This is a genomic window from Kineococcus sp. TRM81007 (genome assembly GCF_022669155.1).
Lineage (GTDB): Bacteria > Actinomycetota > Actinomycetes > Actinomycetales > Kineococcaceae > Kineococcus.
Window position 1 is genome coordinate 175,034 of the sequence record NZ_JALBVB010000056.1, and the last position, 40,581, is coordinate 215,614.

Genomic DNA, 40,581 nt, shown 5'->3' on the forward strand with positions numbered 1-40,581 from the left:
ACGTCCGCGACGCCCTGCTGCTCGTGCCGCCCGGGCTGCCGCCGGGCGAGCCGGTCGCGTTGGTCCTGACCCTGCACGGCGCCGGCGGTGACGCGGTCGGCGGTCTGGCGCCGCTGCGGCCGCTGGCCGAGGAGCACGGCCTGGTGCTGCTCGCACCGGCCTCGCGGGGTTCGACGTGGGACGCGGTCGGGGGCGCGCACGGCGAGGACGCCGAGCTGGTGGACCGGGCGCTGACGCGGGTGTTCGGGACCGTGGCGGTGGACCCGGGGCGGGTGGCGGTCGCGGGCTTCTCCGACGGCGCCTCGTACGCCCTGGGGCTGGGCCTGGCCAACGGCGAGCTGTTCCGCCGCGTCGTCGCCTTCTCCCCGGGCTTCGTGCCGGACGGGCCGCGCGTCGGTCGGCCGGAGGTCTACGTCTCCCACGGGGACGACGACGAGGTCCTGCCCGTCGACCGGACGAGCCGGCGGATCGTGCCGGCGTTGCGCGAGGCCGGGTACGACGTGACGTACCGGGAGTTCGACGGCCCGCACGTCGTCCCGCCGGAGGTGGCCCGGGAGGCGGCGGCCCGGCTCGGCGGGCCGCCGGCCGACGCGTCGGGCGGCGGCTGAGGCGGCGGGCGCCGGCCGGTGCGGTGCGCGTGCCGGTGGTGCTGCGCCTCGCCGCGCGCACCCCCGTGTCCCGGTGCGCGCGTAAGCTCGTGCGCCGTGGCCACCGACTTCCCCGCCGAGATCTCCGCCCTCCGCCAGACGTACGCGTCGATCCGCCAGGTGTCGGACCTCGACGCGCTGCGCGAGGAGCTGACCCGGCTCAACGAGCAGGCCGCCGCCCCGGACCTGTGGGACGACGTCGAGCACGCCCAGTCCGTCACCAGCCGCCTGTCCACGGTGCAGGCCGAGCTGGAGCGCATCGAGCGGATGGGCTCGCGCATCGACGACCTCGAGGTCCTCGTGGAGCTCGCCGAGTCCGAGGACGACGCCGACTCCCAGGCGGAGGCGGAGCGGGAGCTGGTGACGATCAAGAAGCAGCTCGACGAGCTGGAGGTCCGCACCCTGCTGAGCGGGGAGTACGACCAGCGCGAGGCGCTGGTGACGATCCGCTCCGAGGCCGGTGGCGTGGACGCGGCGGACTTCGCCGAGATGCTCGTGCGCATGTACCTGCGCTGGGCGGAGCGCAAGGGGTACAAGACCGAGGTGTACGACACCTCCTACGCGGAGGAGGCGGGCATCAAGTCCGCCACCTTCAAGGTCGCCGCCCCGTACGCCTACGGCACCCTCTCCGTCGAGCAGGGCACCCACCGCCTGGTGCGCATCTCCCCGTTCGACAACCAGGGCCGGCGCCAGACGTCCTTCGCGGGGGTGGAGGTGCTGCCGGTGGTGGCCGAGACCGACCACATCGAGGTCCCGGAGAACGACGTCCGGGTGGACGTGTACCGCTCCTCGGGGCCGGGCGGGCAGTCCGTCAACACCACGGACTCCGCGGTGCGGCTGACGCACGTGCCCACCGGCATCGTCGTCACCTGCCAGAACGAGAAGTCCCAGCTGCAGAACAAGGCCGCCGCGATGCGCGTGCTGCAGGCGAAGCTGCTGGAGAAGGCCCGCCGGGACCGCCAGGCGGAGCTGGACGCCCTCAAGGGCGACGACTCCGGCTCCTGGGGCAACCAGATGCGCTCCTACGTGCTGCAGCCGTACCGCATGGTCAAGGACCTGCGCACCAACCACGAGGTCGGCAACGCCGAGGCCGTCTTCGACGGCGAGATCGACGCCTTCCTGGAGTCCGGCATTCGCTGGCGCCGCCAGGGCGAGCGGGCGGCCGGCGCCGCGAGCTGAGCGCGCGCGACTCACCCGGACGGGGGGCGGAGCTCACGCGCCGTGCCCGCCCGTAGAGTGGTCGGCGGCTGGAGCACGTCCCGCACCTCCCGTCCCCGAGACCGGCCACCCCGCGAGTGATCACCTTCGAGCACGTCAGCAAGGTCTACGGCGAGGGGTACCGCCCCGCGCTCGCCGAGGTGACCCTGCAGATCGACAAGGGGGACTTCGTCTTCCTCGTCGGCCCGTCCGGGTCGGGCAAGTCCACGTTCCTGCGGCTGGTGCTGAAGGAGGAGAAGGCGTCCTCGGGGACCGTGCAGGTCGCCGGGCGCGACGTGGGCCGGCTGCGCAGCTGGAAGGTGCCGGCGCTGCGCCGCGAGATCGGGGTGGTCTTCCAGGACTTCCGGTTGCTGACCGACAAGTCCGTCTTCGAGAACGTCGCCTTCGCCCTGCAGGTGCTGGGCCGGCCGCGGCACGTCATCGCGCAGTCGGTGCCGGAGACGCTGGCCCTGGTGGGGCTGCAGGGCAAGGAGAAGCGCCGCCCGCACGAGCTGTCCGGCGGTGAGCAGCAGCGGGTGGCGATCGCCCGCGCGTTCGTCAACCGGCCCTCGCTCCTGCTGGCGGACGAACCCACCGGCAACCTCGACCCGGAGACCAGCGTGGGCATCATGAAGCTGCTGGACCGCATCAACCGCACGGGGACCACGATCGTCATGGCCACGCACGACGACGACATCGTCGACCAGATGCGCAAGCGCGTCGTGGAGCTGCGCGACGGCCGCGTCGTGCGCGACGAGGACCGCGGCGTGTACGGCTCGGCCCGCTGATGCGCCTCGGCTTCGTCCTGCGGGAGATGGGCGCCGGGCTGCGCCGCAACTTCACCATGACGCTCTCCGTCGTCCTGGTGACGATGGTCTCGCTGTTCTTCCTGGGGCTGGGCCTGCTGGTGCAGCAGCAGGTCTCCATCCTCAAGGGCGACTGGTACGACCGCGTCCAGGTGTCGATCTTCCTGTGCGGGGAGGTCAGCGGCGAGGAGCGCTGCCCCACCGGTCCGGTCACCACCGAGCAGCGCGACGCGCTGCGCGCGCAGCTGGAGGCCTCGCCGCTGGTGGACCGGGTCTTCTACGAGTCCCAGCAGGAGGCGTACGACAACTTCCTGGAGCAGTACGACGACGCGCTGACCGAGAACGTCACCCCGGACCAGCTGCCGGAGTCGTTCCGCGTGCGGCTGACCGAGCCGGACCGCTACGAGGAGATCCGCGAGCAGTTCGCCGGGCAGCCCGGCGTGGAGGACGTCCCGGACCAGCGGGCCATCCTCGGGCCCCTGTTCGCCGCGATGGACGGCGCCACCCGCGTGGCGATCGGCCTGGCCGCCCTGATGCTGCTGTGCTCGGTGCTGCTGGTGTCCACCACGATCCGCCTGACGGCGTTCAGCCGCCGTCGGGAGACGAGCATCATGCGGCTGGTGGGCGCCTCGCGGGCGCTGATCCAGCTGCCGTTCGTGCTGGAGGGCGTCGTGGCCAGCTTCGTCGGCGCGGTCCTGGCCTCCGGGGCGCTGTACGCGCTGGTGGAGTTCGGCGTGGGCCGGCTGAACGACCGACCGGACTTCACCACCCGCCTCGTGGAGACCGCCGACGTGCTGTGGCCCACCGCGCCGGTGCTGGTGGGTGTCGGGCTCGTCTTCTCCGTGGTCGCCTCGCTGCTGAGCCTGCGGCGCTGGCTGCGGGTCTGAGCGCGTCCGCGCCCCGGCCCGCCGGGCGTGCGGGCCGGGCGGGTGCCCGGGGCGGGCGCCCCGGGGGAACGGCCGTGCGCGCAGGTGCCCGCGCCGCCTAGACTCGACGGTCCAGACCACCACGGGGAGGGCCGACGTGCCGCGCGAGACCGGGCGCAAGGTGATCGCCAGCAACCGCAAGGCGCGTCACGACTACCACATCGAGGACACCTACGAGGCGGGCCTGTCCCTGATGGGCACCGAGGTGAAGGCCCTGCGCATGGGCCGCGCCTCCCTGGTCGACGGCTTCGCGCAGATCGACGGCGGCGAGATGTGGCTGGAGCACGTCCACATCCCCGAGTACGTCCAGGGCACGTGGACCAACCACGCGCCCCGCCGCCGCCGCAAGCTGCTGCTGCACCGCGCGGAGATCGACAAGTGGGCCGGCAAGGTCCGCGAGTCCGGCCTGACGATCGTGCCGCTGTCGCTGTACTTCGTCGACGGCCGCGTGAAGGTCGAGATCGGCCTGGCGCGGGGCAAGAAGAACTACGACAAGCGGCACGCGCTGCGCGAGCGCCAGGACCGCCGCGAGGCCGAGCGCGCGATGTCGCTGCGGCGGAACCGCGAGTGAGGCGCCCGGTCCGTCGGTCCGCGCCCGCCCGGCGGGAATGGGCGCGCCCGGCGGGCCGTTGGGACGTATGATGGTCACCGGTCGCCACGACGGGGCCGGCAGCACCACAACTCAACAAGGGGATGACAGGTTTCGACGTCGGTCGTCGAGCCAGGGGAAGCGGGTCGAGGATGCACGGTCATCTCGTCAACGCTCCGTGCAAACCAATAGGTGCCGATTCCAAGCGCACCGAGTTCGCCCTCGCCGCCTGAGCGAGTGCGACTCTGTCAGCCCGGGTGTGCTCCCGCCCCGGGTCCTGGCATCGACTAGGGGGCTCACCTCTCACCGAGGTCGCGTAGGTGAGAGGGACACGCAACGCGGCTGGGCCCGGCGATGACATGCCTGTGTGAGCATCGGGGCCGAGCAGACCGCTGAACAGGCTGCACCCGGAGAAGCCCTGGTACCACGCTGACGGACGCGGGTTCGATTCCCGCCATCTCCACACCCTGTCGAAGGGCCGCTCCCCGCTCGGGGAGCNAGCGGCCCTTCGGCGTCCCCGGGCGGCCGTCCCCCCGGTCGCTCACCCCGCGGTCGTGCGGGCGCGGGCAGGCCCCTGCCGGTGCGGCCGGCCGGCCCCTCCCGCCCCGTGCGGTGACGGGCGGTCGCGTCACCGGTACGCGACTCTCCGGGCGCGGTCCGGCGTCTGCCGTGTCACCGAGAACACGCTGCGTCGCAAGCGTTCCGCCGTGCCGGGGGTTTATCCGTGATCGCTTCGGAGAGCCGGGTGCAGCGCACCTACCGTCGCCCTCCAGACGGCCCGCCGCGGCCGCCGGACGAGGAGGGTGCCGTGCAGGACGTCGACTACCGGGAGCTGGTGGAGGACTCGCCCCTGCCCACCTTCGTCGTGCGCGACGGTGCGGTGCTGTGGGCCAACCGGGCCGCGCGGCTGCTGGTCGGCGAGGAGGTCGACGGTCCCGGACCGGTGGGCTCGCCGCTGGCCGGCCTCGTCCACCCCGACGACCACGACGCGCTCGCGGCCGGTCTCGCCGCCGGCGAGCGCACCGTCCCGGCGCAGCCGGCCCCGCCGGCCGAGTGGCGCTTCCTGTGCGCCGGTGCCGCCGCGACGACCGTGGAGGTGCGCGTCGCGCCCGTGCGCTTCGAGGGGGCGCCGGCGCTCGCCCTGGCCTGCTGGGACGTGTCCCAGCACGTCGAGCGGCAGCGCGACCTCGCGCACCGCGCCACCCACGACCGCCTGACCGGGCTGCCGAACCGCTCCCTGTTCGAGGACCGCTGGTCCCAGGCCCGCTCCCGCACCCGCCGCACCGGGCGGGCTCCCGTGGTGGCCTTCTGCGACGTCGACGAGCTCAAGCGGTTCAACGACCGGTACGGCCACCTCGCCGGCGACGCCGTGCTGGTGGCGGTGGCGCGCCGGCTGGCGGCCGTGGCGCGCGAGGAGGACACCGTGGCCCGCTACGGCGGCGACGAGTTCGTCGTCCTCGTGGAGGGGCCGGTCGAGGTGGAACCCGCCGCGCTGGAGGAGCGCTTCCGCCGGGCCGTCACCGACGTCGCCGTGGAGCTGCCCGGCGGAGCCGGCGGCGTGTCCCTGACGTGCAGCGTCGGCCTCGTGGTGGACGACCCGGCCGTGCCGCCCGCCGAGGTGCTGGCGCGCGCCGACGCGCGGATGTACCGGGACAAGCGCGCCCGCCGCCCCTGAGGGTGCGCGCGGGCGGGTGCCGGGGCGGTCGTACGGTGCGGCGGTGAGTCGACTGCTCCAGCCCCTGACCCTGCGCGGCACCACCTTCGGGCACCGCGTGTGGGTCTCCCCGATGTGCCAGTACTCCTGCGACCCCGTCGCCGCCCCCGGCGTGCCGGGGGACTGGCACCTGGTCCACTACGGCTCCCTCGCCGTCGGCGGTGCCGCCCTCGTCCTCACCGAGGCCGCCGCCGTCGTGCCCGAGGGGCGCATCTCCCCGCACGACGCGGGCCTGTGGGACGAGGAGCAGGAGCGGGCCTGGGCGCGGATCGTCGCCTTCGTGCACTCCCAGGGCGCCGCCGCCGGCGTCCAGCTCGCCCACGCCGGCCGCAAGGCGAGCACCCACCGCCCCTGGGCGCCCGTGCAGGGCAGCGTGCCGCCGGGGGAGGGCGGCTGGCCCACCGTCGCGCCCAGCACGATCGCCCACGGCGACCTGGCCGTGCCCACCGCCCTGGACGTCGACGGCATCGCCCGCGTGGTGGCCGCGTTCGCCGGCGCGGCACGCCGCGCCGAGCGCGCCGGCTTCGACGTGGTGGAGCTGCACGCCGCCCACGGCTACCTGCTGCACCAGTTCCTGTCGCCGCTGTCCAACAGGCGCGCCGACGGCTACGGCGGCGACCTGGCCGGCCGCGCCCGGCTGCTGCTGGAGGTCCTGGATGCCGTGCGCGCGGTGTGGCCGGCGGAGAAGCCGGTGTTCGTGCGGGTGTCCACCTCCGACTGGGCGCCCGGCGGCTGGGACGTGGACGAGTGCGTGCAGCTGGCCCGGTGGCTCGACGAGCACGGCGCGGACCTGGTCGACGCCTCCTCCGGCGGCAACGTGCCCGAGCAGTCCATCCCCGTGGGCCCCGGGTACCAGGTGCCCAACGCGGGCCGGCTCAAGAGGGAGGCGGGTGTGCCGGTGGGGGCGGTCGGCCTCATCCTCGACCCGCTGCAGGCCGAGCAGGTCCTCGTCGGCGGCGACGCCGACGCGGTCCTGCTGGCCCGGCCGCTGCTGGCCGACCCGCGCTGGCCGCAGCGCGCAGCGCTCGCCCTGCACGACACCCGCGCCGTGCCGTGGCCGGCGCAGTACGTGCGCGCCACCCGCGAGGACGTCCCGCTGAGCGCGCCGCGCTGACCGGGCCCGGGCAGCGGGTCGGGCCGCGGGTCGCCGGCCGGGTGCGGCCGGCGCCGGAGACGCCATGATGGGGGTGTGCTCCTGCAGACCGGAACGGGGCGAGAGCCGTGAGCCTGATGCCCCCCACCGCGCTGACGGGCCGCCTGCTGCTGGCGAGCCCGTCGCTGACCGACCCCAACTTCCAGCGCGCCGTCGTCCTCGTGCTCAACCACGACGAGGACGGCGCGCTGGGCGTCGTCGTCAACCGGCCCCTGGAGGTGGACGTGGACGCGGTGCTGCCGGGGTGGCAGGAGTTCGCCACCGCGCCGGGCAAGCTGTTCCAGGGCGGCCCGGTGGCGCTGGACTCCGCGCTGGGGCTGGTGGCCGTGCCCGGTGACCGGCCCGACCCCGCCGGGGTGCGGCGCGTCTTCGGTTCGGTGGGCCTGGGCTCGGTGGGCCTGGTGGACCTGGACACCCCGCCGGAGGCGGTCGTCGACGACCTGGCCGGCTTGCGCATCTTCGCCGGCTACGCGGGCTGGGGCGCCGGGCAGCTGGAGGGGGAGATCGCCGAGGACGCCTGGTTCGTCCTGCCCGCCGAGGCGCGCGACCCCTTCTCCGACGACCCCGGGCGGCTCTGGGGGGACGTGCTGCGCCGCCAGGGCGGCGACCTGGCCCTGGTGGCCAGCTTCCCCGCGGACGTGTCGCTGAACTGACCCGCGCGCGCCCGCCGCCGCGGCCGGGCGGGCACGTACCATCGCGGCATGAGCTCGCCGACCGACGACCCGTTCAGCCCCGCTCCGCAGGAGGCGCCGTCGTCGACGCCCTCGCGCACGGCCGTCCTGGACCGCGACGAGCAGGTCGAGGAGAAGGTCGAGCCGGGCGACCACGAGCGCTTCGCGCACTACGTGAAGAAGGAGAAGATCATGGAGTCCGCCCTCTCGGGCGACCCCGTGATCGCGCTGTGCGGCAAGGTGTGGGTGCCCGGCCGGGACCCGAAGCGGTTCCCGGTGTGCCCCACCTGCAAGGAGATCTACGAGGGCCTGTCCGGCAAGGGCGACGGCAAGGGCGACGGGGACGACTCCGGCCGCTGATGAGCGCTCCCGCCCTCGGCGGGGGTGCGGCCGTCCCGGCCGGGCCGCTCTCGCGCGAGCACCGGGCCACCACGCTGCCCGTCCTCGCCCTCATCTGCCTGGTCGCCTTCGAGTCGATCGCCGTGGCCACCGCCATGCCGGTGGCCNCCGACCTGGGGGCGGTGCGTTCCTACGGCCTGGCGTTCTCCTCGTTCCTGACCGCCAGCCTGCTGGGCACCGTCCTGGCCGGCGGCTGGGCCGACTCCCGCGGGCCGCGGGCACCGATGGCCGCCGGCGCCGCGCTGTTCGTCGTCGGGCAGAGCGTGTGCGCGCTGGCGCCGACCTTCGGGGTGCTGCTGGCCGGGCGCGTGCTGGCCGGGCTGGGCGGCGGCCTGCTGGTCGTCTCGATCTACGTCGTCGTGGGCTCGGCGTACCCGGACGAGGTGCGCCCGCGGGTGTTCGGCTGGATGTCGGCCTGCTGGGTGCTGCCGGGGGTGGCCGGCCCCGCGCTGGCGGGCTGGATGGCCCAGGCGGTCGGTTGGCGGCTCGTCTTCGGCGTCGTCGTCCCCCTGGCGGTCCTCGTCGCGGCGGTCATCCTGCCGCGGGTCGCTGCGGCCGCTGCCGCGCACGCCCCCGCGGCCGGCGGCCCGCCCGGTGCCGGGCCGTCGCCGCGCGGGCGCGCCGCCCGCGGGCTGGTCGTCGCCGTCGGCGCCGGGGCCCTGCAGGCGGGTGCCGAGGGCCTGGGCGACGGCGGGGCGCTGCCGCTCGTGCTCACCGCCGGCGGGGCGGTGGCGGTCCTGGCCGCCCTGCCCGCGCTGCTGCCCGCCGGGGCGCTGCGCCTGGCGCGCGGGCTGCCCAGCGTCGTCGTCGTGCGCGGGCTGTTCACCGCCGCCTTCTTCGGCACCGAGACGTTCGTGCCGCTCATGCTGCAGTCCGAGCGCGGTTTCAGCCCCGCCCAGGCCGGGCTGGCGCTGACCGGCGGCACGATCGGGTGGTTCAGCGGCACCACGGCCCAGGCCCGGGCCCTGGACCGGGTGCCGCGCGCGGTGCTGCTGGCCGCGGGGGGCGCGGTGCTGGCCGTCGCCGGCGCGGTGCTGGCCGCCGTGACGCTCACCGGCGCCAGCGGCTGGTGGGTGCTGGCGGCGTGGCTGCTCGCCGGGTGCGGCATGGGGCTGGGCATCGCCACCACCAGCGTGCTGACCCTGCGCCTGGCCGCACCGGCGGAGCGGGGCCTGGCCTCCTCCGCCCTGCAGCTGTCCGACAACCTCGGCTGCGTGCTGGGGATCGCCGTGGCCGGCGGGGTCTTCGCCGCCCTGCACGCCGGCGCCGGCCGCGACCAGGGCCTGTTCGGCGGCCTGTACGCGGGCCTGGCGCTGATCGCGCTGGCGGCCGCGCTGGCCGGCACCCGCGCCCGGGCGACCCGTCCGGCGGTGTCCCGCCCGGCGCCCGTGCCGGGGTCGTCTACGGTGGGAGGACCGTGAGCACGACAGCGCAGAACACCCCGCCGGACCTGTTCTCCACCGCACCCACCGCGCCCGCCGGGCCCACCAGCACCCCCACGGGGGAGGCGGCCTCGCCGGGCCGGCCGCTGCGCGCGTGGCAGCGGGCCGCGATCGAGCAGTACTTCGACCCCGAGCGCGAGGCCCCCGAGGACTTCCTGGTCACCGCGACGCCGGGCGCGGGCAAGACGACGTTCGCCCTGGCCCTGGCGCGGCGGCTGCTGGACGCCCGCCGGGTGGACCGGGTCGTCGTCGTGGCCCCCACCGACCACCTGCGCACCCAGTGGGCCGAGGCCGCCCACCGCGCAGGCATCGAGCTGGACCCGACGATGTCCAACGCGGTCGGCCCGGTGCGCCCGGACGTGCGCGGCTACGTCACCACGTACGCACAGGTCGCCGGCCACCCGATGCTGCACCGCGCCCGTGCCACCGCCAAGCGCTCCCTCGTGGTGCTCGACGAGATCCACCACGCCGGCGACGGCCTCAGCTGGGGCGAGGCGGTGCAGGAGGCGTTCTCCGACGCCCGCCGCCGCCTGTCGCTGACCGGGACCCCGTTCCGCACCAAGGCCGACGAGCGCATCCCGTTCGTCAGGTACGTCGAGGACGACTCGGCGGAGTCCGAGGGCGGCCTGCGCAGCCTGGCGGACTACACCTACGGCTACCGGCAGGCCCTCGCCGACGACGTCGTGCGCCCCGTGGTGTTCGCCGCCTACACCGGCACCTCCCGCTGGCGGAACTCCGCCGGGGAGGTCGTGGCGGCGTCCCTCAGCGACCCGTCGACGAAGTCGGTGGAGGCGCTGGCGTGGAAGACGGCCCTGGACCCGCGCGGGGACTGGGTTCCGCACGTGATCGCCGCGATGGACGAGCGCCTGGAGCACCTGCGCGAGCACGGCATGCACGACGCCGGCGGCCTGGTGCTGGCCAGCGACCAGGACGACGCCCGCGCCTACGCGAAGATCGTGCAGCGCGTCACCGGTGAGAAGCCCGTGCTGATCCTGTCCGACGACCCCAAGGCGTCGCAGAAGATCACCGACTTCGCCGACGGCGACCAGCGCTTCGCGGTGTGCGTGCGCATGGTCTCCGAGGGCGTGGACGTCCCCCGCGCGGCGTGCCTGGCGTGGATGACCAGCTACCGCACGCCGCTGTTCTTCGCCCAGGCCGTCGGGCGCGTGGTGCGCGCGCGGCGCCGCGGGGAGTCGGCGACGGTGTTCCTGCCCGCGGTGCGCCCGCTGCTGGCGCTGGCCGCGGAGATGGAGACCGACCGCGACCACGTCATCCCGCCGCCGCCCAGCGTCACCTCCGACGAGGTCGACGAGGGCGGGCTGGACCTGCTGCCCGCGCCGGAGCGCGAGCCGGGCGAGGCGAAGGAGTACGAGGCGCTGGACGCGCAGGCGGAGTTCGCGCACGTCCTGCACGGCGGCAAGGCGCTGCTGGGCACCGAGACGGCACCGCTGGAGGTCACCGCGGAGGACGAGGAGTTCCTCGGCCTGCCCGGGCTGCTCTCGCCGGAGCAGACCGCGGCCCTGCTCGCCCAGCGCGACGCGGAGATCCGCAAGCGCACCGCCGCCCCGCGCGGCGCGGACGAGGACGCCGAGCCCGCGGCGGCGGCACCGGCGGAGGAGGCCGAGGAGGCGACCTGGCACACGGCCGCGTTGCTGCGCAAGGAGATCCACGGCCTCGTGGGGCGGGTGGCGGCCGGTCGGCAGATGCCGCACGCCACCGTCTACGCGAAGGTGCGAGCCGCCGTGCCGGGCCCGCCGTCGGCGTCCGCGGGGGTGGACGTGCTGCGCCGCCGGCGGGACCACCTGCTGTCGCTGGTCTGAACGGGTAGGTTCGGACGGTGCCCGAGATCGTCCAGCGGACCATGGTGCGGGGAACCGTCGACGAGGTGTTCGACGTGTCCCTGGACCTCGACGTCGAGCGCGTCGCGGGCCGGCGGTTCAGGGTGCGCGCGGTCGAGGGGGCCGGGCGCACGAAGGGCCGCATCGAGCTGGGGGAGCGGGTGCGCTGGCGGCTGCGGCTGTTCGGGCTGGTCCCCGTCACCCACACCTCGAACATCGTGGAGCTGGAGCGCCCGCGCCGCTTCGTGGACCGCATGGACGACGGGCTGTTCGCGGAGTTCCACCACGAGCACGTCTTCGAGCCCGAGGGGCCGGGGATGACGATCGTGACGGACCGCATGGCGTGGCGCAGCCCCGCCGGGCTGCTCGGCCGCGTCGCCGACGTGCTGTTCGTGCGGCGCACCCTGCGCCGGTTGCTCGCCGACCGGAACTCCGAGATCGTGCGCCGCTTCAGCTGATCCCGCGCGCCACCCCGGCGGCGCCGGTGGAACCCGTCGCCGCCCGCGCCCGTTCGACCGGCGTGGCCGGGAACGCCCCGGCGGAGGAGGACGACGTGGGTTTTCTCGACAACCTCAGGAGCAAGGGCCTGCTCGCCGGCGACCAGCTGAAGACGCGGGTCGCCCAGTTCAAGAGCAAGGACTTCGCCGAGGCGAGCATGGCGACGTGCGCGCTCATCGCCGCCTCCGACGGCAAGATCGAGCCCTCCGAGCGGCAGAAGACCGCGGCCTTCATCGGCTCGCACGACGTCCTGGCGGCCTTCGACGCCGGGCAGCTGCGCGACTCCTTCGAGCGCTACTGCGGCAAGCTGTCCAGCGACTACGACTTCGGGAAGATCGAGGCGCTGCAGGCCGTCGGCAAGCTGCGCTCCAAGCCGGACCAGGCGCGCGCGGTCGTCCAGGTGGGCGTCCTGGTGGGTGGCGCCGACGGCGACTTCGACGACGACGAGCGCCGCGCGGTGCGCGACGTCTGCAACGCCGTCGGCCTGGACCCCGCGGAGTTCGGCGTCTGATGCCCCCCACGCCCACGACGCGCCGGGCCGGGCGGGGAGCGGCCCGCCCCGCCTGGCAGGCTCGCCCGCTGTGAGCACCCCCGCCGGCTGGTACCCCGACCCGTCCCACCAGGCGCAGCTGCGCTGGTGGGACGGTGAACGCTGGACCGAGCACACGCACACCGCCGCACCGACGCACGGCCCGGGCCTGGACCTGCGCAAGGACACCCCCGGCAGCGGCGACCCGCGACAGCACGGGCAGCAGCACCGCCCGTACCCCACGTACGGCGCCTACGGCGACCCGGCCGCCGGCCGCTCGTCCGCCCGGGCCCTGGCCACCCCGGACGGGCGACCGCTGGGCAACCTGGGGCTGCGGCTGCTGGCCCGGGTCGTGGACTGGATCCTCGTCTCCGTCATCGCCACCCTCGCCGGTTGGTCGCTGGTCGAGCGGATGGTGCGGGCGATGGACGACACGCTCACCGCGGCCGTCGCCGGTGACCCCACCGCATCGCTGCGGCTGCTGGAGGACCCCGGCTTCAACGCCGCCCTGTCCAGCTTCACGTTCGTGCTGATCGCCGTCAGCGCCGTCTACACGGTGCTGCCGCTGCGCTTCTACGGCGCCACCCCTGGCAAGGCGCTGTTCGGGCTGCGGGTGCGGCACTGGGAACGGCCCGGGCACCCCACCTGGGGGCAGTCGATCCTGCGCTGGCTGACGAGCGACCTCGCCGTCCAGCTCTTCTGGCCGTACGCGGTGCTCGACTACCTGTGGCCGACGTGGGACCGGCGCAAGCAGGCCCTGCACGACAAGCCGGCCGGCACCGTGGTGGTGCGCCGGCGCTGACCGGCGCCCGGACCCCGCGTCGCCACGGGGCCCGGAGCGCCGGGCCGGCCGGCCCGGCGCGGGTCAGGCGGTGAAGTCGGCGGGCCGCTCGCGCGGCGCCTCGCCGAGCGCCCGGGCCACCCCGTCGGCGTCCAGCTCGGCGCCGTAGACGGGGGTGCCGGGCTGCTGGCGCCAGGACTCGGCCAACGGCCCGGCGTCCACGGCGTCGAACCCCATCGTGAAGACGAGGTCGGCCACCACGGCCTTCGCGGCCGCGTCGTCACCGGCCAGCGGCAGGCCGCGGCGCTCCGGGTCACCCGCGGGGCGGGCGGCGCTCAGCAGGTGCTCGGCCTGGATGCCGTTGAACGCCTTCACCCAGCGCAGCCGGCCCGCCGGGTCCAGCTGCTGGGCGACCCACGCGGTCTCCGGGGTGCCCGCCTCGATCGCGTCGATGCGCCCGTCGCGCTCGCGCGGGTAGTAGTTGCCGGTGTCGACGACGACGGTGCCGTCCGCGGCGCCGTCCAGCGCCCCCGCCAGGTCGGGCACGTTCTTCTCCGGCACGGTCACCACGACCAGGTCCGCCTCGCGCGCCGCCTCGGCGGCGGTCACCGCGCTCGCCCCGGTCTCGGCGGCCAGGTCCGCCAGGGTCTCGGGTCCGCGGGAGTTCGCCACCCGCACCTCGTGCCCCAGCCGGGTGAACGCCCGGGTGAGGTTGCCGCCGATGTTGCCCGCTCCGATGACGCCGATGCGCACGTGGTGCTCCTGCCTTCTCGGGTGTCCGTGACGGTGATCGGCAACCCCGGCGCGCGCCCGGGTGTTCCGGGGCGGCACCGCGCGCGCCGCCCCTGGGCGGTTCAGGCGACGACGGGCTCGCCGACGAGCGAGACCCCCGCCGCGCGCATCCGCTCCAGCGCCGGCTCCACGGTGGCCGCGGAGATGCCCGCCGTCAGGCCCAGCAGCACCGTGGTGCGGAACCCCTCGCGCACCGCGTCCAGGGCGGTGGCCCGCACGCAGTGGTCGGTGGCGATGCCCACCACGTGCACCTCGTCCACGCCCCGTTCGCGCAGCCAGTCCGCCAGCCCGGTGACCAGCTCCCCGCCCTCGGCGGTGACGGTGGAGGTCGTCCCCTCGAAGCCGGAGTAGGCCGCCGAGTACTGGCCCTTGCGGAAGACCGCCTCCACGCGGCTGGTGTCCAGGGCGTCGTGCAGCAGCGCCCCGTAGGTGCCCGCGCGGCAGTGCGGCGGCCAGGAGTCCACGAAGTCCGGGGTGTCGGAGAAGTGGGCACCGGGGTCGACGTGGAAGTCCTGCGTGGCGACCACGTGGTCGTAGCGCAGGTTCCCGCGGGCCAGCAGGTGGCTGGTGCCGGCGGCGACCTCGTCGCCGCCGGCCACCCCCAGCGCCCCGCCGGGGCAGAAGTCGTTCTGGACGTCGACGACGACGAGGGCGCGGGTCATCGGGCCTCTTCGGTGCCGGTGCCGGTGCCGGTGCCGGGGGTGGGCGGTGGCAGCACGGTGGTGGGGATCGCCGGGTCGCCCTTGGACAGCGCCAGGCCGTCCCACGGCAACGTCACCAGCGCGCGGCGCAGGTGCTCGCGGGAGTCCGCCAGCGGCGGCAGGTCCGGCACCCGCTCGCCGTCGACGACGTACGGCACCTGCAGCGGGCGGTCGTTCGGCTCGCGCGGCGGGGTGCGCCCGACGCCGAGGACCTCGTCGGTGGCGGTGCCGGTGGCGCGGTGCCGACGCACCGCGACCTTGCGCCCGCCCTGGGTGACCTTGGAGGTCGAGCGCTTGGCGACGGGGCGACCCTCGACCTCCACCAGCTTGTAGACCAGCCCGGCGGTGGGGGCACCGGAACCGGTCACCAGGGAGGTGCCCACGCCGTAGCCGTCCACCGGCGCGGCGGCCAGCGCCGCCAGCGCGTACTCGTCCAGGTCGCCGGAGACGACGACGCGGGTGGCCGTGGCGCCCAGGGAGTCCAGCTGCTCGCGCGCCTTCACCGCCAGGACCGCCAGGTCCCCGGAGTCGATGCGCACCGCGCCCAGCTCCGGGCCGGCGACCTCGATCGCCGTCTCGATGCCTCGGGTGATGTCGTAGGTGTCCACCAGCAGGGTGGTGCCGGTGCCGAGGGCGGCGACCTGGGCGCGGAAGGCGTCCTCCTCGGTGTCGTGCAGCAGCGTGAAGGCGTGCGCGCTGGTGCCCGCGGTGGGGATGCCGTAGCGCTCGCCGGCGGCCAGGTTGGAGGTGGCGGTGAACCCGCACAGGTACGCCGCCCGCGCGGCGGTGACCGCGGCCTCCTCGTGGGTGCGCCGCGACCCCATCTCGATGAGCGGGCGCCCGCGCGCGGCGGTGCTCATGCGGGCCGCCGCCGCGGCGATCGCGCAGTCGTGGTTGAGGATGGACAGCACCACCGTCTCCAGCACCACGGCCTCGGCGAAGGTGCCGGTCACGGTCAGCAGGGGGGAGCCGGGGAACCACAGCTCGCCCTCGGCGTAGCCCTCGATCGAGCCGGTGAAGCGGTACGCCGCCAGCCACTGCAGGGTGCGCTCGTCCAGCACCCCCCGCAGCCGCTCCAGGGCCGCCGGCTCGAAGCGGAAGTCGCGCACCGCGTCCAGCACCCGCGGCACGCCCGCCACGACGCCGTACCGGCGCCCCTCCGGCAGGCGGCGGCCGAACACCTCGAAGGTGCAGCGGCGCTCGGCGGTGCCGTCGGCCAGCGCGGCCTGCAGCATCGTCAGCTCGTAGTGGTCGGTCAGCAGCGCCGTCGTCGCGCCGCCCCTCGCCGTGCTCACGCTCACCCGGGCGAACCTAGCGCGCCGCGACGACGCGGGTCTCGCCAGCGCGCGGGGCCCCGCCGACCGGGTTCCGTAGACTGCGGCCCGTGCCCTCGACCGTCCTCACCGCTCCCGTGGAGCTCGAGCGCCCCGAGGCGGACCTGACCGCCGCCCCCGACACCCCGTGGGTCACGCTGGTCTGGAACGACCCCGTGAACCTCATGTCGTACGTCTCGTACGTCTTCCGCACCCACTTCGGGTACTCGGAGGCCAAGGCGCAGGCCCTCATGCTGGACGTGCACACCAAGGGCCGCGCCGCGGTCAGCTCCGGCAGCCGCGAGCAGATGGAGCGCGACGTGGAGGCCATGCACGGCTACGGGTTGTGGGCCACCCTGCAGAAGGACGACTGAGCCCCCTGAGGATCCGACGACGCGCCATGGCCACCTTCCGCCGTTCCCGCAACGGGCTGTTCTCCCTGACCCTGCAACCCGTCGAGGCCGACGTGCTGGCCTCCGTGACCCGCGAGGTCCTCGAGCTGCTCGACGTGCCCGAGCGCCGCGTCGACCCGCTGGCCGCCGAGCTCGGCCTGGGCGACCTGCCCGCCTTCGGGCCCCTGGACGAGGACGGGTCGACGGGCAGCACCGGGAGCACCTCCCCGCCGCAGGACGAGGTGCTGCGCCGGCTCCTGCCGGACGCCTACCCGGAGGACCCCGACGCCGCCGCCGAGTTCCGCCGCTTCACCGAGCACGGGCTGCGCGAGCGCAAGGCCGCCGCCGCGCGCACCGTCCTGGCCTCCCTGGCTCCCGTGGAGGGCCAGGGCGGCCGCGTGCAGCTGGACGCCGACGGCGCCCGCACCTGGCTGGCCGCCCTCAACGACGTGCGCCTGGCCCTGGGCACCCGCCTGGGCGTGCGCGACGACGACGGGCCCGAGCTGCTCGACGAGGACGACCCGGCCCGCTACGCGTGGGCGGTGTACGACTTCACCACCCACCTGCAGGAGACGCTGGTGCGCTCCCTGGGCTGATCCCGGGCGCGGCGCGACCCGCCGCGTAACCTGCTCCGGTGAGCGCGAGCCTGGACCGGGACGACCCCATCGGCATCTTCGACTCCGGGGTGGGCGGCCTGACCGTCGCCCGCGCCGTCCTCGACCAGCTGCCGCACGAGGCGATCCACTACATCGGCGACACCGCCCACAGCCCGTACGGGCCCAAGCCCATCGCCGAGGTGCGCCGCTACGCCCTGGACGTGCTCGACGACCTCGTCGACTCCGGCGTGAAGATGCTCGTCATCGCCTGCAACTCCGCCTCCGCCGCCGTGCTGCGCGACGCCCGCGAGCGCTACGACGTGCCCGTCGTGGAGGTCATCCTCCCGGCGATGCGCCGGGCGGTGCGCGCCACCCGCAACAACCGCGTCGGCGTCATCGGCACCCGCGCCACGATCTCCTCGCGCGCCTACGACGACGCCTTCGCCGGCGCGCTGGACGTGCACCTGACCAGCGCGGCGTGCCCGCGGTTCGTGGAGTTCGTCGAGCGCGGCGTCACCGGCGGCCCGGAGCTGCTCGACGCCGCCCGCGAGTACCTGGCCCCCGTCATGGCCGCCGGTGTGGACACCCTGGTGCTGGGCTGCACCCACTACCCGATGCTGACCGGCGTGCTGCGCACCGTCGTCGGCGACGGGGTGACGCTGGTCTCCAGCGCCGAGGAGACCGCCCTGGACGTCTACCGGGAGCTGTCCGCGCGCGACCTGCTGCGCCCCGACGACCGCCCCGCCCCGCGGCACCGCTTCACCGCCACCGGCGACCCCACCCCGTTCCGGCAGCTGGCGCAGCGCTTCCTCGGCCCGCAGATCGTCTCGGTGGAGGAGACCGGCCCGCTGCAGCTGGGGGCGCTGCGCGGGGCCCTGCGCGGCGCCGGTGAGAAGGTGGGCCGGTGAGCACCGAGCCCAGCACCCCCGCCGCCCGCGCCGACGGCCGCGCCCCCGACGAGCTGCGCGACGTGCGCATCACCCGCGGCTGGCTCGACCACGCCGAGGGCAGCGTCCTGGTCGAGTTCGGCCGCACCCGCGTGCTGTGCGCGGCGTCCTTCACCGAGGGCGTGCCGCGCTGGCGCAAGGGTTCCGGGCAGGGCTGGGTCACCGCCGAGTACGCCATGCTGCCGCGCGCCACGAACACCCGCGGCGACCGCGAGTCCGTCAAGGGCAAGATCGGCGGGCGCACCCACGAGATCAGCCGTCTCATCGGCCGCAGCCTGCGCGCCGTCGTCGACACCAGGGCGCTGGGCGAGAACACCGTCGTGCTGGACTGCGACGTCCTGCAGGCCGACGGCGGCACCCGCACCGCCGCGATCACCGGCGCCTACGTGGCCCTGGCCGACGCGATCGCCTGGGGCAGGGCGAAGGGACTGGTCCGGCAGTCCAAGCAGCCGCTCACCGGCTCGGTCAGCGCCGTCAGCGTCGGCGTCGTCGGCGGGCGCCCCGTCCTGGACCTGCCGTACGTGGAGGACGTCAAGGCCGAGACCGACATGAACGTCGTCGTCACCGGTGACGGCCGGTTCGTGGAGGTGCAGGGCACCGCCGAGGGCGCGCCCTTCGACCGCTCCGAGCTGGACGCCCTGCTCGACCTGGCGGTGGGCGGCTGCGCGCGCCTGGCCGCGCTGCAGGCCGAGGCGCTGGCCGCGCCGCTGCCCGGGGCGTCCGCGTGAGCGGCCCGGCGGCCGGTGCGCGCCGGGTGGTGCTGGCCACCCGCAACGCCCACAAGGTCGGCGAGCTGCGCGCCGTCCTCGAACCCCTCCTGCCCGGCGTGGAGGTCCTCGGTGTCGACGCCTTCGACGACGTGCCCGAGGTCGCCGAGACCGGCGTGACGTTCGAGGAGAACGCGCTGCTGAAGGCCCGCGCCGTGGCCGTCGCCACCGGTGTGGTGGCCGTCGCCGACGACTCGGGCATCGCGGTGGACGTGCTCGGCGGCTCCCCGGGCGTCTTCTCCGCCCGCTGGGCCGGCCGGCACGGCGACGACGCGGCCAACCTCGAGCTGCTGCTCGCGCAGGTCGCCGACGTGCCGGTGCAGCACCGCAGCGGCGCGTTCGTGTGCGCGGCCGCCGTGGCCACCCCCGCCGGCGAGGAGCACGTGGTGCGCGGTGAGCTGCGCGGGCGGATCACCACCGCCGCCGCCGGTGGCGGGGGCTTCGGCTACGATCCGATCTTCGTGCCGGCCGGGTCCCAGCGGACCCTCGCCGAGCACAGCGCGGAGGAGAAGAACGCGATCAGCCACCGCGGGCGGGCCTTCGGGGCGCTCGCACCCGTGCTGGCCGCCGTTCTCGACGGTCGCCCCATCCACGAGGCGACCGGCTCCGAACCCCTGGTGTGAGGACACCGGGCAGCGCAGCGGACACCTCGGCGCCGGAGGGGAGCGCGGGGCCACCGCCCCGCGCGGCCGGGACGGCTGCGCTGTCCGGGGTCCTCGCCGCCGGCGTGACGGTCGGGGTGGGGCGGCTGGTGGCGGGCCTGCCGCTCGGCGGGCTCTCGCCGTCCGCGGCCCCCCTCCTCGTCGTGGGCGACGCCGTCGTCGACCGCGTGCCCGCCGCCGTGAAGGACGCCGCGATCAGCGCGTTCGGCACCGCCGACAAACCGGTGCTGCTGGCCACCATCGCCGTCCTCGTCACCCTCCTCGCCGCCGCGGCCGGTGTCCTCGCCCGCCGCCGGCTCGCCCTGGGGATCGCCGTCGTCGCCGTGCTCGGCGCCGCGGGTGTCCTCGCCGCCGTCACCCGTCCCGACGCCACCGCGCTGTGGCCGCTGCCGTCCGCCCTCGGCGCCGCCGCCGGCGCGTACGCCCTCACCCTGCTCACGCGCCGCCTCGCCCCCGGCGGCCGCACCAGCGGGCCGCGGCGCCGCGCCGTGCTCCTCGGCGGGGTCGCCGCCGCAGGCCTCGCCGCCGGGGGGACCGGCAGGGTGCTCTCCGGCGCCCGCAGCGCCGAGGAGTCCCGGGCCCGCGTCGTGCTGCCCGTCCCCGCCGACCCCGCACCGCCCGTGCCGCCCGGCGCCGACCCCGCACAGCTGGTCGCCACGGGCCTGACGCCGTACGTCACGGGCAACCGCGACTTCTACCGCATCGACACCGCCCTCGTGGTGCCCGACGTGCGCGCCGAGGACTGGACCCTGCGCCTGCACGGCATGGTCGAGCGGGAGATCACCCTCACCTACGACGAACTGCTCGCGCTGCCGCTGACGGAGCGGTGGATCACCCTGACGTGCGTCAGCAACGAGGTCGGCGGCGACTACGCCGGCAACGCGAAGTGGCTGGGGTACCCGCTGGCGGAACTGCTGCGTCGCGCCGGCGTCCGCGACGGCGCCGACACCCTGTTCGCCACCAGCACCGACGGCTTCACCCTCTCCGCCCCGCTCGCCGAGGCCGCTGACGGCCGCGACGCGCTGCTCGCCGTCGGCATGAACGGCGAACCGCTGCCCCGCGAGCACGGTTTCCCCGCCCGCATGGTGATCTCCGGCCTGTACGGGTTCGTCTCCGCCTGCAAGTGGGTCACCGACATCGAGGTCACCCGGCTCGTGGACAGGACCGCGTACTGGACCGAGCGCGGCTGGGCCGAGCGCGCCCCGATCAAGACCGCCTCCCGCATCGACGTGCCCCGCTCCTTCGCCACGCTGCGCGCCGGTCGCGTTCCCGTCGCCGGCGTCGCGTGGGCGCAGGACCGCGGGATCAGCGCCGTCGAGGTGCGCGTCGACCAGGGGGAGTGGGCACCGGCGAAGGTGCTGCCGTCGGTGTCGGAGGACACCTGGCGCCAGTGGGTCTTCGACTGGGACGCCGAACCCGGCGGGCACGTGCTGGAGGTGCGGGCCACCGACGCGACGGGGACGCCGCAGACCGCCGAGGTGGTGGCGCCGATCCCGAACGGGGCCAGCGGGTACGACTCCGTGACGGTCACGGTCGAGTAGTTCCCGGGTTCTTCGGTTCTCGCGTTGCCGTGGCCGGGGCCTCGGCCGACCGGTGGGGTGGCCCGGGTGCCGGGCCCTCCGCCCGCTGCCGAGCCCGGAACCCCCGTCCCAGCGAGGGGCGGGCCCCGGACGCCCCGCACCCGGACCGCCCCGCCGACCTCCACCCTCGCCGCTCCCCGGCGCCGGTTGCCCGCCCCCTCTCCACTCACCGTGATCTTGCGCGGTTTCGCGTTCACGTTCGCAAGACCACCGTGAGTTCGATGGTGGAAGGACTGCCCAGGCCCACCTCCTGCCCTGCTCTCGTCCGGCCCGGCGCGCACGATCGCGGAACCAGCGGGGTCGTTCGAGCCCGGACGCGCAGGTGACGGGCCGCGCAGACGGTGGTGGGGGTTTCCCGGCCGGGCGTCCGGAGCCCGCGCTGGCGAGGACCGTCCGTGGTGCAGGCTGGTGACGGCGCGGGCGGAGAGCCAGGCCGGGAAACCCCCACCACCGCCACCTGACCACCGTGACCGGTCGGCCAGCCGGCCACGAGATTCCCGATGGTCCGATCGGGGGACGACGGAAGCTCCTCCAATCCACGGGCGTCGCGGTTCCGAACCCCTGGTGAACGACCGGCCGGGAACTCCGGCCGGGAACCTCTGAGGGAGGAACCCCCGTGAAGCGCTCAGGAACCCTGATGGCCCTCGTGGCGACCGCGACGCTGGGACTGGCGGCCTGCGGCAGCAGCGACACCGCCACCACCGCAGGCGAGGAGGCGATGGCCGGCTCGTCGAGCAGTTCGTCGTCGAGCTCGGCGATGCCCAGCGCGTCGGAGTCGATGGACGCCGCGGCGATGACCGGGCCCGTCGGCCCGGGCTGCGCCGACTACGCGGCGGCGAACGCGTCCGGCCCCGCCTCGGTGGACGGCATGGCCGCCGACCCGGTCGCCACCGCCGCGTCGAACAACCCGCTGCTGACCACGCTGACCGCGGCGGTCTCGGGTCAGCTGAACCCGGACGTGAACCTCGTCAACGACCTCAACAACGGCGAGTACACCGTGTTCGCCCCCGTCGACGACGCGTTCGCCCAGGTCCCGGCCGAGACGCTGGAGACCCTGAAGACGGACAGCGCGATGCTGCAGTCGATCCTCACCTACCACGTGGTGCAGGGGCAGCTGACGCCCGAGGAGGTCGTCGGCACCCACACGACCCTGCAGGGCGCGGAGGTCACCGTCTCCGGTGAGCCGGAGTCGCTGACCGTGAACGACGGCGCGAGCGTCGTCTGCGGCGGCGTGCAGACCGCCAACGCGACCGTCTACCTGGTCGACTCCGTCCTGATGCCCCCGTCCTGATGCCCCTGGCCTGACGGTCACGGCACCGGTTCGTCCGCGGGGAGGGGAGGTGGGACAGTGGGCGCGATGACCACCTCCCGTCCCCGCGCCGCCGGCGCCGCGGAACCCGGCGACGCGGACGCCGCGCTGGCCGCGGCCGCCCGCGGCGACCAGGCCGCCTTCGCCGCGTTCTACGACGCGACGGCGGCGGCCGTGCACGGCACGGTCCTGCGGGTGCTGCGCGACCCGGCGCAGTCCGAGGAGGTCGTGCAGGAGGTGTTCCTGGAGGCGTGGCGGACCGCCGCCCGCTTCGACCCGGGGCGCGGCAGCGCCCGCGGCTGGGTGGTGACGATGGCCCACCGGCGCGCGGTGGACCGGGTGCGTTCCAGCCAGGCAGGCTCCTCGCGCGAGGAGCGCTACGGCGTCCGTGAGGACGCCCCCTACGACAGCGTCAGCGAGGAGGTCGAGGTGCTGCTCGAGCACGAGGACGTCCAGCGCGCCCTCGACGTCCTCAGCCCCGTCCAGCGCCAGGCCGTGGACCTGGCGTACTACGGCGGGCGCACGCACCGGCAGATCGCCGAGGACCTGGACCTGCCGCTGGGCACGGTGAAGACGCGCCTGCGCGACGCCCTGCTGAAGCTCCGGGACGCGGTGGGGGTGCGGTCGTGAACGGGCGGGACGAGCGGCAGCAGCGTCCCGGCGACGACGAGGCGCTGGCCGGTGCCTGGGCGCTGGACGCCCTGGACGACGACGAGCGCGCCGCCTACGAGGAGCGCCTGCGCCGCGAGCCCGCCGAGCGCCGGGCCGCGGACGAGCTGCGCGAGACCGCCTCCCTGCTGGGGGCGGCCGCCGCCGTGCCGCCGCCCGCGCGGCTGCGCGCCGACGTGCTCGCGGCGGTCGCGGCCACACCGCAGGAACCCCCCGCCGGCACCGCGCCGGTGGCCGACCTGGCGGTGCGGCGCCGTCGTCGCGGCGGGCCGTCGCGGTGGAGCGCGCTGGTGGCGGCCGCCGGCGTCCTCGTCGCGGCCGCCGGTGCCGGGGTCGCGCTGGACGCCCGCGGCGACGCGGAACGGGCCCGGCAGGTCGCCGAGGCCCGGCGCGAGCAGCAGCGCACCGCCGAGAGCACGCTGGAGCAGGTGGCGGCCCTGCTGGCCTCGGGGGACAGCGTCACCGTGCAGGTCTCCTCCGGCGGCACGGCGACCGTCGTGCGGGCCGGGGACCGGGCCGCGGTGATCGCCGCGGGCCTGCCCGCGGCCGGGGAGGGGCACGCCTACCAGCTGTGGCTGGTGCACGACCACGGCGTCACCCCCGGCGCGGTGATGCCGCAGGCCGGCGGGCAGGACGGCCCGGCCGTGGCGCTGGTCGAGGACCTCGGCTCGGCGACCGGCCTGGGGCTGTCGGTGGAACCCGCCGGCGGGTCGCAGCAGCCCACCACGACGCCCGTCGTGGTGGCCCCGCTGCCGGCCTGAGGGGGCGGGTCGCCCGTCTCCGCGCCGCGGGGGCAGGATCGGGGCGTGAGCGCCTCCCGTGAACCCGCCGTCCACGTCCTGCACGAGAACCCCGAGTGGATGCCCCCGTTCGCGGCGGCGTTCGCCGCCGAGGGCGTGCCGCTGGTCGAGCACGTCCTGGACGGCGGGGTGCTCGACCTCGCCGAGCCGCCCGCGCCGGGCGTGTGGTGGTCGCGCATGTCCGCGTCGGCGCACACCCGTGGGCACGCGAGCTCGGTGGCCCACACCCGCGCGGTGCTGTCGTGGCTGGAGGCCTCGGGGGCGCGCACCGTCAACGGGCGGGCCGTGCTGGAGCTGGAGCTCAGCAAGGTCGCGCAGCTGACGGCGCTGGCGGCGGCCGGGATCGACGTGCCCCGGACCGTCGCCGTGGTCGGGGCGGACCTGGCCGCGGCGGCCCGGCGGTTCGCCGCCGACCTCGGCGGCCCGTTCGTCACCAAGCACTCCCAGGGCGGCAAGGGCCTGGGGGTGGCGCGGTTCTCCGGCTACGAGGAGTTCGCCGACACCCTCGCCTCCGGGGCGCTGGAGGAGCCGTTCGACGGGGTGTGGCTGCTGCAGGAGTTCATCGCCTCCGCCGACGACAGCGTCACCCGTGCGGAGTTCGTGGGCGGGGAGTTCCTGTACGCGCTGCGCGCCGACACCGCGCGCGGCGGGTTCCAGCTGTGCCCGGCCGACGCGTGCGCCGTCGACCCCGACACCGGCCGGCCCGTGCTGCCGCCGGGCGCGACCGTCGCCCAGGAACCGGGGGAGACGATCTTCTCCCTGCACGAGGGCTTCGACCACCCCGTGCTGGAGCGCTACGCGCAGTTCCTGCGGCGCAACGGCATCGAGGTCGCCGGCATCGAGTCGATCACCACCGCCGACGGCCGGGTCGTCACCTACGACGTCAACACGAACACCAACTACAACGCCGCCGTGGACGCCGCCGCACCCCGCTCGGGGCCGCGGGAGATCGCCCGCTACACCGGGCGGCTGCTGGAGCGGGCCGGGTCGGTCGCCTGAGCGCCGGGTGACCACGGGGCGGGGGCGGGGGTGGCGGCACCGCGCACCCCTGCGCGGCGACGACGGTGCGGGAGGCGGGACTCGAACCCGCACGCCCGGAGGCACAGGAACCTAAATCCTGCGTGGCTGCCAGTTACACCACTCCCGCTCGCGACCCGGAGAGCCTAGCCCAGCGACCGGCCCCCGCAGCCGCTCAGGTCGCGTCCAGGCCCAGGTCGCGGCGCAGCTTCGCCACGTGACCCGCCGCGCGGACGTTGTACTGCGCCAGCGCGACGCGACCTGCGGGGCCCACCACGACCGTGGAGCGGATCACCCCCACCGACGTGCGGCCGTAGTTCGTCTTCTCCCCCCACGCCCCGTAGGCCTCGAGCACCTGGTGGCCGGTGTCGGACAGCAGCGGGAACGTCAGGCCGTCGCGCTCGGCGAACGCCGCCAGCTTCGCCACCGGGTCGGGCGAGACGCCCAGCACCCGGTGGCCGGAGGCGTTCAGCGCGTCGAGGGAATCGCGGAAGTCGCACGCCTGCGTCGTGCAGCCGGGCGTCATCGCGGCCGGGTAGAAGTACACGACCACGTGCTCGCCGCGCAGCTGCGACAGCGTCACGGTGCTGCCGTCGTGGGCGGGGAGGGTGAAGTCGGGGGCGGGGTCGCCGGCGGCGAGTCGGGCGCTCATGCGCGCACGCTAACGGCGACCGCGCGCACCGGGTGAGCCGAGGGGTGCGCCCGGGGGGTCCGCGGCGGGCACCTCCGGTACGGTTCGGCGGACGGCCGGACCCCTTCGGGGCCGGCGCACAACCGGCGCCGGGGCGGCACGCGTCCCCGGCTGGACAGACCCGTGCGACGGGCAGGAGGTGGCCGTGACGGCCAGCGACGGCAAGGCCGAGATCACCACGAGCGACCCGCGCGCCCTGGAGCGCGAGATCGAGCTGCGGCGCGCGCAGCTCGCGGGCACGCTCGACGAGCTGAACGACCGGCTCCAGCCCGATGCGATCAAGGCGCGGGCACTGGCCTCCGCCCGCGAGAAGGCGCTGGGGTTCGCCACGGCGCCCGACGGCTCGCCGCGCACCGGCCGCCTGGCGGCCGTGGGTGCGGTGGTGCTGGGCGTGACGACCCTGCTGGTGGTGCGGGCGGTGCGCAGCCGGCGCCGCTGACGCACCCCGCCCCGGCGGTCCCGCACCGCCCAGCGCCCCCGAGCCGACCCGGCTGCGGGGGCGCTACCGTTCGGCCCGTGAGCACGCCCGCCGACGCCTCCCGACTGCCCGTCCGCATGCTGCACGACCGCGTGCTGGTGGCCGCCGACGACAGCGGCGAGCGGAAGTCCTCGGCGGGCATCGTCATCCCCGCCACCGCCGCCGTGGGGCGCCGCCTGGCGTGGGCGTCGGTGATGGCGGTGGGCCCGCACGTGCGGCAGGTGCAGACCGGCGACCGCGTCCTGTTCGACCCGGAGGACAAGGCCGAGGTGGAGCTGACCGGCAAGGGGTACGTCCTGCTGCGCGAGCGCGACCTGCACGCCGTCGCCGCCCCCCGCGTGGAGGACGGCCAGACCGGGCTGTACCTCTGAACCCCGAGCCCCCGGGCGCAGCCACCGCCGGACCGCCGGAGCGACCCGCGCCGCCGCGCCGCAACGCCCGGTACACGCCGCTGGCCACCGGCGGGCCGCTGCCGTGGGACATGGTGCGCGCCGTGCCCGGCATCATGCGCGCCCCGCACGAGTTCCTCGCCGGCGTGGTGCGCCGCCACGGCGACACCGCGGCGATCCCGCTGCCGCGCACGCCCGTGCTGGTCCTCAACGACCCGGCGGGCGTGCGCCGCGTGCTCGTCGACAACGCCCGCGGCTACGGCAAGGCGACCGTGCAGTACACCGCCCTGGCCTCGGTGACCGGTCCCGGGCTGCTCGCCGGGGACGGGCCGACGTGGCGGCGGCACCGGCGCACGGTGCAGCCGGCGTTCCACCACGGCTCCCTGGACTCCGTGGCCGGCCACGCCGTCGCCGCCGCCCGGTCGCTGCGCGCCGAGGTGGACGCGCTGGCGCCCGGCCGGCCGCTGGACGTCGTCGGCGCCGTCTCACGCGCCTCCCTGGAGGTCGTGGGCCGCACCCTGGCCGACGCGGACCTCTCCGGCGTCGCCCCGCGCCTGGTGGACGCGGTGGGGGAGGCGCTGGAGCTGGTGGTGGCGCGCGCCGCCTCCCCGGTGCCGTCGAGCTGGCCCACGCGCTCGCGGCGGGCGCTGGCCGCGCGGGTGGCCGAGATCGACGAGGTGTGCGGGCGGGTCCTCACCGAGCGGCGGGAGCGGGGCGTCGCGCCGGACGCCGCGGACGTCGTCGGCCTCATGCTCAACGCCGGGATGGACGCGCAGGAGGTGCGCGACGAGCTGGTCACGTTCGTCGTCGCCGGCCACGAGACGGTGGCGTCCTCCCTGACGTGGACGCTGGACCTGCTGGCGCGCGAGCCGTCCGTGCAGCGCCGCCTGCAGGCGGAGCTGGCGGCCGTGCTGGGCTCGCCCGGGGCGGCCCGCGAACCGGGCTGGGACGACCTGCCCCGGTTGCGGTACGCGCGCGCCGTGGTCGACGAGGCGCTGCGGCTGTACCCGCCGGCGTGGGTGATCACCCGGCGGGCGCTGGCCGACGACGTGCTCGCCGGGGTGCCCGTGCCCGCCGGCACGCTCGTCGTCGTCAGCACCTGGGCGCTGCACCGGCACCCGCAGGTGTGGCCGAGCCCGGAGCAGTTCCGCCCCGAGCGGTTCCTCGACGCCCCGCGCCGGGACGCCTACGTGCCCTTCGGGGCGGGGCCGCGCCAGTGCATCGGCCGCGACCTGGCACTCGTGGAGGAGGTGCTCGTGCTGGCGGCTCTGCTGCGCGACCGCGCGGTGCGTCCGGTGCCCGGCCGGCGCGCGCAGGTCGAGGCGCTGGTCTCCCTGCGCCCGCGCGGCGGGCTGGAGCTGTTCGTCGAGCCCCGTCAGTAGCCGCTCAGGTCGGGCCAGCGCCGTTCGACGCCGGCCCGGTCCAGGACGGCCGCGAACTCCTCGAACGCCTCCGAGGACGCCTGCACCTGCCGCGGCGTGCGGCCGGTGCGCACGGCGAACGCCGCGAGGTGCCCGGCGACCTCCCCGACGTTCCACTCCACCGGGTGCAGCCGGAAGCACCCGTTGGTCACGTGCGTGGTCCCCAGGTCCTTCGCCGCGGGCAGCAGGTTCTCCACCCGGACCGGCAGGAGCGCGCCGAGCGGGATCTCGAACGGCACGCTGGCGACGTCGACGTAGCCGCGCCCGCCGGTGGAGGGGTGCAGGTCGATGCGGTAGCTGCCCACCCCCACCGGCTGCTCGTGGCGGGTGCCGCCGCCGGGTCCGACGACGTCCAGGGCGACGTCGTTCTCGGTGACGGTGCGCACCGCCCGGATCCGGCGCGACTCGCGCACGTAGGGCGCCATCGCCAGGCCGTCGGGGGTCCCCGTCACGTCGGGGCGGATCCGCAGGCCCGGCAGCCCCGTGGACCCGTCGGGGTTGGGCAGCTCCGTCTGCAGCCAGTGCAGCAGCGACAGCGACAGCTGGCGGGCGCCGTCCTCGGCCGCCGCGCGCGCCGCCGGGTCGTCGACGGCCCACGGCAGCTCCCAGTAGTCGTTCATCGGCCAGTTGACGAGCACCACGTCGGAGTCGAAGGCGCCGGGCTCGTGCATGCCGCGGGCGAGCAGCCGCCGGAAGCGCCACAGGTCCTTGTCGCCGGGGTCCTTGGACTGGTCCGCCCGCTCGGTCAGCGGGTCCCCGTCGGGGTTGGGCGCGAAGGTGCGCTGCACCCGCTCCAGGGTCCGCGGGTCCGGTGCGGTCATCGACAGCAGCGGCCCGCCCCAGTGCGCGGGGGCGTAGCTGCGCCAGGTCCCGTAGTCGCGCGGGCGTTCGACGGTGTGGTCCTCCCCGGCGTGGTGGGAGACCGCGAACGTCACCGTGATGCCCTGCTGGTCCGCCGGGTCGGCGACGTCCGGGGCGTGCGGCTCGCCGTGCTCGGAGCGCGCCTCGGCACCGCTGACGTGCTCGACACCGCCCAGGGCCAGCAGGTCGCCGCCCTCGGTGGCGTCCAGGACGTAGGCGGCCTCGACGGTGCGCTCGGCGCCGGTGTCGAGGTCGGTGAGCGTGACGGCGGTGACGCGGTCGCCGTCGACGTGCACCGCGCGGGCCCGGGTGCGGTGGGCGACCTCCAGGCGCCCCGCGGCCACGAGCGGGCCCAGCATCGCGTGCAGGACGGCGAGCGCGACCCTCGGCTCGTGGCACAGCTTGCTGACGCGCCCGGCACCCGGGTTGAGGTCGGGACGGCGGGCGGCGTCGGCCCGCAGCGGGTACCAGGTGCGGTAGTGCTGCCGGATCCCCTCGCGCAGCCGCCGGTAGCTGCGGGTGCAGCCGAACTGCTCGATCCACGGGTGCTCGTCGGGCGGGACGGCCTGGCTGGTGAACTGCCCGCCGACCCAGGTGGTCTCCTCGGTGAGCAGGACGCGGGCGCCGGCGCCGGCGGCGGCCAGGGCGGCGGCGACGCCCCCGGTCCCACCGCCGACGACGAGGACGTCCGGCTGGCGGACCTGTCGATCGGTGCTGCGGTGCACTGGCTCTCCTCAGGAGGGGACGGTGACGTGGGCGACGTCGTGGGTGGCGGAGAACCGGCGGATCTCCTCGGGCCAGGCGAGCGGGACGCCGAGCGTGCCGGACAACAACCCCTGGTACCGCTCCAGGTGGGCGGGGTCGGCACGCACCTGCGACGGTGCTGCACCGTGCTCCGCGCAGTAGGCGGCGAGCGCCCCGACGGCCTCGCCGATCGTGAACTCCACGGGGTGCAGGCGGTAGGCGCCGTTGGTGACGTGCGTGGTTCCGATGTTCTTGGCCGCCGCCAGCAGGTTGACCACGTCGCGCGGCAGCAGGGCCCCCAGGGGCACCTGGAAGGGGAAGCAGTCGATGTCCACGTAGGTGCGCCCGGACGTCGACGGGTGCAGGTCGATGCGGTAGTAGCCGATGCCCACGGAGTCGGTGAACTCCGCGGACCCGGCGCCGTCGCCGCGCGCCAGGCGGCCGACGTCCAGCTCGGTGACGGTCCGTTCCGCGAGGACGCGCCGGGACTCGCGGACGTACACCTCCTGGGCCAGACCGTCCGCGGTGCCGGTGACGTCCCCGCGCAGCCGCAGCTCGGGGTAACCGGTGCCGCCGTCGTGGCGCGGCGCCTCCGTCTGCAGCCAGTGCACGAAGCTCAGGGTGAGCTCGCGCGCGCCGGCCAGGGCGCGTTCGCGCGTTGCCGCGTCCACGCCCAGCAGGGGCAGTTCCCAGTAGTCGGTCTGCGGCCAGTTCACGCACGTCACCTCGCCACCGGCGAAGGAGGGGTCGAGGTGGGTCCTGGCGAGCAGGCGACGGTACTGCCACAGGTCGCGCTGCGGGCGCTGCTCGCCCAGGATCGGGTCAGCGGCGAACAACGGCCTGGTGCGGCGGGCGAGGGTCTCCGGGACCACGTCGTCGAAGGACAGCTGCGGTCCCGGCCAGCGCGGGTCGTGCGCGGTGCGCCAGTGCTCGTACCCGGCCGGGCGCTCCACGGTGTGGTCCTCGCCGGCGCGGAACTCCAGCGCGCAGCACCAGGTGACCGCCTGCTGGTCCATCGGGTCGGCGACCTCGGGCGCGTGCGGCTCGCCGGTCCGCGAGCGCGCCTCGGCCCCGACGACGTGCTCGACCCCGGCCAGCTCCAGCACGTCGCCGAGCTCGGTCGCGTCGGCGACGAGGGGGGCGAGCAGGCGGGTCGGCCGGCCGTCGGCGAGGTCGTGCACGAGCACCTCGCCGATGCGCTCCCCGTCGCGCTGCACGGCGGTGAGGGCGGTGCGTCGCAGCACCGTGAGCAGCCCCGCGCCCTGCGCCGGAGACAGCAGCTCCTCCACGGCCAGCGCCGCGACGCGCGGTTCGCAGCACAGCCGGGAGACGTACCCCAGGCCGGGGTTGAGCGTCGGGTCGGCCGCGGCCCGGGGCAGCAGCGGGTAGGTGCGCCGGTAGTGCTCGCGCACGAGCTCGCGGAGCCGGCGGTAGGCGGGGGAGGAGTGCTCACCCTCGATCCACTGGTGCTCGTCCGGCGGCACGGCCTGGGTGGTCAGCTGGCCCCCCAGCCAGCCCGAGCGCTCGACGAGGACGACGCGGTGCCCGAGCCGGGCGGCGGTCAGCGCGGCGGCGACGCCGCCCAGGCCGCCGCCGAGGACGAGGAGGTCGGCTTCGAGCGTCCTCACCCCTTCACGCTCCCGTCGGTCAGGCCGGAGACGAACGCCCGCTGGTTGAAGAGGAACACCGCGAGCACCGGCAGGGTGATGAGCACGGCCCCGGCCATCAGCGGGCCGTACTGCACGTTGCCGCTCGTCAGGAAGCGTGCGAGAGCGAGCTGGACGGTCTGCGTCTCGGCGGAGCTGGTAACGACCAGCGGCCACAGGAAGTCGTCCCACACCCCGGTGAAGGCGAAGATCGAGACGACGGCCAGCAGCGGTTTCGCCAGCGGCAGGTAGATGCGGGTGAAGATGCGCACCTCGCCGGCCCCGTCGATGCGGGCGGCCTCGGCGAGGTCGGAGTTCGCCGCGGAGAAGTACTGCCGCGCCAGGAAGATGTTCATCGGTCCGATGACGTACGGCAGGACCACGCCGCCGAGGGAGTCCAGCAGGCCGCTGCCGCCGTGGCCGAGCAGGTCGTTGCCACCGGCGAGGGGGAACTGCTTGGCCATGAGGAAGAGCGGGATGAGCGTCACCGACACCGGGATCGCGGCGGTCGAGACGAGGCCGTAGAACAGCGCGGTGCTGCCCCGGAACGGGAGCATCGCGAACGCGTACCCGGCGGCCGTGGCGAACACGACGTTCGTCAGCACGGCGACGACCGTGACCACGGAGGTGTTCCACAGAGCCTGCCCGAGGTTCGCGTCCCACGCGGTGCCGAAGTTGCCCAGCGTGGGGTCCTCGGGGATCAGCTGCGGGGCGCCGAAGGCGTCCTCGGTGGGTGTGAACGCGAGGCTGACCACCCACAGGAAGGGGATCAGGACGAGGACGGTGGCCGTCGCCAGCAGGACGACGTTCGTCACCCCCGCACCGCGCCTGCCCGGCCCTCGGCCGGCGGCCGCTGCGCGGGGGGCGGTGCGGGCCGGTGTGCTCGTGGTGCTCACGACTTCCTCCCGGAGATGCCCCTGACGGCCAGTCCCGAGAAGGAGACGATGAGGGCGAACAGGACGAACGCCATGGCGGAGGCCGACCCGAAGCTGTTGTACTGGAACGCCTCGGTGTAGATGAGGTAGTTGACCGTCGTGGTGGAGCCGAGCGGGCCGCCCTGGGTGAGGACGTAGATCTCGGCGAACCCCTGAGCCAGGTAGACGATGTCCATCGCCACCACGTAGGTCAGCATCGGGCGCAGGCCCGGGAGCGTCACGTAGCGGAACCTGTTCCACGCGCCGGCGCCGTCCATCGACGCCGCCTCGTACAGCTCCCGCGGGATTCCCTGCAGGCCCGCCAGCAGCAGGACCATGTTGCTCCCCAGCGCCTTCCACACGCGCATCGCGGACGCGGCCGCCAGGGCGCTGTCCTCCTGCAGCAGCCAGCGCTGCTCCGGCAGCCCGAGCCCGGTGAGCCACTCGTTGAACAGCCCGTCGGGGCTGTACATCCACAGCCAGACCATGCTGACGACGGTCAGGGAGACGATGTGCGGCACGTACAGCGCCGAGCGGAAGGCACCGACGCCCCGGAACGGGCGGTTGGCCAGCAGTGCCAGGCCGAGCGCGATCGCCACGGTGAGCGGCAGCACCATCAGCACGTACCGCCCGGTCACGAGCAGCGCCTGCCCGAACTCGGGGTCGTCCAGCAGCGCGGCGTAGTTCGCCAGCCCGACCGGCCGCGGTGCCCCGCGGCTGAGCGGGGAGTACTCGGTGAGGCTCAGCGCCACCCCGTACAGCACCGGCACCAGTTGGAAGACGAGCAGGTACAGGGCGGCCGGTGCGACGAACGCCACGCCGATCCACCGGGTCCGGTTCCGCCGGCTCCTCCGGTCGCGCCGCCCCTCCGCGGCGGCGGACGCCGTCCCCGCGGCGGGGGCGGTGACGGCCGCCATCAGGCGCCACCGGCCCGGGCGGCCTTGGCCAGGACCTCGTCGACGGCCGGGGCGGCCTGCGCGAGCGCCTCCTCGGGGGTGAGCCGCTCGTTGAGCGCCTGCTCGAGGAAGCCCGAGAGGGTGTCGCGCGCCTGCACCCACCCGGGGACGTTGGGGTTGGGCACCCAGGCGTCCGCCGCCTGGACGAACGCCGTCATGACGGGCGATCCCTGCACGTACGGGTCGTCGACGGAGGACGCGCGCACGGGGATGGCGCCGATGCCCCGGGTGTACTCGCCGGAGACCTCCGGCTGCAGCAGGTGGCTGATGAACTCCCAGGCGAGCTCCTTGGCCGCGGAGTCCTTGTTGATCATCAGGCCCGGGCCGGCGCCGCCGAGCACACCGGGTTCACCGCCGCTGAACGCCAGCGGCTGCATCACGCGCAGGTCCAGCTCCGGGTGCGCGTCGTGCATGGACTGCGCCCTGACCGCGGTGCTCATCGTCATGGAGGCCCGGCCCGTGACCAGGGGCTGCTGCTCCGGGGGGAGGTCGGAGTAGTTCTGGCCCAGGTCGGCCGCCACGGCGGGGTCCCCGGCGAAGAGCGTCACGAGGTAGTCCAGCGCGGTGGCGCCGGCCGGTGAGTCGAAGGCGGCCGTGGCGGGCGAGGTGCCGTCCACCTGGCGGCCCCCGGCGGAGGCGAGCAGCGCGGCGAAGGACTGCTGCCGGCCGATGGCGTCGCTCATGAGCAGCAGCCCGCTGCGCGTGATCGTGCCCGCGCCGTCCCGCACCGTCAGCCGCCGCGCCACCTCCAGCAGGTCCTCCCAGGTCCGCGGCGGGTCGTCCGGGTCCAGGCCGGCCTCCCGGAAGTCGCCCGCGCGGTAGGCGATGAGGCTGCCCTGGATGGACAGGGGGACGAGGTACTGGGTGCCGTCGACGCGCCCGCCGGGCAGCGCCGCGTCCATGTCCTCCAGGTCGGCGGGCTCCAGCAGCTCCAGGTAGGGGCCCAGGTCCTCCAGGCGGTCGTTGACGGCGAAGTCCGCCACGGCGGCCGGGCCGTGCCCGAAGACGTCCGGTGCGGTGCCGGCGGCGAACGCCGCGTTGAGCTTGGTGGACATGTCACCCCAGTCGAGGTAGGTGACGTCGACGGTGGCGCCGGTGCGCTCCTCGAACGCGGGCACGATCTCGCCGGTGACCAGGTCGATCTCGGTCTGGTTCGTCCCGGGGAACCACACGACGAGGTGGTCGGCCGGGCCCGAGGGCCCTGCGCCGCCCGACGCGGCCGAGCCGTCGCCGGTGAAGGCGCAGGCGGACAGGCCGGTGAGCGCGCCGCCGAGCGCGCCGCCGAGGACGGCCCGGCGGCCGGGGGTGTGGCGGTGGTTGGTGGTCATGGTTCCTCCTGATTCGTATGAGGCTTGCGTCGTCGCGAGCGGAGGACGGGAGGGGGAGGGACGGTGCTCGGCCGGGGGGCGTGGTCAGCGACCGGGCGGGGCGCCGATGCTGCTGCCGCGCAGGGGCAGGCACGGCACGACGTCGACGTGGGTGGGCGGCACGTCGCCCTCGAGCAGGCCCAGCAGCACCCGCACGGCGCGCGCACCCATGGCGCGCCGGGCCACGGCCACGTGGCTCCAGCCCAGCGCCGCCGAACCGGGGGCCGGCACGTCCAGGCAGGCCACCGAGACGTCCGCCGGCACGCGCAGGCCCCGGGCGCTCAGGAGGTCGGCCAGCTCGCCGGCGTGCTCGGGCGTCTCCACGACGAACGCCGTGGTCCCGAGCGCGAGCTGCTGGTCCACCCACTCGCCCGTGACGGTTCCCGCCTCGACGAGGTGGGGGGTGGAGGAGGCCAGCGCGGCGCCCGGCACGAGGGCGAGGAAGGCGCGCAGGCGCTCCTCCTGCGGCCTGCGGCGCGCCGCCATGCCGAGGTAGGCGGTGCGCCGGTGCCCGGCCGCGGCCAGGGCGCGCAGGACCTCCGCGACGGCGGCGGTGTAGTCCGCCGCCACGTACGGCACGGGCGTGACGGCACCCGCGCGGTTGCCGATCAGGACGAAGGGGAACCCCTCCAGCGCCAGGCGCTCCATCTCGTCCTCGTTGCGCTCACGGCCCAGCACGACGGCGCCGTCGGTCAGGCGCAGGCGGTTCGAGCCCCTGCCGTAGACGCTGCGGGTGCCGTCGGGCAGTTGCGTCGAGGCGAAGAGCACGAGGTCCTGGCCCTGCGCGACGGCCTGCTCCTCGATGCCGACGAGGAACTCGTGGTAGTAGTCGTCGGCCGCGACGGGGAAGACGCTCTCGAAGGTGTGCACCCCGATGAGCCCGTTGCGCCCGCCGCGCAGGGAGCGGGCCGCGGCGTTGGGCACGTAGCCCAGCGAGGCCATCGCCGCGCGGATCTTCTCCTGGGTGGCCGGGGCGATGCCCTTCTCGCCGGCCTTGCCGTTGAGGACGAGGGAGACCGCGGCCTGGGAGACCTGTGCCACGCGGGCGATGTCCCGCTGGCTGGGCCGGGTGCTGCTGGGCAAGGGTCCTCCACGTCGTCGTGGCCTCATACGTACTAGTAGTACGTATGAGAGAAGTGCACCACCACCGGGGGGGCCGCGTCAACGCCCCTCGCGCCGCGACGTGGTCCCCCCTCCGCCCGGGTGCGCCCGCGCGAGGCGCCGCCTCAGGGCATCTCCACGGTCTCCGCGCGGCGCACCTCCGCCAGCGCCGCCTCCACGTGGCGCGACAGCGGCCGGCGGGTGGCGGCCACGAGGTCGGCCACGAGCAGCAGCGCGTGCCGCAGCACCGCCTCGTGCGGCGCCCGGGGCGTCTCCGCGACCTCCGGGTGCTCACCGAGCGCCCCGGTCAGCGCCAGCACCAGCAGGTGCGGGTCCAGACCGGTGAACCAGGCCGGGGCCGAGCGCGCGCAGCGCTCCACCACCGCGCGCAGGTCGTCCGCGTCCAGGCCGTCCGGGTGCAGCTCCTCCAGCGCCCCCCGCAGCAGCCACCCCAGCACCGTGCGGGCCGCCTCGGCGTCGAAGGCCGCCAGCGCGGCACCCGCGTCCTCGAAGGCCCCGCCGTCGTCGGCGGCGAGCGCCCGCACGGCGCTCGTCAGGGTGCGCGTCAGGACGGCGGGGTCGGTGGTCCGGGAGGAGCTGCTCACGCCCCCACCCTCCCAGCACCCTGCGACACCGCCCCGTCGCTGCCGTGACCCGACTGTGATCCCGCCCGAGTTGCCGCCGGTGCACGGCTGCCTACCGTGGAGAGGGAGGTCCAGAACGCGCCTCGTACGCCCCGCGGAAGCGCGGGGCCCGCGAACCGGAGGAGCTCGACATGGCTACGAGAACCAAGAACAGCGTGGACGCCAACCGCACCACGCGCCGATCCCCGGTGCAGACCGGTGCGCTCGTCGTCGGAGCGGTGTTCGTCCTCGTCGGGATCATGGGGTTCATCCCCGGGATCACGACGAACTACGACCAGCTCGAGTGGGCCGGCCCCGACTCCGAGGCCATGCTGCTGGGCATCTTCATGGTCTCGATCCTGCACAACCTGCTGCACCTCGGGCTCGGCGTCGTCGGGCTCATCGCGGCCAAGGCGGCCGGCGCCGCGCGCAGCTACCTCATCGCCGGCGGCCTCGTGTACGCCGTGCTGTGGATCTACGGCCTCGTCGTCGCCGAGGAGAGCCAGGCCAACTTCGTGCCGCTGAACGACGCCGACGACTGGCTGCACCTGGTCCTCGCCGTGGGGATGATCCTGCTCGGCCTGATCCTGCCGCGCCGCGTGGAACTGCCCGCCTCGGAGCGCTGACCGGCGACCGCGGCCGCAACCCCGGGGCACCGCTCCCGGGAACTCGACGAAGGGAACACCGTGAGCACCGACGAGCGTGCGACGCTGCCCGTGCCGGACTACGACCACCTGCCGCTGGCGACCCTCACCGACCGCATCCGCTCCTTGGACGCGGCCGCCCTGGGCGACCTCATCGTCTACGAGGAGGCCCACGGGGCGCGGGAACCGGTGCTGACGGTCCTGCGGGCCCGGGCGGACCAGCTCGCGGCCGGCGCCGAGCCGTCCGGCGGGAACCCCGCCGGTACCCAGCCCGAGCACGCCCCCGCACCGCAGGGGCCGTCGCTGGGCGGCACCGACGCCCCGCCGATCAACCCGCCGTCGCAGGGCGTGCCGACGAACCCGGCGCAGCCGCGCCGCTGACGCGGCCCACCCCCGCCGGCACGGCCGGCTTCGCGGCGTGCGGTACCCGGCCCCCGGCGTACCGCACGCCGCCGCGCGCCCGGGCCCCGATGGCCGCCCAGACGCACACCGCGCGCTCGGCCGCCCACAGCGGCGCCCACAGCGCCGCGGTGGGCGGGTAGTGCGCCCGCCCGCCGTGCCGGCGCCGCCCCACCTCCGCCACCGCCACCGCGGTCAGAGCACCCAGGCCCACGGCCGCCCGTCCCCGCCCGCGCACCGCGGCCAGCGCCAGCAGCGGCAGCCAGGACGCCTCCACCGCCAGCCGCCACGGCTGGGCGAAGTCGTCGTACGCCTGCCGGACCCGCTGCCCGGCGAAGTGCCGAGCCGTCGGGGGCAGCCTGCGCACGTACACGCCCGACGCCGCGACGACGCGGCCCCCGGCCGCCTCCACGGTGCGCAGCATCTGCAGGTTCTCGAAGAGCACGTCCCCGTCGTAACCGCCCATCGCCTCGAAGGTGCTGCGGCGCACCGCGATCGTGCCCGGGTAGTCCGCGCCGAACGCACGGTTCACCAGGGAGCGGGCGGTGTCCCAGCGCGCGTGCCAGGGTGCGGGGGAGAACACGTTCTGGGGGCGCACGGCGTCCGCGGCGGCCAGCGCGCCCAGCACCGCGCGCAGCTCCGCCGGCCCGTAGCGCACGTCGTCGTCGGCCACGACGACGAGCTCGTGGCGCGACGCGAGGACCCCGGTGACGACCCCGGCGACCTTGCCGTTGCGGCCCGGCCACGGCTGCGGACGCACGTGCCGGGCGCCGGTGCCCCGCCATGCGCGCGCGTGGCGGGCGAAGTCCTCCTCGCCGGAACCGTCGACGACCGTGACGTCGAGCAGACGGGTCAGGGAACGCAGGTACGAGCCCATCTCCGCCACCTCGCCGTCCGGGCGCCCGTCCCAGCGCAGCGGCACCACGTACTCGGCGCCGTGCTCGGCGGTGTGCCGGGTTCCCGCGGGGGCGATCGCGGGACCCCGGGGCGCGCTCACGCCCACGGCACCAGCAGCGAGGTCCGCCCCCGCTCCCAGGAGGCCAGCTGCTGCTCGCCGGCCAGCGCGTCCAGCGCCAGGCACGCCGCCGCGCCGAACAGCACGTCGGCCGCGAGCTCCGGTTCGCGCCGGGCCAGCGCCCCGGCCAGGTCCCGGCCGGCGATCTGCTCGTGGACGGCGTCGGCCTGCACGTGCTCGTCGAAGAACCAGGTGGCGTCGGCGTCGAAACCCAGCCGGCGCAGCCCGTTGCCGTAGGCCTTGTTCGGCAGCGACGACGTCATCTCGAACACCGCCAGGTGCCCGACGATCGCCCCGCGCAGGCGGCGGTGCAGCCCGAACAGGGACATCGCGTTCGTGCCCACCAGGGTGGTGGCGGGCACCGACGGCAGGTAGCGGCCGTAGGCGTCGTCCAGCCCGGCGGCGCGCATCGTGCGGGCGAACAGCGCCGAGTGCATCCGCTCCGGGCGGCCGCCGCCGTACTCGTCGGCCTGCACCTCCACCAGCGCCGCCTTCGGCCCGCCCGCCAGCCGCGGCACGGCCCACGTGTGCGGGTCGGCCTCCTTCAAGTGGTAGATCGAGCGGTGCACGAGGAACTCGCGCACCTGCTCCAGGGTGGCGTGCCGCTGCAGGAACGCGCTGACGCCCGGGCCGTCGTCGGCCGCCGCCATCGCGAACAGCGTCTCGGCGACGTCCTCCACCGGGACCTCCGGCACCTCGACGAGGGCGCGCACCGCCGCCTCGAACGGGCCCTCCAGCACCTCGCGCACGCCGAGCAGACCCAGGTCCCACTCCAGGGCGTCGTCGACGCCCTCCAGGCCGCGGTAGTGCAGCTCGTACATCAGGAACAGCGCCAGCTGCGCGTCCTCGTCGCGCAGGACGTCCCCGCCGGCCGCGCGGGCGGCCAGGTCGCGCAGGTCCGCCGCGGTGGGGGCGGCGGGCTCGGCGCGCAGGTGGCGCAGCAGCGCCGCGCTGAGCTCACCGCGCGCGGGCGGAAGCGGCAGGCGGCCGGGGGCGCCGGAGGGGTCCACCGCGGACCGAGCCGCGGGGGTGCCGGTGGGGGTTCCGGTGGTGGTCACGGCCAGGCCGTCGGTGGGGGTGGTCGCGGTCATCGGGGCGTCCTGTCCTCGTCTCGGGGGGTGCGGGTGCGCGGAGGGCCCCAGGCGCCTGCCGCGGGGGCGGCGCCGGCGCGCACGTGCGCCGGGCCGTGCCGATGGGTAGGAAGGCCGGTGTGGAACCCCAGAGCGCTCCCGCCGCCGCACCCGCCGCCGGCCGGGCCGACGACGTCACGGTCACCGTCTGCCCCGGTGGGCCGCTGCTGCTGCGCGGGCCGGTGACGCTGCTGGACGGCGACGGCTCCCCGCTGGAGCCGGGCCGGAAGACGGTGGCGCTGTGCCGCTGCGGTCGCAGCGCCGAAGCGCCGTTCTGCGACGGCTCGCACAAGCGGCGCACCCGCCGCCCGCCCGTGGACGGCGCTGCCGGCCACGGCTGAGGGAGCCGCACCCACCGGCGCCGCGGGGCACGTCCTCGGTCCCGTCATCCGTCCCTCCGGTCGGCGGCGTGGACCGCGCGGGCGGGCCCGGTCTCGACCCCTCGCGCACGCTAGGTGGGGCCCCCGCGCCCCGCAACCGGGCGTCCCGGGGCGGGGCGGTGGCCGCCGCTAGGCTGCCGGGCAACCGTTTCCCCGCCGAGGAGGTCGTCGATGCCCACCCCGCCGCCGGAGGGTCCCGCGTGAGCGCCGCCCCGCAGCACGTCCTGGTCACCGGAGCCGCCGGCACCGTGGGCACCCTCGTGGCCCCCCGGCTCGCCGCCCCGGGCCGCGTCCTCACCCTGACCGACCTGCACGTGCCCGACCCGCCGCCCGCAGCCCCCGCCGGTGCGGGTGAGGTGCGGTGGGCGACGCTGTCGGTCACCGACCCGGACGCGCTCGAAGCCGCCTTGGAGGGCGTGGACGCCGTCGTCCACCTCGGCGGCATCAGCCGCGAGGCGCCGTGGCAGGAGGTGCTGTCGGTCAACGTCGACGGCACCCGCAACCTCCTCGAGGCCGCCGTGCGCCGCGGCGTGCGCCGCGTCGTCCTCGCCTCCAGCAACCACGCCGTCGGGTACCGCAGCCGCGACGAGGCGGTGGACGGGTACCTGCCCGCCGACGCGCCGGTGCGCCCCGACAGCTACTACGGCTGGAGCAAGGCGGCGATCGAGGCGCTGGGGCGGCTCTACAGCGACCACCACGGGTTGCAGGTGTGCGCGCTGCGCATCGGCAGCTGCTTCCCCGACCCGGGCCGCCTCGGAGTGCGGGGGCTGTCGACGTGGCTGTCGCCCGACGACTGCGTCCGGCTGCTGGAGGCCTCCGTCACCGACACCACCGCCGGGTACACCGTCGTGTGGGGCGTCTCCCGCAACACCCGCGGCTGGTTCAGCCTCGCCGAGGGCGAGGCGATCGGCTACCACCCGCGGGACGACTCCGAGGAGCACGCCGGGCTCGTGCTGACGGCGGGCGAGGAGCCCGACGTGCGCTCGACGGACCTGTTCCACGTGGGTGGCGCGTCGTTCCTGGACAACGCCCTGGGGCGGCGCAACTGACCCCCCGCCCGCCGGGACCACGCCCCGACGCGGCGGGT

General features: G+C 75.7%; 44 protein-coding genes, 1 tRNA gene and 1 other RNA gene. 32 read left to right on the forward strand and 14 right to left on the reverse strand.

Features of this window, described 5'->3' with window-relative positions:
* The 15 genes from MN205_RS14990 to MN205_RS15060 form a co-directional block, all read left to right on the forward strand.
* Window positions 1–608: alpha/beta hydrolase (locus MN205_RS14990; RefSeq protein ID WP_242128679.1), on the forward strand; the 608-nt coding region annotated here is incomplete at its 5' end.
* 96 nt (window positions 609–704) lie between these two features.
* Window positions 705–1,826, forward strand: a complete 1,122-nt coding sequence (gene prfB, locus MN205_RS14995) for a peptide chain release factor 2 (RefSeq protein WP_242128681.1) — start codon at window positions 705–707, stop codon at window positions 1,824–1,826.
* 116 nt (window positions 1,827–1,942) lie between these two features.
* Entirely contained in the window at window positions 1,943–2,632 is a 690-nt protein-coding gene (gene ftsE / locus MN205_RS15000) for a cell division ATP-binding protein FtsE (RefSeq protein ID WP_242128683.1), read from the forward strand.
* A complete protein-coding gene (ftsX, locus tag MN205_RS15005; protein WP_242128686.1) occupies window positions 2,632–3,537 on the forward strand; it encodes a permease-like cell division protein FtsX in 906 nt (301 codons plus the stop codon). Before ftsE ends, ftsX begins: the two co-directional genes overlap by 1 nt.
* Window positions 3,538–3,673: 136 nt before the next feature.
* Window positions 3,674–4,147, forward strand: coding sequence for an SsrA-binding protein SmpB (smpB, locus tag MN205_RS15010; RefSeq protein ID WP_242128687.1), 474 nt, complete (start codon window positions 3,674–3,676; stop codon window positions 4,145–4,147).
* Between the two features lie 118 nt (window positions 4,148–4,265).
* Window positions 4,266–4,631, forward strand: a transfer-messenger RNA (tmRNA) gene (gene ssrA / locus MN205_RS15015).
* 342 nt (window positions 4,632–4,973) lie between these two features.
* Entirely contained in the window at window positions 4,974–5,840 is an 867-nt protein-coding gene (locus MN205_RS15020; protein WP_242128689.1) for a diguanylate cyclase domain-containing protein, read from the forward strand.
* 43 nt (window positions 5,841–5,883) lie between these two features.
* Complete coding sequence (locus MN205_RS15025) at window positions 5,884–6,993, forward strand: NADH:flavin oxidoreductase/NADH oxidase (protein WP_242128691.1); 1,110 nt, start codon at window positions 5,884–5,886, stop codon at window positions 6,991–6,993.
* Between the two features lie 116 nt (window positions 6,994–7,109).
* The gene (locus tag MN205_RS15030) at window positions 7,110–7,685 is read left to right on the forward strand and encodes a YqgE/AlgH family protein (RefSeq protein ID WP_242129487.1); all 576 of its coding nucleotides are present in this window, start codon (window positions 7,110–7,112) and stop codon (window positions 7,683–7,685) included.
* A 48-nt stretch (window positions 7,686–7,733) separates the two neighbouring features.
* Window positions 7,734–8,063: a DUF3039 domain-containing protein gene (locus MN205_RS15035; protein ID WP_242128693.1), complete on the forward strand. Its 330-nt coding sequence runs from the start codon at window positions 7,734–7,736 to the stop codon at window positions 8,061–8,063.
* A complete protein-coding gene (locus MN205_RS15040; protein ID WP_242128695.1) occupies window positions 8,063–9,523 on the forward strand; it encodes an MFS transporter in 1,461 nt (486 codons plus the stop codon). Before MN205_RS15035 ends, MN205_RS15040 begins: the two co-directional genes overlap by 1 nt.
* Window positions 9,520–11,364, forward strand: a complete 1,845-nt coding sequence (locus MN205_RS15045) for a DEAD/DEAH box helicase (RefSeq protein ID WP_242128697.1) — start codon at window positions 9,520–9,522, stop codon at window positions 11,362–11,364. Before MN205_RS15040 ends, MN205_RS15045 begins: the two co-directional genes overlap by 4 nt.
* A 17-nt stretch (window positions 11,365–11,381) precedes the next feature.
* Entirely contained in the window at window positions 11,382–11,840 is a 459-nt protein-coding gene (locus MN205_RS15050) for an SRPBCC family protein (RefSeq protein ID WP_242128699.1), read from the forward strand.
* A gap of 95 nt (window positions 11,841–11,935) precedes the next feature.
* Window positions 11,936–12,391 carry a tellurite resistance TerB family protein gene (locus MN205_RS15055; protein ID WP_242128701.1) on the forward strand — a complete coding sequence of 152 codons (456 nt, stop codon included), beginning with the start codon at window positions 11,936–11,938 and terminating at the stop codon, window positions 12,389–12,391.
* 70 nt (window positions 12,392–12,461) lie between these two features.
* Window positions 12,462–13,211: an RDD family protein gene (locus MN205_RS15060; RefSeq protein WP_242128703.1), complete on the forward strand. Its 750-nt coding sequence runs from the start codon at window positions 12,462–12,464 to the stop codon at window positions 13,209–13,211.
* Between the two features lie 63 nt (window positions 13,212–13,274).
* Here MN205_RS15060 and MN205_RS15065 read toward each other — a convergent pair whose 3' ends face one another.
* Genes MN205_RS15065 through MN205_RS15075 form a run of 3 tightly spaced genes read right to left on the reverse strand, consistent with a single transcriptional unit; the run spans window position 13,275 to window position 15,918 of the window.
* Window positions 13,275–14,021, reverse strand: a complete 747-nt coding sequence (locus tag MN205_RS15065) for an NADPH-dependent F420 reductase (RefSeq protein ID WP_242128705.1) — start codon at window positions 14,019–14,021, stop codon at window positions 13,275–13,277.
* A 23-nt stretch (window positions 14,022–14,044) separates the two neighbouring features.
* Complete coding sequence (locus MN205_RS15070) at window positions 14,045–14,644, reverse strand: nicotinamidase (RefSeq protein WP_242128707.1); 600 nt, start codon at window positions 14,642–14,644, stop codon at window positions 14,045–14,047.
* Window positions 14,641–15,918 (reverse strand): nicotinate phosphoribosyltransferase, encoded by a 1,278-nt coding sequence (locus MN205_RS15075; protein ID WP_374115952.1) that lies wholly within the window; start codon window positions 15,916–15,918, stop codon window positions 14,641–14,643. Before MN205_RS15075 ends, MN205_RS15070 begins: the two co-directional genes overlap by 4 nt.
* Before the next feature lie 149 nt (window positions 15,919–16,067).
* Between MN205_RS15075 and clpS the strand changes: the two genes are divergently transcribed.
* The 10 genes from clpS (at window position 16,068) to MN205_RS15125 (ending at window position 24,717) form a co-directional block, all read left to right on the forward strand.
* Entirely contained in the window at window positions 16,068–16,370 is a 303-nt protein-coding gene (gene clpS, locus MN205_RS15080) for an ATP-dependent Clp protease adapter ClpS (protein WP_242128710.1), read from the forward strand.
* A gap of 26 nt (window positions 16,371–16,396) precedes the next feature.
* The gene (locus MN205_RS15085; RefSeq protein WP_242128712.1) at window positions 16,397–16,984 is read left to right on the forward strand and encodes a DUF2017 domain-containing protein; all 588 of its coding nucleotides are present in this window, start codon (window positions 16,397–16,399) and stop codon (window positions 16,982–16,984) included.
* Between the two features lie 38 nt (window positions 16,985–17,022).
* Window positions 17,023–17,892 carry a glutamate racemase gene (gene murI, locus MN205_RS15090; RefSeq protein WP_242128714.1) on the forward strand — a complete coding sequence of 290 codons (870 nt, stop codon included), beginning with the start codon at window positions 17,023–17,025 and terminating at the stop codon, window positions 17,890–17,892.
* Complete coding sequence (gene rph, locus MN205_RS15095) at window positions 17,889–18,659, forward strand: ribonuclease PH (protein ID WP_242128716.1); 771 nt, start codon at window positions 17,889–17,891, stop codon at window positions 18,657–18,659. Before murI ends, rph begins: the two co-directional genes overlap by 4 nt.
* Window positions 18,656–19,321, forward strand: a complete 666-nt coding sequence (rdgB, locus tag MN205_RS15100) for an RdgB/HAM1 family non-canonical purine NTP pyrophosphatase (RefSeq protein WP_242128719.1) — start codon at window positions 18,656–18,658, stop codon at window positions 19,319–19,321. Before rph ends, rdgB begins: the two co-directional genes overlap by 4 nt.
* A gap of 104 nt (window positions 19,322–19,425) precedes the next feature.
* Window positions 19,426–20,901, forward strand: coding sequence for a molybdopterin-dependent oxidoreductase (locus tag MN205_RS22000; protein ID WP_242128720.1), 1,476 nt, complete (start codon window positions 19,426–19,428; stop codon window positions 20,899–20,901).
* A gap of 676 nt (window positions 20,902–21,577) precedes the next feature.
* Window positions 21,578–22,231, forward strand: coding sequence for a fasciclin domain-containing protein (locus tag MN205_RS15110; RefSeq protein WP_305037228.1), 654 nt, complete (start codon window positions 21,578–21,580; stop codon window positions 22,229–22,231).
* A gap of 66 nt (window positions 22,232–22,297) precedes the next feature.
* Window positions 22,298–22,879 (forward strand): ECF RNA polymerase sigma factor SigK, encoded by a 582-nt coding sequence (sigK, locus tag MN205_RS15115; protein WP_242128722.1) that lies wholly within the window; start codon window positions 22,298–22,300, stop codon window positions 22,877–22,879.
* Entirely contained in the window at window positions 22,876–23,679 is an 804-nt protein-coding gene (locus MN205_RS15120; protein ID WP_242128723.1) for an anti-sigma factor, read from the forward strand. Before sigK ends, MN205_RS15120 begins: the two co-directional genes overlap by 4 nt.
* 99 nt (window positions 23,680–23,778) lie before the next feature.
* Entirely contained in the window at window positions 23,779–24,717 is a 939-nt protein-coding gene (locus MN205_RS15125; protein WP_255820224.1) for an alpha-L-glutamate ligase, read from the forward strand.
* Window positions 24,718–24,783: 66 nt separating this feature from the next.
* On the opposite strand, the gene MN205_RS15130 is transcribed toward MN205_RS15125, so the two are convergent.
* A tRNA-Leu gene (locus MN205_RS15130) sits at window positions 24,784–24,865 on the reverse strand.
* 45 nt (window positions 24,866–24,910) lie between these two features.
* Window positions 24,911–25,387, reverse strand: a complete 477-nt coding sequence (gene bcp, locus MN205_RS15135) for a thioredoxin-dependent thiol peroxidase (protein WP_242128728.1) — start codon at window positions 25,385–25,387, stop codon at window positions 24,911–24,913.
* A 184-nt stretch (window positions 25,388–25,571) separates the two neighbouring features.
* Here bcp and MN205_RS15140 point away from each other — a divergent pair, with 184 nt between their 5' ends.
* The 3 genes from MN205_RS15140 (at window position 25,572) to MN205_RS15150 (ending at window position 27,675) form a co-directional block, all read left to right on the forward strand.
* On the forward strand, window positions 25,572–25,865 hold the full coding sequence (locus MN205_RS15140; RefSeq protein WP_242128730.1) for a DUF3618 domain-containing protein: 294 nt from the start codon (window positions 25,572–25,574) through the stop codon (window positions 25,863–25,865).
* Between the two features lie 116 nt (window positions 25,866–25,981).
* The gene (locus MN205_RS15145; protein WP_255820226.1) at window positions 25,982–26,275 is read left to right on the forward strand and encodes a co-chaperone GroES; all 294 of its coding nucleotides are present in this window, start codon (window positions 25,982–25,984) and stop codon (window positions 26,273–26,275) included.
* A gap of 98 nt (window positions 26,276–26,373) precedes the next feature.
* Window positions 26,374–27,675 (forward strand): cytochrome P450, encoded by a 1,302-nt coding sequence (locus tag MN205_RS15150; RefSeq protein ID WP_255820227.1) that lies wholly within the window; start codon window positions 26,374–26,376, stop codon window positions 27,673–27,675.
* Here the strand turns inward: MN205_RS15150 and MN205_RS15155 are convergent.
* From MN205_RS15155 to MN205_RS15185, 7 genes are all read right to left on the reverse strand, one after another.
* Entirely contained in the window at window positions 27,669–29,300 is a 1,632-nt protein-coding gene (locus MN205_RS15155) for an FAD-dependent oxidoreductase (RefSeq protein WP_242128736.1), read from the reverse strand. The genes MN205_RS15150 and MN205_RS15155 overlap by 7 nt on opposite strands.
* A gap of 9 nt (window positions 29,301–29,309) precedes the next feature.
* Window positions 29,310–30,947: an FAD-dependent oxidoreductase gene (locus MN205_RS15160; protein WP_242128738.1), complete on the reverse strand. Its 1,638-nt coding sequence runs from the start codon at window positions 30,945–30,947 to the stop codon at window positions 29,310–29,312.
* The gene (locus tag MN205_RS15165; RefSeq protein WP_242128740.1) at window positions 30,944–31,861 is read right to left on the reverse strand and encodes a carbohydrate ABC transporter permease; all 918 of its coding nucleotides are present in this window, start codon (window positions 31,859–31,861) and stop codon (window positions 30,944–30,946) included. The genes MN205_RS15160 and MN205_RS15165 overlap by 4 nt, the downstream gene beginning before the upstream one ends.
* Window positions 31,858–32,697: a carbohydrate ABC transporter permease gene (locus tag MN205_RS15170; protein WP_242128742.1), complete on the reverse strand. Its 840-nt coding sequence runs from the start codon at window positions 32,695–32,697 to the stop codon at window positions 31,858–31,860. The genes MN205_RS15165 and MN205_RS15170 overlap by 4 nt, the downstream gene beginning before the upstream one ends.
* Before the next feature lie 98 nt (window positions 32,698–32,795).
* Window positions 32,796–34,163 (reverse strand): ABC transporter substrate-binding protein, encoded by a 1,368-nt coding sequence (locus MN205_RS15175; RefSeq protein ID WP_242128744.1) that lies wholly within the window; start codon window positions 34,161–34,163, stop codon window positions 32,796–32,798.
* Between the two features lie 84 nt (window positions 34,164–34,247).
* Entirely contained in the window at window positions 34,248–35,285 is a 1,038-nt protein-coding gene (locus tag MN205_RS15180) for a LacI family DNA-binding transcriptional regulator (RefSeq protein ID WP_242128746.1), read from the reverse strand.
* 143 nt (window positions 35,286–35,428) lie between these two features.
* On the reverse strand, window positions 35,429–35,908 hold the full coding sequence (locus MN205_RS15185) for a hypothetical protein (protein WP_242128748.1): 480 nt from the start codon (window positions 35,906–35,908) through the stop codon (window positions 35,429–35,431).
* A gap of 170 nt (window positions 35,909–36,078) precedes the next feature.
* Here MN205_RS15185 and MN205_RS15190 point away from each other — a divergent pair, with 170 nt between their 5' ends.
* Entirely contained in the window at window positions 36,079–36,552 is a 474-nt protein-coding gene (locus MN205_RS15190; RefSeq protein WP_242128750.1) for a DUF4383 domain-containing protein, read from the forward strand.
* A 60-nt stretch (window positions 36,553–36,612) separates the two neighbouring features.
* Window positions 36,613–36,951, forward strand: a complete 339-nt coding sequence (locus MN205_RS15195; RefSeq protein ID WP_242128752.1) for a hypothetical protein — start codon at window positions 36,613–36,615, stop codon at window positions 36,949–36,951.
* Here MN205_RS15195 and MN205_RS15200 read toward each other — a convergent pair.
* Entirely contained in the window at window positions 36,899–37,966 is a 1,068-nt protein-coding gene (locus tag MN205_RS15200; protein ID WP_242128754.1) for a glycosyltransferase family 2 protein, read from the reverse strand. The two genes, MN205_RS15195 and MN205_RS15200, sit on opposite strands and share 53 nt — an antisense overlap.
* Window positions 37,963–39,075 carry an iron-containing redox enzyme family protein gene (locus MN205_RS15205; RefSeq protein ID WP_242128756.1) on the reverse strand — a complete coding sequence of 371 codons (1,113 nt, stop codon included), beginning with the start codon at window positions 39,073–39,075 and terminating at the stop codon, window positions 37,963–37,965. Before MN205_RS15205 ends, MN205_RS15200 begins: the two co-directional genes overlap by 4 nt.
* 119 nt (window positions 39,076–39,194) lie before the next feature.
* On the opposite strand from MN205_RS15205, the gene MN205_RS15210 reads away from it, so the two are divergent.
* Together MN205_RS15210 and MN205_RS15215 are read left to right on the forward strand one after the other, a co-directional pair.
* Window positions 39,195–39,455 carry a CDGSH iron-sulfur domain-containing protein gene (locus MN205_RS15210; protein ID WP_242128758.1) on the forward strand — a complete coding sequence of 87 codons (261 nt, stop codon included), beginning with the start codon at window positions 39,195–39,197 and terminating at the stop codon, window positions 39,453–39,455.
* A 239-nt stretch (window positions 39,456–39,694) separates the two neighbouring features.
* Window positions 39,695–40,543, forward strand: a complete 849-nt coding sequence (locus MN205_RS15215) for an NAD(P)-dependent oxidoreductase (protein ID WP_242128760.1) — start codon at window positions 39,695–39,697, stop codon at window positions 40,541–40,543.
* Window positions 40,544–40,581: the final 38 nt, after the last annotated feature.

Coding starts and splice junctions, on each gene's coding strand:
- MN205_RS15125 (WP_255820224.1), top strand. CDS start 23,779: ATGCCCCCGTTCGCGGCGGCGTTCGCCGCCGAGGGCGTGCCGCTGGTC.
- MN205_RS15030 (WP_242129487.1), top strand. CDS start 7,110: ATGCCCCCCACCGCGCTGACGGGCCGCCTGCTGCTGGCGAGCCCGTCG.
- MN205_RS15085 (WP_242128712.1), top strand. CDS start 16,397: ATGGCCACCTTCCGCCGTTCCCGCAACGGGCTGTTCTCCCTGACCCTG.
- sigK (WP_242128722.1), top strand. CDS start 22,298: ATGACCACCTCCCGTCCCCGCGCCGCCGGCGCCGCGGAACCCGGCGAC.
- MN205_RS15070 (WP_242128707.1), bottom strand. CDS start 14,644: ATGACCCGCGCCCTCGTCGTCGTCGACGTCCAGAACGACTTCTGCCCC.
- ftsX (WP_242128686.1), top strand. CDS start 2,632: ATGCGCCTCGGCTTCGTCCTGCGGGAGATGGGCGCCGGGCTGCGCCGC.
- MN205_RS15075 (WP_374115952.1), bottom strand. CDS start 15,918: ATGCTGCAGGCCGCGCTGGCCGACGGCACCGCCGAGCGCCGCTGCACC.
- MN205_RS15205 (WP_242128756.1), bottom strand. CDS start 39,075: ATGACCGCGACCACCCCCACCGACGGCCTGGCCGTGACCACCACCGGA.
- bcp (WP_242128728.1), bottom strand. CDS start 25,387: ATGAGCGCCCGACTCGCCGCCGGCGACCCCGCCCCCGACTTCACCCTC.
- MN205_RS15175 (WP_242128744.1), bottom strand. CDS start 34,163: ATGACCACCAACCACCGCCACACCCCCGGCCGCCGGGCCGTCCTCGGC.
- MN205_RS15035 (WP_242128693.1), top strand. CDS start 7,734: ATGAGCTCGCCGACCGACGACCCGTTCAGCCCCGCTCCGCAGGAGGCG.
- MN205_RS15190 (WP_242128750.1), top strand. CDS start 36,079: ATGGCTACGAGAACCAAGAACAGCGTGGACGCCAACCGCACCACGCGC.
- MN205_RS15145 (WP_255820226.1), top strand. CDS start 25,982: ATGCTGCACGACCGCGTGCTGGTGGCCGCCGACGACAGCGGCGAGCGG.
- MN205_RS15110 (WP_305037228.1), top strand. CDS start 21,578: ATGGCCCTCGTGGCGACCGCGACGCTGGGACTGGCGGCCTGCGGCAGC.